This is a genomic window from Nocardia sp. NPDC056564 (assembly GCF_042793755.1).
GTDB lineage: Bacteria > Actinomycetota > Actinomycetes > Mycobacteriales > Mycobacteriaceae > Nocardia.
Genome location: NZ_JBHTUR010000003.1, coordinates 684,739 through 737,626, shown reverse-complemented (window position 1 = coordinate 737,626; position 52,888 = coordinate 684,739). Strand labels below are relative to the sequence as shown.

At 66.3% G+C, this 52,888-nt stretch carries 62 protein-coding genes and 1 riboswitch (2 of these 63 running past the window's edge); of the genes, 24 read left to right on the top strand and 38 right to left on the bottom strand.

Annotated elements, in window-relative coordinates; translation table 11 throughout:
• The 3 genes from ACFQ9K_RS11265 to ACFQ9K_RS11255 all read right to left on the bottom strand — a co-directional run.
• Positions 1–194, bottom strand: partial view of an ATP-binding protein gene (locus ACFQ9K_RS11265; RefSeq protein WP_378724333.1) — the beginning only. 1,441 nt of this gene lie to the left of the window's left edge; 194 of the gene's 1,635 nt are visible here — the first part of the coding sequence; the start codon lies at positions 192–194; its stop codon lies off the left edge, out of view.
• Positions 191–1,483: a PP2C family protein-serine/threonine phosphatase gene (locus ACFQ9K_RS11260; protein ID WP_378724335.1), complete on the bottom strand. Its 1,293-nt coding sequence runs from the start codon at positions 1,481–1,483 to the stop codon at positions 191–193. Before ACFQ9K_RS11260 ends, ACFQ9K_RS11265 begins: the two co-directional genes overlap by 4 nt.
• A gap of 212 nt (positions 1,484–1,695) precedes the next feature.
• The gene (locus ACFQ9K_RS11255) at positions 1,696–2,358 is read right to left on the bottom strand and encodes a hypothetical protein (RefSeq protein ID WP_378724337.1); all 663 of its coding nucleotides are present in this window, start codon (positions 2,356–2,358) and stop codon (positions 1,696–1,698) included.
• 474 nt (positions 2,359–2,832) lie between these two features.
• Here ACFQ9K_RS11255 and ACFQ9K_RS11250 point away from each other — a divergent pair, with 474 nt between their 5' ends.
• Positions 2,833–5,403, top strand: a complete 2,571-nt coding sequence (locus tag ACFQ9K_RS11250) for an MFS transporter (RefSeq protein ID WP_378724339.1) — start codon at positions 2,833–2,835, stop codon at positions 5,401–5,403.
• 1 nt (position 5,404) lies between these two features.
• On the opposite strand, the gene ACFQ9K_RS11245 is transcribed toward ACFQ9K_RS11250, so the two are convergent.
• Positions 5,405–6,100, bottom strand: coding sequence for an SDR family NAD(P)-dependent oxidoreductase (locus ACFQ9K_RS11245; protein ID WP_378724341.1), 696 nt, complete (start codon positions 6,098–6,100; stop codon positions 5,405–5,407).
• 118 nt (positions 6,101–6,218) lie between these two features.
• Here ACFQ9K_RS11245 and ACFQ9K_RS11240 point away from each other — a divergent pair, with 118 nt between their 5' ends.
• Complete coding sequence (locus ACFQ9K_RS11240) at positions 6,219–6,680, top strand: MarR family winged helix-turn-helix transcriptional regulator (protein WP_378724343.1); 462 nt, start codon at positions 6,219–6,221, stop codon at positions 6,678–6,680.
• Here the strand turns inward: ACFQ9K_RS11240 and ACFQ9K_RS11235 are convergent.
• Both ACFQ9K_RS11235 and ACFQ9K_RS11230 read right to left on the bottom strand, forming a co-directional pair.
• Positions 6,672–7,013 (bottom strand): MazG nucleotide pyrophosphohydrolase domain-containing protein, encoded by a 342-nt coding sequence (locus ACFQ9K_RS11235; protein WP_378724345.1) that lies wholly within the window; start codon positions 7,011–7,013, stop codon positions 6,672–6,674. The genes ACFQ9K_RS11240 and ACFQ9K_RS11235 overlap by 9 nt on opposite strands.
• A gap of 126 nt (positions 7,014–7,139) precedes the next feature.
• A complete protein-coding gene (locus ACFQ9K_RS11230; protein WP_378724347.1) occupies positions 7,140–7,778 on the bottom strand; it encodes a pyruvoyl-dependent arginine decarboxylase in 639 nt (212 codons plus the stop codon).
• Positions 7,779–8,271: 493 nt separating this feature from the next.
• Here ACFQ9K_RS11230 and ACFQ9K_RS11225 point away from each other — a divergent pair, with 493 nt between their 5' ends.
• On the top strand, positions 8,272–8,541 hold the full coding sequence (locus tag ACFQ9K_RS11225) for a hypothetical protein (RefSeq protein WP_378724350.1): 270 nt from the start codon (positions 8,272–8,274) through the stop codon (positions 8,539–8,541).
• Positions 8,542–8,663: 122 nt separating this feature from the next.
• Here the strand turns inward: ACFQ9K_RS11225 and ACFQ9K_RS11220 are convergent, their stop codons facing one another.
• Complete coding sequence (locus ACFQ9K_RS11220; protein ID WP_378725409.1) at positions 8,664–10,067, bottom strand: M1 family metallopeptidase; 1,404 nt, start codon at positions 10,065–10,067, stop codon at positions 8,664–8,666.
• A gap of 554 nt (positions 10,068–10,621) precedes the next feature.
• Between ACFQ9K_RS11220 and ACFQ9K_RS11215 the strand changes: the two genes are divergently transcribed.
• Complete coding sequence (locus ACFQ9K_RS11215; RefSeq protein WP_378725411.1) at positions 10,622–11,896, top strand: FAD-binding oxidoreductase; 1,275 nt, start codon at positions 10,622–10,624, stop codon at positions 11,894–11,896.
• Between the two features lie 38 nt (positions 11,897–11,934).
• On the opposite strand, the gene ACFQ9K_RS11210 is transcribed toward ACFQ9K_RS11215, so the two are convergent.
• The 5 genes from ACFQ9K_RS11210 to ACFQ9K_RS11190 form a co-directional block, all read right to left on the bottom strand.
• Positions 11,935–12,267, bottom strand: coding sequence for a hypothetical protein (locus ACFQ9K_RS11210; protein WP_378725413.1), 333 nt, complete (start codon positions 12,265–12,267; stop codon positions 11,935–11,937).
• 199 nt (positions 12,268–12,466) lie between these two features.
• The gene (locus tag ACFQ9K_RS11205) at positions 12,467–13,057 is read right to left on the bottom strand and encodes a DinB family protein (RefSeq protein WP_378725415.1); all 591 of its coding nucleotides are present in this window, start codon (positions 13,055–13,057) and stop codon (positions 12,467–12,469) included.
• A 172-nt stretch (positions 13,058–13,229) separates the two neighbouring features.
• A complete protein-coding gene (locus ACFQ9K_RS11200; RefSeq protein WP_378725417.1) occupies positions 13,230–13,568 on the bottom strand; it encodes a hypothetical protein in 339 nt (112 codons plus the stop codon).
• Positions 13,565–14,020, bottom strand: a complete 456-nt coding sequence (locus ACFQ9K_RS11195) for a VOC family protein (protein WP_378725419.1) — start codon at positions 14,018–14,020, stop codon at positions 13,565–13,567. Before ACFQ9K_RS11195 ends, ACFQ9K_RS11200 begins: the two co-directional genes overlap by 4 nt.
• An 86-nt stretch (positions 14,021–14,106) precedes the next feature.
• Complete coding sequence (locus tag ACFQ9K_RS11190; RefSeq protein WP_378725421.1) at positions 14,107–14,787, bottom strand: TetR/AcrR family transcriptional regulator; 681 nt, start codon at positions 14,785–14,787, stop codon at positions 14,107–14,109.
• 69 nt (positions 14,788–14,856) lie between these two features.
• On the opposite strand from ACFQ9K_RS11190, the gene ACFQ9K_RS11185 reads away from it, so the two are divergent.
• Together ACFQ9K_RS11185 and ACFQ9K_RS11180 are read left to right on the top strand one after the other, a co-directional pair.
• Positions 14,857–15,966 carry an FAD-dependent oxidoreductase gene (locus ACFQ9K_RS11185; protein ID WP_378725423.1) on the top strand — a complete coding sequence of 370 codons (1,110 nt, stop codon included), beginning with the start codon at positions 14,857–14,859 and terminating at the stop codon, positions 15,964–15,966.
• Positions 15,967–16,124: 158 nt separating this feature from the next.
• Entirely contained in the window at positions 16,125–16,469 is a 345-nt protein-coding gene (locus ACFQ9K_RS11180; protein ID WP_378725425.1) for a TetR/AcrR family transcriptional regulator C-terminal domain-containing protein, read from the top strand.
• Between the two features lie 88 nt (positions 16,470–16,557).
• On the opposite strand, the gene ACFQ9K_RS11175 is transcribed toward ACFQ9K_RS11180, so the two are convergent.
• Positions 16,558–17,454, bottom strand: coding sequence for an SAM-dependent methyltransferase (locus ACFQ9K_RS11175; RefSeq protein ID WP_378725427.1), 897 nt, complete (start codon positions 17,452–17,454; stop codon positions 16,558–16,560).
• A 385-nt stretch (positions 17,455–17,839) separates the two neighbouring features.
• On the opposite strand from ACFQ9K_RS11175, the gene ACFQ9K_RS11170 reads away from it, so the two are divergent.
• Positions 17,840–18,883: an alpha/beta hydrolase gene (locus ACFQ9K_RS11170; protein ID WP_378725429.1), complete on the top strand. Its 1,044-nt coding sequence runs from the start codon at positions 17,840–17,842 to the stop codon at positions 18,881–18,883.
• Positions 18,884–18,965: 82 nt separating this feature from the next.
• Here the strand turns inward: ACFQ9K_RS11170 and ACFQ9K_RS11165 are convergent, their stop codons facing one another.
• The 4 genes from ACFQ9K_RS11165 to ACFQ9K_RS11150 all read right to left on the bottom strand — a co-directional run bounded on the left by ACFQ9K_RS11165 (position 18,966) and on the right by ACFQ9K_RS11150 (position 22,581).
• Positions 18,966–20,087, bottom strand: coding sequence for a hypothetical protein (locus tag ACFQ9K_RS11165; protein ID WP_378725430.1), 1,122 nt, complete (start codon positions 20,085–20,087; stop codon positions 18,966–18,968).
• A gap of 225 nt (positions 20,088–20,312) precedes the next feature.
• Positions 20,313–21,446: an FAD-dependent oxidoreductase gene (locus tag ACFQ9K_RS11160; RefSeq protein ID WP_378983112.1), complete on the bottom strand. Its 1,134-nt coding sequence runs from the start codon at positions 21,444–21,446 to the stop codon at positions 20,313–20,315.
• Positions 21,447–21,717: 271 nt separating this feature from the next.
• Complete coding sequence (locus ACFQ9K_RS11155; protein WP_378726989.1) at positions 21,718–22,080, bottom strand: DoxX family protein; 363 nt, start codon at positions 22,078–22,080, stop codon at positions 21,718–21,720.
• A gap of 18 nt (positions 22,081–22,098) precedes the next feature.
• The gene (locus ACFQ9K_RS11150; RefSeq protein ID WP_378726991.1) at positions 22,099–22,581 is read right to left on the bottom strand and encodes a cupin domain-containing protein; all 483 of its coding nucleotides are present in this window, start codon (positions 22,579–22,581) and stop codon (positions 22,099–22,101) included.
• 79 nt (positions 22,582–22,660) lie between these two features.
• On the opposite strand from ACFQ9K_RS11150, the gene ACFQ9K_RS11145 reads away from it, so the two are divergent.
• Positions 22,661–23,554, top strand: coding sequence for a LysR substrate-binding domain-containing protein (locus ACFQ9K_RS11145; RefSeq protein ID WP_378726993.1), 894 nt, complete (start codon positions 22,661–22,663; stop codon positions 23,552–23,554).
• A gap of 341 nt (positions 23,555–23,895) precedes the next feature.
• Positions 23,896–24,339 carry a hypothetical protein gene (locus tag ACFQ9K_RS11140; protein WP_378983109.1) on the top strand — a complete coding sequence of 148 codons (444 nt, stop codon included), beginning with the start codon at positions 23,896–23,898 and terminating at the stop codon, positions 24,337–24,339.
• A 65-nt stretch (positions 24,340–24,404) separates the two neighbouring features.
• Here the strand turns inward: ACFQ9K_RS11140 and ACFQ9K_RS11135 are convergent, their stop codons facing one another.
• The 3 genes from ACFQ9K_RS11135 to ACFQ9K_RS11125 all read right to left on the bottom strand — a co-directional run bounded on the left by ACFQ9K_RS11135 (position 24,405) and on the right by ACFQ9K_RS11125 (position 26,821).
• Complete coding sequence (locus tag ACFQ9K_RS11135) at positions 24,405–24,824, bottom strand: Dabb family protein (protein WP_378983106.1); 420 nt, start codon at positions 24,822–24,824, stop codon at positions 24,405–24,407.
• 25 nt (positions 24,825–24,849) lie between these two features.
• Complete coding sequence (locus ACFQ9K_RS11130) at positions 24,850–26,049, bottom strand: MFS transporter (protein WP_378724588.1); 1,200 nt, start codon at positions 26,047–26,049, stop codon at positions 24,850–24,852.
• Positions 26,050–26,287: 238 nt separating this feature from the next.
• Positions 26,288–26,821, bottom strand: a complete 534-nt coding sequence (locus ACFQ9K_RS11125; protein ID WP_378724586.1) for a GNAT family N-acetyltransferase — start codon at positions 26,819–26,821, stop codon at positions 26,288–26,290.
• 283 nt (positions 26,822–27,104) lie between these two features.
• Here ACFQ9K_RS11125 and ACFQ9K_RS11120 point away from each other — a divergent pair, with 283 nt between their 5' ends.
• Positions 27,105–27,584, top strand: a complete 480-nt coding sequence (locus ACFQ9K_RS11120) for a hemerythrin domain-containing protein (RefSeq protein WP_378724584.1) — start codon at positions 27,105–27,107, stop codon at positions 27,582–27,584.
• Positions 27,585–27,640: 56 nt separating this feature from the next.
• On the opposite strand, the gene ACFQ9K_RS11115 is transcribed toward ACFQ9K_RS11120, so the two are convergent.
• Complete coding sequence (locus ACFQ9K_RS11115; RefSeq protein WP_378724582.1) at positions 27,641–28,474, bottom strand: hypothetical protein; 834 nt, start codon at positions 28,472–28,474, stop codon at positions 27,641–27,643.
• A 104-nt stretch (positions 28,475–28,578) separates the two neighbouring features.
• Here ACFQ9K_RS11115 and ACFQ9K_RS11110 point away from each other — a divergent pair, with 104 nt between their 5' ends.
• Both ACFQ9K_RS11110 and ACFQ9K_RS11105 read left to right on the top strand, forming a co-directional pair.
• Positions 28,579–29,232, top strand: a complete 654-nt coding sequence (locus ACFQ9K_RS11110; protein ID WP_378724580.1) for a GntR family transcriptional regulator — start codon at positions 28,579–28,581, stop codon at positions 29,230–29,232.
• Positions 29,229–29,693, top strand: coding sequence for an OsmC family protein (locus ACFQ9K_RS11105; protein WP_378724577.1), 465 nt, complete (start codon positions 29,229–29,231; stop codon positions 29,691–29,693). The genes ACFQ9K_RS11110 and ACFQ9K_RS11105 overlap by 4 nt, the downstream gene beginning before the upstream one ends.
• Before the next feature lie 25 nt (positions 29,694–29,718).
• Here ACFQ9K_RS11105 and ACFQ9K_RS11100 read toward each other — a convergent pair whose 3' ends face one another.
• A complete protein-coding gene (locus tag ACFQ9K_RS11100; RefSeq protein ID WP_378724575.1) occupies positions 29,719–30,786 on the bottom strand; it encodes an AraC family transcriptional regulator in 1,068 nt (355 codons plus the stop codon).
• Positions 30,787–31,101: 315 nt separating this feature from the next.
• On the opposite strand from ACFQ9K_RS11100, the gene ACFQ9K_RS11095 reads away from it, so the two are divergent.
• Together ACFQ9K_RS11095 and ACFQ9K_RS11090 are read left to right on the top strand one after the other, a co-directional pair.
• Entirely contained in the window at positions 31,102–33,156 is a 2,055-nt protein-coding gene (locus tag ACFQ9K_RS11095; protein ID WP_378724570.1) for a CocE/NonD family hydrolase, read from the top strand.
• 338 nt (positions 33,157–33,494) lie between these two features.
• Positions 33,495–34,634, top strand: coding sequence for a lipase family protein (locus ACFQ9K_RS11090; protein WP_378724568.1), 1,140 nt, complete (start codon positions 33,495–33,497; stop codon positions 34,632–34,634).
• Between the two features lie 11 nt (positions 34,635–34,645).
• Here ACFQ9K_RS11090 and ACFQ9K_RS11085 read toward each other — a convergent pair whose 3' ends face one another.
• Entirely contained in the window at positions 34,646–34,960 is a 315-nt protein-coding gene (locus ACFQ9K_RS11085; RefSeq protein ID WP_378724565.1) for a DMT family transporter, read from the bottom strand.
• Between the two features lie 8 nt (positions 34,961–34,968).
• A riboswitch (guanidine-III (ykkC-III) riboswitch) is annotated at positions 34,969–35,033 on the bottom strand.
• A gap of 132 nt (positions 35,034–35,165) precedes the next feature.
• Between ACFQ9K_RS11085 and ACFQ9K_RS11080 the strand changes: the two genes are divergently transcribed.
• Complete coding sequence (locus ACFQ9K_RS11080) at positions 35,166–35,669, top strand: SRPBCC family protein (protein ID WP_378724563.1); 504 nt, start codon at positions 35,166–35,168, stop codon at positions 35,667–35,669.
• A gap of 494 nt (positions 35,670–36,163) precedes the next feature.
• Here ACFQ9K_RS11080 and ACFQ9K_RS11075 read toward each other — a convergent pair whose 3' ends face one another.
• Positions 36,164–36,637, bottom strand: coding sequence for a GNAT family N-acetyltransferase (locus ACFQ9K_RS11075; protein WP_378724561.1), 474 nt, complete (start codon positions 36,635–36,637; stop codon positions 36,164–36,166).
• A 133-nt stretch (positions 36,638–36,770) separates the two neighbouring features.
• Here ACFQ9K_RS11075 and ACFQ9K_RS11070 point away from each other — a divergent pair, with 133 nt between their 5' ends.
• Positions 36,771–37,598, top strand: a complete 828-nt coding sequence (locus tag ACFQ9K_RS11070; protein WP_378724558.1) for a transglutaminase domain-containing protein — start codon at positions 36,771–36,773, stop codon at positions 37,596–37,598.
• A gap of 97 nt (positions 37,599–37,695) precedes the next feature.
• Here ACFQ9K_RS11070 and ACFQ9K_RS11065 read toward each other — a convergent pair whose 3' ends face one another.
• Together ACFQ9K_RS11065 and ACFQ9K_RS11060 are read right to left on the bottom strand one after the other, a co-directional pair.
• Positions 37,696–37,851, bottom strand: a complete 156-nt coding sequence (locus tag ACFQ9K_RS11065; RefSeq protein ID WP_378724556.1) for a hypothetical protein — start codon at positions 37,849–37,851, stop codon at positions 37,696–37,698.
• Positions 37,852–38,158: 307 nt separating this feature from the next.
• Positions 38,159–38,476, bottom strand: a complete 318-nt coding sequence (locus tag ACFQ9K_RS11060; RefSeq protein ID WP_378724554.1) for a DUF222 domain-containing protein — start codon at positions 38,474–38,476, stop codon at positions 38,159–38,161.
• 203 nt (positions 38,477–38,679) lie between these two features.
• On the opposite strand from ACFQ9K_RS11060, the gene ACFQ9K_RS11055 reads away from it, so the two are divergent.
• The gene (locus ACFQ9K_RS11055) at positions 38,680–39,072 is read left to right on the top strand and encodes a VOC family protein (RefSeq protein ID WP_378724552.1); all 393 of its coding nucleotides are present in this window, start codon (positions 38,680–38,682) and stop codon (positions 39,070–39,072) included.
• Positions 39,069–39,944 (top strand): sigma-70 family RNA polymerase sigma factor, encoded by an 876-nt coding sequence (locus ACFQ9K_RS11050; RefSeq protein ID WP_378983103.1) that lies wholly within the window; start codon positions 39,069–39,071, stop codon positions 39,942–39,944. The genes ACFQ9K_RS11055 and ACFQ9K_RS11050 overlap by 4 nt, the downstream gene beginning before the upstream one ends.
• 39 nt (positions 39,945–39,983) lie before the next feature.
• On the opposite strand, the gene ACFQ9K_RS11045 is transcribed toward ACFQ9K_RS11050, so the two are convergent.
• Genes ACFQ9K_RS11045 through ACFQ9K_RS11035 form a run of 3 tightly spaced genes read right to left on the bottom strand, consistent with a single transcriptional unit; the run spans position 39,984 to position 41,504 of the window.
• Positions 39,984–40,391, bottom strand: coding sequence for an arsenate reductase ArsC (locus tag ACFQ9K_RS11045; RefSeq protein WP_378723127.1), 408 nt, complete (start codon positions 40,389–40,391; stop codon positions 39,984–39,986).
• Positions 40,392–40,407: 16 nt separating this feature from the next.
• A complete protein-coding gene (locus tag ACFQ9K_RS11040) occupies positions 40,408–41,139 on the bottom strand; it encodes an aquaporin (RefSeq protein ID WP_378723128.1) in 732 nt (243 codons plus the stop codon).
• A complete protein-coding gene (locus ACFQ9K_RS11035; RefSeq protein WP_378723129.1) occupies positions 41,136–41,504 on the bottom strand; it encodes an ArsR/SmtB family transcription factor in 369 nt (122 codons plus the stop codon). The genes ACFQ9K_RS11040 and ACFQ9K_RS11035 overlap by 4 nt, the downstream gene beginning before the upstream one ends.
• Before the next feature lie 120 nt (positions 41,505–41,624).
• Here ACFQ9K_RS11035 and arsM point away from each other — a divergent pair, with 120 nt between their 5' ends.
• Positions 41,625–42,452: an arsenite methyltransferase gene (gene arsM, locus ACFQ9K_RS11030; protein ID WP_378723131.1), complete on the top strand. Its 828-nt coding sequence runs from the start codon at positions 41,625–41,627 to the stop codon at positions 42,450–42,452.
• 81 nt (positions 42,453–42,533) lie between these two features.
• Here arsM and ACFQ9K_RS11025 read toward each other — a convergent pair whose 3' ends face one another.
• Both ACFQ9K_RS11025 and ACFQ9K_RS11020 read right to left on the bottom strand, forming a co-directional pair.
• Positions 42,534–42,953, bottom strand: coding sequence for a thiol-disulfide oxidoreductase DCC family protein (locus ACFQ9K_RS11025; RefSeq protein WP_378723133.1), 420 nt, complete (start codon positions 42,951–42,953; stop codon positions 42,534–42,536).
• Positions 42,954–43,230: 277 nt separating this feature from the next.
• Complete coding sequence (locus ACFQ9K_RS11020; protein WP_378723134.1) at positions 43,231–44,427, bottom strand: CynX/NimT family MFS transporter; 1,197 nt, start codon at positions 44,425–44,427, stop codon at positions 43,231–43,233.
• An 80-nt stretch (positions 44,428–44,507) separates the two neighbouring features.
• Here ACFQ9K_RS11020 and ACFQ9K_RS11015 point away from each other — a divergent pair, with 80 nt between their 5' ends.
• A complete protein-coding gene (locus ACFQ9K_RS11015) occupies positions 44,508–44,990 on the top strand; it encodes an RrF2 family transcriptional regulator (RefSeq protein ID WP_378723135.1) in 483 nt (160 codons plus the stop codon).
• Positions 44,991–45,370: 380 nt separating this feature from the next.
• On the opposite strand, the gene ACFQ9K_RS11010 is transcribed toward ACFQ9K_RS11015, so the two are convergent.
• Complete coding sequence (locus tag ACFQ9K_RS11010; protein ID WP_378723136.1) at positions 45,371–45,946, bottom strand: SMI1/KNR4 family protein; 576 nt, start codon at positions 45,944–45,946, stop codon at positions 45,371–45,373.
• Between the two features lie 118 nt (positions 45,947–46,064).
• On the opposite strand from ACFQ9K_RS11010, the gene ACFQ9K_RS11005 reads away from it, so the two are divergent.
• From ACFQ9K_RS11005 to ACFQ9K_RS10995, 3 genes are all read left to right on the top strand, one after another.
• Positions 46,065–46,925, top strand: a complete 861-nt coding sequence (locus ACFQ9K_RS11005) for an EndoU domain-containing protein (RefSeq protein ID WP_378723138.1) — start codon at positions 46,065–46,067, stop codon at positions 46,923–46,925.
• Positions 46,926–46,956: 31 nt separating this feature from the next.
• Entirely contained in the window at positions 46,957–47,382 is a 426-nt protein-coding gene (locus ACFQ9K_RS11000) for a hypothetical protein (RefSeq protein WP_378723139.1), read from the top strand.
• Between the two features lie 634 nt (positions 47,383–48,016).
• Positions 48,017–48,484 carry a nuclear transport factor 2 family protein gene (locus tag ACFQ9K_RS10995; protein WP_378723140.1) on the top strand — a complete coding sequence of 156 codons (468 nt, stop codon included), beginning with the start codon at positions 48,017–48,019 and terminating at the stop codon, positions 48,482–48,484.
• 203 nt (positions 48,485–48,687) lie between these two features.
• Here ACFQ9K_RS10995 and ACFQ9K_RS10990 read toward each other — a convergent pair whose 3' ends face one another.
• The 5 genes from ACFQ9K_RS10990 to ACFQ9K_RS10970 form a co-directional block, all read right to left on the bottom strand.
• Positions 48,688–48,990, bottom strand: coding sequence for a hypothetical protein (locus tag ACFQ9K_RS10990; RefSeq protein WP_378723141.1), 303 nt, complete (start codon positions 48,988–48,990; stop codon positions 48,688–48,690).
• Positions 48,984–49,715, bottom strand: a complete 732-nt coding sequence (locus ACFQ9K_RS10985; protein WP_378723142.1) for a PAS and ANTAR domain-containing protein — start codon at positions 49,713–49,715, stop codon at positions 48,984–48,986. The genes ACFQ9K_RS10990 and ACFQ9K_RS10985 overlap by 7 nt, the downstream gene beginning before the upstream one ends.
• A gap of 142 nt (positions 49,716–49,857) precedes the next feature.
• On the bottom strand, positions 49,858–50,493 hold the full coding sequence (locus ACFQ9K_RS10980) for a hypothetical protein (RefSeq protein ID WP_378723143.1): 636 nt from the start codon (positions 50,491–50,493) through the stop codon (positions 49,858–49,860).
• Positions 50,494–50,717: 224 nt separating this feature from the next.
• Entirely contained in the window at positions 50,718–51,026 is a 309-nt protein-coding gene (locus ACFQ9K_RS10975; RefSeq protein ID WP_378723145.1) for a hypothetical protein, read from the bottom strand.
• A gap of 106 nt (positions 51,027–51,132) precedes the next feature.
• Positions 51,133–51,546 (bottom strand): cupin domain-containing protein, encoded by a 414-nt coding sequence (locus ACFQ9K_RS10970; protein ID WP_378723146.1) that lies wholly within the window; start codon positions 51,544–51,546, stop codon positions 51,133–51,135.
• A gap of 231 nt (positions 51,547–51,777) precedes the next feature.
• On the opposite strand from ACFQ9K_RS10970, the gene ACFQ9K_RS10965 reads away from it, so the two are divergent.
• Entirely contained in the window at positions 51,778–52,611 is an 834-nt protein-coding gene (locus ACFQ9K_RS10965; RefSeq protein WP_378723147.1) for an NAD-dependent epimerase/dehydratase family protein, read from the top strand.
• Between the two features lie 198 nt (positions 52,612–52,809).
• On the opposite strand, the gene ACFQ9K_RS10960 is transcribed toward ACFQ9K_RS10965, so the two are convergent.
• On the bottom strand, positions 52,810–52,888 hold the 3' portion of the coding sequence (locus tag ACFQ9K_RS10960; RefSeq protein ID WP_378723148.1) for a TetR/AcrR family transcriptional regulator. It continues 503 nt past the right edge of the window; only the last 79 of its 582 coding nucleotides appear in the window; the start codon falls outside the window, past its right edge; it ends in the stop codon at positions 52,810–52,812.

Genomic DNA, 52,888 nt, shown 5'->3' with positions numbered 1-52,888 from the left:
CGGTAGGTCTCGGCGGTCGCGGGCTGCAGCTCTTCGACCATCCGATCGGCGACCCGGTTGGTTTTGGTGAGTTGATGCGCGCCGATCACCGTGCCGATGATCACCAAGATCACCATCAGGGCCAGCACGAGCATGAACCAGCCCTGGACGGTCAGCCGACCGGCCATCGACCGGTTGCCGGGGGGAGTCGTCATCGATTGTCCTGCTTCAGGTCTCGGTGATTCCACTGCAAGTACATGACCGCCACGTCGTCTTCGAGTCCGCCGTGCGACTCGGCCAGCGCCTCGGCGCGCCGGACCAGTTCGTCGACGAATTCCACCGGCTCCGCCGCGCTGATCGTGCGGGCCAGCGCGAGCAGGCCTTCCTCGCCGAGGCGGTCCTGGCCCGCGTCGGTGTGGCCCTCGAACAGCCCGTCGGTGAACAGCATCAGGCCACTGCCGAGCGGCAGCGCGATCTCGTAGGCAGCCCACTCGGCGCGGCCGGGCAGGAAGCCGAGCGCGGGACCGCCGGGCACCTCGACCCAATCCACCTGCGTGCCGGTGCGCATCAGCATGCCGGGATGCCCCGCCCTGGTGACGATCACCCGGTGATCCTGGGGACGCAGGATCAGGCTGGTCAGGGTGGCGAAGGTCTGCTTGCCGGTGCGTTCGGCGAGCAGGACCTCCTCCAGCAGCTGCAACTGACGCAGGCCGGAGATCTCGCTGAGCACCAGGGTGCGCCAGGCCAGGCGCAGCGCGACACCGGTCGCGGCCTCGTCCGGGCCGTGGCCGGCGACATCGCCGATCAGCGCGTGCACGGTGCCGTCGGCCTGCTGCACCACGTCGTAGAAGTCGCCGCCGAGCAGCGCGTTGGCCCGGCCAGGACGGTAGCGCGCGACGATGTCGACCGAGCGTTCGCCGCGCAGCAGCGGTGTCGGCAGCAGGCCGCGTTCGAGGCGGGCGTTCTCCTGCGCGCGCATCTGACTGGTCCGCAGGGCCGCGGCGGCCCGTTCGGCCTGTTTACGCTGAATGGCGTAACGCAGTGCGCGCCCGAACAATTCGGGCTCGATCCGGCCCTTGACCAGGTAGTCCTGGGCGCCTGCGGCAACCGCAGCCAGCCCGGTCTGCTCCTGGTCGAGTCCGGTGAGCACGATCACCGCGACCCGGTCGGTGTACTCACGCACCACGCCCAAGGTCTCCAGACCGTGCGCGTCGGGAAGGTGCAGGTCGAGCAGCACACAATCGGGTATCTGTTCAGCGAGTAGCGCCCGCGCCTCGGCCGCGGATCGCACCCAGCGCACCGGCAGGCCCGGCGCGCCATCGGCGATCAGCTCCTCGACCAGCAACGCGTCGGCTTGATCGTCCTCGACCAGCAGCACCGACAGATCCGGCCAACTCCACACGGTGGCGCGGTCTGGTCGGCGCTCGGGAATCGGTGCTTCTGCGCGGGCCTTGCCGTCACCGTCGCCGAGGAGGCCTACCTGCCTACTCTGCCCGGAAAGCATCGACTCCGGTCTCCTTCCATCCGCGTTGACCTATTCGGTGGTCGCCGAATACAACTAACGCGGAGTACCCACATTCGCGCAGCGCACCCTCCGGGTCTTGTACCACGCGACGTGCCACATTACCGTCCCCGTCGGATCGAACGAGACTTACTGGGTGCAGTGGGTGTCGCGGATGTCTACGGGTACGCTCCCGGGCTCACGCGGCGACGGGTTTACCGAGGACGCCAGGTGGTGAAGTCGAATTCGAGGTATTGCTCCGCGGCCGAAGGAATGTGGGTGAGCGTGAGTTCGGCGAGATTGCCCTGATCGGTTTGCACGCACAGGCGGCCGCCGGTGGGCAGGTGGTAGACGTTGTCCAGGGTCTGGCTCCAGGCGCCCGGCACGATCGCGGTGCAGCGGTCCAGGCCGGAGCCGGCGTCGGTGCGCGGGATGGCGAAGCGGGCGTGGCCGTTGGTCATGGCGTTGAGGGAGTCGGCGTTCTTGGACGGGCTCATGTCCACACCGGGTTGGTTCTGGTCGCGGACCTGTCCGGTGTCCAGGTCGATGCCCTCCACGTTGGCGATCTTCCGGTGGCCGTGGGTGAGGGACGGTGGTTCGGGGGTGGTCGGTCGCGGGGACAGGCCGGGGACAGCGGAGTCGGTCGGGGCGGCCGAGGGTGCGTCGGAGCCGCGGTCGTGGGCGACGGTGTAGACGAACGCGACCACGGTCGCGACACTGCCCACCGCCGTCCAGAGGAGAGTCGACCGCCACAGGGATGCCGGCCGCCAGAATGAGGTGGAGCCCGCCGGCCTGGTGTCGTTCGGTGCGGGTGGCGGATCGGTGGGTGGGCTCGGCGCCGGTGGCGCCGCGTCGGGTGCCGGGTCGTTGTCGGACATCTGTTGTTTCCCCCTGTCGCCGGATGCTGGTCGGATCCTGCGACAAAGGCGAACCGCAGCCCGCGCCGCAGAAGCATGTCCCGCGCGCGGCGAGACACGAAAGACCTTACATAGCAGGCGGCTATCCGGGCGCGGGTTTCTCCGGAACCCACCACCCGCGGTGATAATGGATTGACGGGCTTATGTATTGTTCGCGACAGCAACTAGTTGCGCGGTTTTGGTAGGTCTGCTGGTGAAAATGGGGAGGGGCCACGCCCGTTGGCGGCCCGCAGCACACCGGTAAGCTCGCCGAACTGCCGCACCGCTGAGAGTTCTACCAGCAGTAGTTAGTGCAGATCGCTTGTGTCACAAGGCTTGGTGAGTGCCGAGCCGATCCGATCGATGGCCGCGCAGCGCATTCGAGGCGGCCGACGAGCGGAAGCGCGTGTTCGAGAAAGACCGCTGACAACGCAGCCGACCAGAATTAGGGCGCACATGACGAATTCCACCACCCAGGCAATGTCGCCGGGCCTGGAAGCGGACGCGGGTCCCGCACTGTCACACCGGCAGATCCTGACCATCCTGTCCGGCCTGCTGCTCGGCATGTTCCTGGCCGCGCTCGACCAGAACATCGTCAGCGTGGCGATCGTGAAGATCTCCAACAGCCTGCACGGCTTCGACGAACAGGCGTGGGCGACAACGGCTTACCTGATCACCGCGACGATCACCACGCCGCTCTACGGCAAGCTGGCCGATATCTACGGGCGTAAGCCGTTCTACCTCACGGCAATCGGACTGTTCATCGTCGGCTCGGTGGCCTGTACCTTCGCCACCTCGATGTATGAGCTCGCCGGGTTCCGCGCGTTCCAGGGGCTCGGCGCGGGCGGCCTGATGTCGTTGGCGTTCACCATCGTCGGCGATATCGTGCCCGCCCGCGAACGGGTGCGCTACCAGGGCTATTTCATGATGGTCTTCGGCTTCGCCACGGTGCTCGGCCCGGTGCTCGGCGGGTTCTTCTCCGATCTGGACACGCTCGGCGGCATCGCCGGCTGGCGCTGGGTGTTCCTGGTGAACGTGCCGGTGGGCGTGCTCGCCTGGCTGGTGGTCGCCAGGGTGCTGAATGTGCCGCACCAGCGGCAGAATCACCGCATCGACTGGTTCGGCGCGGTGACGCTGACGATCTGCACCGTGCCGCTGCTGGTGGTCGCCGAGCAGGGGCGGAACTGGGGCTGGCAATCGGATCGGGCGTTGCTCTGCTACGGGGTCGGCGGGGTCGGGCTGCTGCTGTTCCTGCTCGTCGAGTTCCTGATGAAGGACGCGGCGCTGATTCCGTTGCGGCTGTTCAAGAGTTCGACGTTCAGCGTCACCATCGCCGGCGGCTTCATCGTCGGCATCGCCATGTTCGGCGCGATCACCATGGTGCCGCAGTATTTCCAGGTGGTGCGCGGCTTCACCCCGACCAATGCCGGGCTGCTGATGCTGCCGCTGGTCATGGGTATCACGGTCGGCTCGCAGCTCGGCGGGCGGATCACCAAGAAGACCGGGCGCTACAAGATCCTGCCCGTGGCGGGCACTTTCATCACCGCGGTCGGCTCGGCGCTGTACGCGCAGGTGCACTACGACAGCGTGCTGTGGCAGCCGCTGGCCTACTGCGCGGTGATCGGGCTCGGACTCGGCTTCTGCATGCAGACGTTGGTGATCGCGGCGCAGAACGCGGGCCGGCGTTCCGATATGGGCGTGTCCACCGCGGCGGCGACCTTCTTCCGGCAGATGGGCGGCACCCTCGGCGTCGCGGTGTTCCTGACCATCCTGTTCAACCTGTTGCCGCACAAGATCATCGACGCGTTCGGTGGAACATTGCCGCCCGGGTTCGATGCCGAGCAGCTCAGCACCATGCAGAGCAACACCAGCGGCATCGAGGCGCTGCCCGAAGAGCTGAAGGTGCCGATCCTGATCGGCTTCACCAACTCCATGCACTGGGTGTTCTACGTCGCCGCGGCGGTGGCGTTGCTGGCCTGCCTGGTGTTGATGTTCATGAAAGAGATCCCGTTGCAGGATAGTCCGGTGCCTGCCGCCGCGCGTAAGGCGGCGCCGGTCGCGGAGTCGAGCTGGGACGAGGACGAGATCTGGGCGGGCGCCGCGCAGGCGCTCGCGGAGCCGGAGCCGGTGCTCGCCGGGGCCGGCGGCAGGCAGGTGGTCGCCGAATCCCGGGGCCACGGCTCGCACGAGTTCGCCATGGCGGCAACCGGTTCCACGGTGACCGTGCTCGACTCGGTGGAGGGATTCGAAGGATACGGCGATGGGGCGATCGGCGGCCGGATCCGGCGGGAGAACGGGCATCCGGTGCCCGACGCGGCGCTGACCCTGATCGATCAACGCGGGCATCAGGTTTCGCGGGCGACCGGCGACGCGGACGGCGGTTACGTCATCGGCGTGCCCGAGAGCGGTAGCTATGTGCTGATCATCTCCGCCACCGGCCATCAGCCTGCGGCGGTGACGGTTTCGGTGGGCCAGCGGGCCCAGCACCTCGACCTCACCCTGCTCGGCTCCGGTGAGTTGTCCGGCATCGTCCGGTCCGCCGCCAGCGGCACCCCGCTCTACGGCGCCACCATCACCCTGACCGACCTGCGCGGTGAGGTGGTCGGCGCGGCAATGACCACCGCCGACGGACGCTACGTGTGTCACGGGATCGTCTCCGGCACATACACCTTGGTGGCGGTGGCCGAACACATGCGCCCGAGCGCGACCACCCTCACCGTTCCCGACGCCGGACTCCTTCGACACGACATCGACATGTCGCCCATGGCGGTACTCGTCGGGTCCGCGCTGGCCGAAGATGGTCGCCCGGTCCCGGACGCACAGATCAGCGTCCTCGACACCACCGGCGATCTCACCGCCACCGCCCGCACCGACGACAACGGCCGCTACCTCGTCACCGACCTACCGCAGGGCCAATACACCGTCGTAGCTCGCGGTTACCCACCGGCGACCAGCCAAATAACCGTGTCCGGCGGCGAGGTCAACCACGACGTGAAACTCGGCTATCAGCTGGAGGATTCGCAGTAGGTCAGCGAATATAGGTGACGTCCGCTTCGTCCCCCGCGTGCTGCATGTCCCACAGCAGTTCGGCGAGGTGGGCGGGGGAGACGGCCGGCACGTCCCAGAACGGTTCGCCGGCCGCCTTGGCGCGTTCGAGTTCGGTGTGCCAGGCGCTGTTCTCGATCGCCGCGCCGATATAGAGCCCGCCGACGTAGACGCCGTTCGCGGCCACCTCGGCATGCAACGCCTGGAGATAGTTGCGCTGGGCCGCGAGAACCAGCCCGCCCGCGACGCGTGGATTCCCGTGCACGGCGCTTGCGCCCTGCGCGCTCAGGATCGCGCCGTCGCCGCGAGACATCATCGCGGGCAGGAACTCTCGCACCAGCTCGAGCAGGGTGTAGACGCCGAGCCGCAGGAGGTCTTGCACGCGCTGCGGGGTCAGGTCGAGCACCGGGACGAATCCGTCGGCCGCCGCGCCGTAGTAGCACACGTCGAGATCGCCGACGGTGGACCGAATCTGCTCGGCCAGCCCGGGGATCGCGCCGGTGTCGGCCAGGTCCGCGGTGATGACATGCGTTGTCCCGGGCAGCTTCTCGGCGATCGACTCGAGCGATTCGCGACGCCTGGCAACCAGCACCACGTCATACCCCGCGCCCGCGTAACGCTGTGCGACGGCCTGGCCGAGGCCCGGACCGGCGCCGAGTACTGCGATCGACTTCGTCATGAATACCCCTCGAGAGCAACGAGATTCGGAAAGATCGCACAGGCGACCCTGGACCCATATTAATCATGCTTGCTGATCGTCAGCAATACTGACGATCAGATGAGTATATGGTTTCCACGTGCCGATTCCTGCCCACCCGCCGCGACCATCCGACGAAGCCGCGCACCCTCGGCTCGGATACCTGCTCAAACACGCAGCCCTGCAATACGCGGAGCTGACCTCGACCGAACTCGCCCCGCTGGGCATCACCCCCCAAGAGTGGGCAGCCCTGAACTGCCTCGACGATCAGCCCGAACGCTCGCAGAAAGAAGTCGCAGACCTACTCGGCATCGATCGCACAACCATGGTCGCCCTAATCGACCGCCTGCAAACCCAGACCTGGGTCGAACGTCATCCCCACCCGACCGACCGCCGAAAGAACGCGGTCACCCTCACCCCGCCCGGCCGTGCCGTCCTGCAATCCGGCGCGACCATCATCGATGCCTGTGAGCGCCAATTCCTGGCCGCCCTGAGCGGCTCAGGTGCCGACCAGTTCAAACTTGCTTTGCAAAGGGTGATCCTGGCCAGCCGGTCACGCTGAACCGGATTTCTCCGCGAGCCGCGCCGAGATGACTTCCTCCAGCTCACCCATTGTCCTGGTGAACACGCTGTCAAGGTCCACCTCGTAGTGCTGCGCCAAGATCAGCACCGACCAAAGGCAGTCGGCCAGTTCATGTTCCAACGCTTCTTTCCCGCCGGGCATCGCCCGAGTCCCCTCGGCGCCCATGACCAACTTCGCGAGATCTCCCACGTCCCCGACGAACCCGAGCATGAAGTCCGCCCGGGTCCAAGTCCGTCCTCGCTCAGCGAGATTCAGCGCGTCATAGAGATCATGAATCGTCATCGCTCGGGCCTGAAGCTCTCGAATATCCACTCCCCGTGTCTACCTTGCGCAACTTCAGCCAGTGGGTGCCGGGCTTCGACTCAACTCCCGGCTCCCGTGCGTTCCTGGACGCGCTGGTGATCAGCGGGAACCGGCGTCCGCGGGCTCGGCTCTCGGTCAGTGGCCGGTCCCGCTGGGCTCCCAGGGGGTGGTGGAATAGGCGGCCAGTACCAGGGCGCAGGCGGGAGTGCCCTCGGAGCGGACTTCGCTGGTGCAGAGCTGGACGGGGCCGAATGTTTCCGGTCGGTCTCGCACCATGTCGGCCAGGCTGGACCGGATCAGCTGCTCGACCTCCTTGGCGGTCTCGGCCACATGTTCCACGAAAAGTCCTGCGCCGGAACCATCGTCGCGCAGGATCCACCCCAATCCCGCGGCTGCTCGCTTGCCCGCGTCGGATGCGTAGTGAACGGCGTAGACGCAGTAGAGCCGATCACCCCAGGGAATCTGTTTACGGACGCGTTCGACGCGTTGCACGGTGGCGCGCGGCGGGATCACCGACGACAGGTGGATCAAGTTGGCGTCATTTACTCCCAGCGCAGTCAGTGCCGCGTTGAAGGCGGCTTTGGCGGTCGAACCCGTCCCGCTCGCCGGCCCGAGTTCGATAGTCAGCGCTGCCTCCTGGACTTGCTCATCCGCGCGTCCGTAAGGCGCGCTCGACCACAAAACTCCGGACGCCAGTGCAGCGCCGAGTCCGCCGGCGACGATGAATGATCTGCGATTGATCCCAGCTGTGCCGGGAGTGTATTCGATGTTCACCGGAAGATGATGGCAAAACAGTCGCGTCGAGACGTCGCCGACACGCGCTTCGGGCGTCGATTCAAGGCATGGAGTCCGAATTATCACGATATCTGTCGGGATTCGTATTCGGAAGCGTGGGTGTTTCTGGGGTGGAACTGATTTCGGCCGGCGAGCGACGGCGTGCGAAACGGCGCCAGGCGGCTTCGGCGTGGAAATTATTTGCGCGACACCGATCCGGACCTCCTGCGGCTTCGAATATGTCGTGCAATGGAATTACTCACTCGACCGTCGAAAGAGGTTGTATAGATGTTTCACAAAAGCCCCGTCGCTGCGGTATTGGGCCTGTTCGCCGTCGCCGCAACGCTCACTATGACGACGGGCGTGGCCGCAGCGTCTCCGGGGGAGGTTCGAGGTAGCGCGGTAACGGGATATGCCTCTGCTGAGCAACAGCCTACGTTCGTAGCCTTCCGGGCCGGCGACGAACGGCGAGAGGGGCGTAACGAGGAGGGTCGTGGCGGGCGTAACGAGGAGCGTCGAGGGGGGCGTAACGAAGAACGCCGTGGCGGGCGTAATGAAGAACGCCGAGGGGGGCGTAATGAAGAACGCCGAGGGGGGCGTAATGAAGAACGCCGTGGCGGGCGTAACGAAGAACGCCGTGGCGGGCGTAACGAAGAGAGCCGTGGCGGGCGTAATGAAGAGCGTCGAGGGGGGCGTAACGAGGAGGGTCGTGGCGGGCGCAACGAGGAGCGCCAGGATCCCCCGAATATGCAGTAACGAGTAGGCCCTGGAGGGCCTCGGGCTGTCCCCTCCTGTTGACCGGCACCGCCAATGTTGCCGCCGCCTAGTCGGGCGGCAACATTGGCGGGATGTTATCTCATGTCCCCCGGAATGGACTTCCGCATTTCAGCCGTGCAACGCTCCCGGGTAAAGATACTCGTCCGCAGGCGGGGCCGTAGTGTTGAGCCAGGCGTGGAAGAATCCGTCGAGATCGGCACGTGACTTTGCCTGAATAAACGAACGGAAGTCGCCCATCGAGGTGGCGCTGTGCGGGTACGAGGTGGCGAACTCGCGAACGGCGGCGAAGAAGACATCGTCGCCGATCTGTTTGCGCAGTGCGTGCACGAAAAGAGGGCCACGATCGTAGACGGAATCGAAGATGTTCGCTGCGCCTGGATCTTCCAGTGGAATGCGCCAGTATGCCGGGTCGTCGTGGTGCGCTCGAATCGTCTCGCGATACTTCTGGTCGACGTCCACGCCATCTTTGCGTTCGGGCCACAGGTAGGCGGCAGTGTATTCCGCGAAACATTCATTGAGGCAGATGTCCGACCAGTGACGTATCGTAATCGAATCGCCCCACCACTGATGTGAAATTTCGTGGACGATGGTGCTCAGCTTCGCCCAGCTCGCGTAGACGGGCCTGGTTTGCGTCTCCAATGAGGCATCGATATCGACGTCCAGAAATACGCCTCCCGCAGTTTCGAAAGGATACGGCCCGTAAAGCTTCTCCTCGAAATCGAGTACTTCGGGCAGCCGCTGCTCGAAGTCCCGTTTGTCCAGCGCGCCGGGGGCGAAGGCGCTCAACAGCGGGGTTCCGTCGGCTCGGCGTTGCTCGAGGTACTGGAAGTGATCGATCGCGACCATGGTGAGGTAGCCCAGCACCGGATGCCGTGCCTCCCACCGGACGGTGCGCTTGTTATCGCTGACCGCTTCGTGGATTCGGGTGCCGATGGAGACTGCCTCCCAGTCGGCGGGCACGGTGACCTGCAGAGTGAAGGTGGCTTTGTCGAGCAGGGTGTCGTTGAGCGGATACCACGCCCTGGCCGAGTGTGGTTGTCCGGCAACCACCGCCGCACCGCTGGGCAGGATCGTCCAGCCCTTGTCGGACTCGCTCTGCGAGATCTGGCCCGCGTACTCCACGGCGACGGTGAACGGCACGCCGGGCAGCAGCGCCTGAGCCGGCGTGATGGTCAGTTCATGCGCTCCGTTACGGTCGAATCCGGCACCGGTGCCGTTGACCGCCACCTTTGCTATCTGTGGGCCCGCGAAGTCCAGGTTGAAGGATTTCAAGGCCTGGGTGGCGGTCGCATCGATGACAGCTTTGCCGATGAGATCGCGAGTGGGCGGGTCGTAGTCGATGCTCACTTCGTAATGACTCACGTCGTATCCGCCGTTGCCATCCATCGGGAAGTACGGATCCCCCAAGCCTGGTGCGCCGGAGAGCGGATCGATGGGCGGTTCGGCTACCGCGATCGCCGATGATGTCAGCACTAAACACACTGTGGCACAGCAGAATCCGAACAGCTTCATGAACAACTACTCCACTTCCGCGCGGTCGCACCGATACGCTTGATCAGCCGCGTCCGCACCGGACACGTCCTGTAGTCTTCGTCGCCGCCGTGACTGTGGATGGCTCCGATACGGCGAAACATCGCGCAGCCATTGCCGGTCGGCGACTGATCGGGGTCATGGCCCATCCGCGGGTCAGGCTGCACCGAATCATCTCTGTTCGAACAACTGGAGGCATCGGGTCGCCGGCCGGGCGCGATCTCCACGCGTCACTGGAATAACAGCCAACAAGGAGGACAACTCATGCCCGCTGTGTCGATAGGTGCTCCGCCTTCGCACGTGTCGATGGTCGGTGAGCGGCACCCCGTGACACAGAGGCAGACAGCGTGATCGCACCGGGAGATCGGCCGGAGGGGGCGGCTCGTACCGGATCCGGATTCTCGCGTCGCACACTGATCCGCGGGGCGAGCGCGGTCGTGGCGGTGGCGGCTGTGGGAACGTCGTCCGCGCGGGCCGGAGCGACCGTAAATCCCACCGAATGGACCAGACTGCGAAGTCAATTGCGGGGTGCGCTGGTGCTGCCGCAGGACCGCGAGTATCGAACGACGAAGGCGCTTGTCGACCCCCGGTTCGACGACAACGCACCCCTCGGCGTGGTCGAGGTGGCGGAACCGCAGGACGTACAGGTGGCCGTGGCCTTCGCCCGCGATCACGGCCTGCCCATCGCCGCCAGGGCCGGTGGTCACTCCTTCGTCGGCGCGTCCGCGGCCACCGATGCACTGGTCATCGACGTGCGCGGGCTCGACCACATCTCCGTCGAAGCCGACCAGGTCACCGCCGGCGCGGGGGTGAACAGTCTCGCGGCCTTGACCGAACTGGACAAGTCAGGCTTGGCGTTGCCGGTGGGCGTCTGCTCTGGCGTCGGTTTGGCCGGTCTCACCCTCGGCGGCGGTCTCGGGTTCGATGGGCGTCGTTACGGGATGACCTGTGATCGGCTGGTTGCGGCCGAGCTGGTGTTGCCGAACGGCGACACCAAGAAAGTCGACGCAGCCAGCGCGCCGGACCTGTTCTGGGCGTTGCGCGGTGCGGGCGGGGCCACCGGCATTGTCACCGCGCTGACCTATCGCCACATCCCAGCGGTCTCGAAAGACGTGGTGCGACTGTCCTTTCCGGGTGACCGGGCGGCCCAGGTCCTCACCGGTTGGGCGCAGTGGATGGCATCGGCCGATCGGGCGGTCTGGGCGCGGGTCAACGTCGAGGCGGCGGCGGACGGCCCACGCTGCGACGTCCTGATCGTTTGCCCGGCCGGTGCCGGGACCGGGGCCGCGGGCGACCTGATCGCCGCGGCCTCGACTCCACCCACCGCGACCGACCACCGCACGCTGGAGCACTTGGACGCGGTACATGACGTCAATTTCGACAAGCCGCGTCCGGGATCGACCCGGGTTGCCGGCTCCGATGTGCTCAGGCAGCTGTCTCCGGCCGCCGCCGACGCTATCGTCGAGGTCATCGCCGCCCGTTCGCGCAGCGGTGCACCGGGTCTGGTGATGGTCGAACCGATCGACGGGGCCATCAAAGACACCGCGCTCGACGCCTCAGCCTTCCCGTGGCGTGCGCACGCGGTGGCTGTGGAGTGGGCGGTCACGGCCCCCAGCACGGTCGATGAGGCTTACCGGTGGATCGCCGGTGCAAACCAGGCAGTGGCCACTGAGTCCGCAGGCGGCTATGTCAACCACGTGGAACCGACGGACACGGTGGAACGCTGCTTCGCGCACAACTTCCCCCGGTTGCAGGTCCTGCGTCAAGCCGTCGATCCGGACCGCCGGCTGCGGTGGGGGATCAACAGGTAATACGGTCTCGTCGCGTGGTGGGTCGATCGAGTGGGTGTTCAGTCTTCTACCGGCAGGTGGGGGGAGTGGTAGAGGAGGGCTTCGGCTACGTCCCAGGGGTCGGTGACGGTGGGTAGGTTGTCGAAATCCGTGGGGGCGATGTCGAGGGTGAAGCTGAATGTTCCTTGTCCGTCCAGGGTGACTCCGGCGTAGCATCGCCAGGCTTGGAGCCGGCCCGCGACGTTGTTTTTGGCGCAGATCGGGATCAGGACGACCGAGACTATCTCGGTCAGCGATGCTTTCGTCCACAGCGGTCTGCCGTAGGCGGAGAAACCGTGGGAGCGGGCTGCCGTGCCGAGTTCGAGCAGGCCGAGACCGTTCACGCGTTTCACGACCGAAGGTACCTCCTGCCCAAGCAGTCCCGGTCGCATGGACCGCGCCTTCCCGAATCGCATCGCGCACCTTCCGAACAGGCGGCCGGGGCGTGCCGCACCGGTGCCGCAACGGTCACCCGACCGATGATTCCGGCCGAGCCGCCCGCCCGCCACCCCTGGACCACACGGGCGGCGGTTGAGTTCGAAGACTCCTCGATCAGTCGAGTCCGGCAACCTGTTTCGCGGTCTGCTCCAGCTTGGACCGATACCCCTGCCACCAGTCCGAGTCGCCGGTGGGCAGGTTGTCGTTGTGCGGGAGCAGGCCGGCGGCGCCGTCGATGAGTTCGCGAATGATGTCGGCATGCCCGACATGCCGGTTGGTCTCGGTGGTGACGTGCACCAGGATCCGATGCAACGTGACGACGCGGTCCTTCGTCCACCATGGCACCGAGCCCTCGGTGGCCAGGTCGAGGCTGTCGATCGTGTCGTCGGCGTGGGCCCAGGCCCGCTGGTAGAACGCGATGATGTCCGCCCGCGACTCATCGGCGGTGGCCCACATGTCGGCCGTGGGATCGGCCTCGAAATCGAGCTTGGTGATGGGTTCGTCGACCGGCCTGCCGAACGTGTCGCCGAAATAGCCGAACTCGATCGCACCGAGGTGTTTCACGAGCCCCAGCAGATTGGTGCCGGTAGGCGTCATCGGCCGGCGAACGTCATACTCGGACAAACCATCGAGCTTCCACAACATCGCTTCGCGGGCATAGCGCAGATACCGGTGCAGATCCGTCTTGGGGTCGGAGGCAGTCATGTCGAGCACTCTGCCAGGAGATCCGCCCACTCCGCGCCTATTTTCCGTCCCTGCCAACAACATTCACCAGGCGGACGCCGGTCGGCTCGCAATGCGTAGAGAACCGGACTGCTCTCGCGGCCAACACCTGTCGAGCGCAGGTGCCTGCCGCGAGAACCATATCCGCGACGGCTCAGGCAGGAAGGGCGTCTCCGGGGAAGCCGTGGCACGGGTGGACCTCGCAGCGGATCATGTCGGCTTGCACGCAGGGGTCCGCGGCCATGATCTGTGCGGCCTCCTCGGCAGGCACGGTCATGATCGCGACGCCGGCCACGGTGTCGGAGGCAACCGGGCAGAGCACGGCGATCACTCCGTCGGCGCGCAGCGACACCATGCGGCGCTGGTGTTCGAGCTCGATGGCGTCGGCGCCGTCCCTGTTCCGTTCCGGACCCCACTGGAGGAGGGCCAGGCTGAAGGGTTTCGCGGTCGCGGCCAGGGCCTGGATCTGCTCGTCGGTGATTGTCGTGGTCATTCTGTTCCTTGCTTCTCGATCTGCTCGGCCAGCGAGACAATGATTCCTTCGGGTCCGCGGATGTAGGCCATCCGCCACACCCCTTCGTATTCGCCGATGCCGCCCACCAGGCCGTAGCCGTCGGCGGCGGCGTGCTCGACCGCGGCCTTCAGGTCGGTGACCACGAAGGCGACGTTGCGCAGGCCCAGTTCGTTGGCCGGGGCGGCGGGCGAGCCGGGGAGGTGATCGGGCCGGACGAAGCTCGACAGTTCCAGCGTCGTTCCGCCGCCGGGTAACCGCAGCATGACGATCTCGGTGGCCGCGCCGGTCATGCCGATCACGGTGTCCAGGAACTCGCCCTCGACGGTCATCTTCTGGTCTGCTTCCAGCCCGAGTCCGACGAAAAACGCTGTCGCGGTGTCGATGTCGGCAACCGTGAGGCCGATGTGGTCGAAGCGCTGCGCGAAGCCCATCCGATACCTTCCTACGTTTTCGGAGACGCTGAGGACCGTAGCACCTTGAAGTTCCTTAAGGGAACCCTATTGCCGAGATCGGTGGCTCAGCTCGGCAGGCCGGCCCGGATGCCGTCGAGGAGGAAGCCGAGGCCGATCTGGAAGGTCTGGTCGGCGTCCAGGTGTGCGGCATCGTGCACCACCGCGGACAACGCGGGGAACTGCCCGGTCGCGAAGGCGCGCATGAGGTATGGCCCGCGCGCGGCCTGCCAACCCCGCTCGTCCATGCCGGTGGCTCGCTCGGCCTGCCGCTCGGCGATCTCCCGGCGCACCGCGCCGATCACGTACGCGTTGACCGCGGCGACCACCGGCATGACCGCGTCCACGTCGAGGTCGCGCATGGCGGCCGCCACCGTCTCCCCGTTGGCCAGCGCGTGCGGTCCGAGTTGCGGTCGGCCGCCGAGTAATTCGGCGAGCCATTCGTGCCGGTGTGCGGCGTCGCGCGTGGCTTCGGCCAGCGATCGCAGCATCGGCCGCCACCCGTCGCCGGTCGGTTGGATCTCGGCTTGCACGGCATCGACCATCAAGTCCAGCAACTCCGCCTTGTCGGCGACGTAGCCGTACAGCCGCATCGGGCCGACGTTCAACACGGCGGCGATCTTGCGAAAGGACACCGCGTCCAGGCCGTCCGCGTCGGCCAGCTGGATCGCCGCGCGCACGATCTGTTTCCGGCTCAGCGGAGCCGGCGCGGGTCGATTCGGTGGCTCCGGCCTTTCCCATACCAGCATGACCTGACAATACATCGCATCTGTCGATACAGTGTATCGAGCCATGCGGTGTATCGAAGGAGCGTAATCATGACCATCGCCATTGTCGGAGCCGGCCTCGGCGGCCTGGCGTTCGCGCGGGTACTGCACGTCAACGGGATCGACTCGGTTGTCTACGAACGCGAACCGGCACGCGACGCGCGCGGGCAGGGCGGCATGCTCGACATCCACTCCGGTCAGCGGGCGCTGCGCGCGGCCGGTCTGATCGACGAGTTCCACGCGATCGCCCGCAGGGAAGGCCAGGACATGCGTCTGCTCGAGCCGGACGGCACCCTGCTGCTGCAAGAGGACACACCCGACGACGCCCCGCTCGATCGACCCGAGGTCGATCGGCGCGATCTGCGCAACCTGCTGCTGGATTCCCTGCCGGAGAAGGCGGTCCGCTGGGGACACGCGTGTACCTCCGCCGGGGCCGGCCTGCTGCGCTTCGCCGACGGCAGCAGCGCGACCTGTGACCTGCTGGTCGGCGCGGACGGCGCGCAGTCCCGGGTCCGCCCGCTGCTCACCGACGCCCGGCCCGCGCATATCGGCCAGAACGTCGTCGAGCTCGGCATCCCCGACATCGACCGCACGCATCCCGACCTCGCGGCGATGGTCGGGCGCGGCAACTACTGGGTCATCGGCAACGGAATATCCCTGGGGGCGCAGCGAAATGGCGACGGCCGCGTGCGCATCGGCCTCAGCTTCTATAACACCGCCGAGGACTGGTTCGCCGCCGCCGGGATCCCGTTCGACGATCCGGCCGCCGCTCGCGCGCGGCTGATCGACCTGCTCCCCGGCTGGCACCCCCGGATCACCGCGCTGATCGCGGCCTGCGACGACGCGATCGTGCCGCGCTCGCTCACCACCCTCCCGGTCGGCCTGACCTGGCCGTCGACGCCCGGCGTCACGCTGCTCGGCGACGCCGCGCACCTGATGCCGCCGGTGGGGGAGGGCGCCAACATGGCACTGCTCGACGGTGCGGTCCTCGGACTCGCGCTGGCCGCATATCCGCACGACTTCCCCACCGCGGTAAAGGAATACGAGCGCGAGATGTTCGAACGCACCAGCGCGGCCGCCCGGATGTCCGCCGACATGCAGGAATTGCTGATGTCGCCGAACGCCGCCCAGCGACTGCTCGCCTTCTTCCAACCTGGTTGATCACGCGTCGAACCCGGGGTGTGCGCAGCGGGTTTCGCTGACGGTCGCCTGTGACTCGGACCATGTCGCGGCAGGTGAGTTCGGTCGTGGCGATGTCGTCGAAGGTGACGGCGCGGGCGCAGCGAACCTGAGGGGCGGTTCGGTGCGGATGCGTCGCGTTGCGGCTGATCATCACTGAAGTGGTTCTGGGACCGGCGGCCGCCACCCAGTTCGGCATGGTGCTCGAGGTGCTCGAGTCCGCCGGATTCCGGGATGACCGGCTGGAAGCGTCGGCGATCGCGTTCTACTACTACGTGCTCGGCGCGGCGCTCGCCGAATCCGCCTGGGACCGAGGCGCTTCGACCACGAGTTCGCTCACCGCCGAGCGACCGAACCGGCGATCCCCGGCCACCGCCCACGCCCGCCGCGCCGCCGCCTTCCTGTCCCGCCACGCGGATACCGATGCGCGCGAACGCTTTCGACGCGGCCTGACCGCAGTGCTCGACGGCCTGCAACCGAGGTGACGCTGCGCTGTCTTGCGCTCCGTGGTCGGCGAGAGTACGCCGTCCTCCCGATGAATCAGCCGACTCCGCAGCTGAACGGCACCGGCGTCTAGCAACGAACCGCAGTCGTCAGCGTCATGAGCGACGGACTCCAACCCACCTCGTTGAAGCGCACCTCCATCGTCCGGCCCAACGATTCGAGGTAGTCCGGAAAGGCGAAGCCCGTGGCGTTCCAACCCCGCGTGCCGAACCATTCCACTGCATCGCTGCGCTGCTCGTTGTACAGCAGACTCGCCCAATCGGGTCGGCTGCTCATGGGGTTCGGACGATCCGCCGGTGCGGTAGTGGGCAGGTCGGGCAGCGTAGCCGGCTCCTCGATGGCGACTCGGCTCCCGGCGGCGCTGTTCAGCGCTATCGCGTCGAACAGCTGGTCCACCGCGGCGGCCGATAAGTAGAACAGCAGTCCCTCGGCCAGCCATGCGGTCGGTTCATGCGGATCGAAACCCTGTGCGCGCAAGACTTCCGGCCAATCCTCGCGCAGGTCGACCGGGACCTCGCGCCGGTCGGCGCGCGCCGCGCCACCGTGTTCGGACAGGACCCGCCGCTTGAATTCCAGGACCGGGGCGCGATCGACTTCATAGATGGTCGTCGCATCGGGCCAGGCCAAGCGATACGCGCGCGCGTCCAGACCGGCACCCAGAATGACGACCTGGCGTACCCCGGCACCCATGGCCGCGTCGAAGTAGTCGTCGAAGAATTTGGTTCGCGCCGCCTGATAGATCTGGGATGACACACCGAGCGCGGGGTCGAGCAGTGGATGCTCGGTTATCTTGCCGTCGAGCAAATCCGACCATTCCGGTCCTGCTGCGCGGACGAAGAACTCCGCATACGGGTCGAGAGCAAGTGGATCTGGTCCGCGGCCGGCGAGGGCGCGGGCAGCGGCGACGAACAATGCCGTGGATCCGACGCCGCTGGCTATGTCCCAGGTATCGCCCTCTGTTCGCATGAGTGGGCACTGTACTGGTCGGCTCGTCGCAGGTGCGCCAACCGGAACGGCATGTTGCTGTCTCCGTGCCCGGTCCCGTGCGATCGCAGCGCAACTGGTCGGTTACCTTTCCCGCGCGCTGATCCGGAAATCGATACGCGCCGAGCCTCGGGAGGGCCGGTACGCCTGCGTCGGCATCGACCCCTTAGGGTGTGCTTCCGGTCCCGGATTGCCGGCGGTCGTGCCGATCGGAGCGCTGCAGCGCCATTGGTTCGTAGCCGCTGCCACCGGCATCGAACACCGCGTTGATAGGCGAATTCGCTTGCCCGCCTTGGAATTTATCTACCTGGATTCACTGAACCCCGATCTGCCCGGACACATCTACGGACAATAGGAGAAAACCAGGATGCCATCAGCGCGGCTGACGACGGCGGTGACGATCATGGTGGCCGGACTCCTTGGTGTGACTCCCGCCGCGGGAGTTCCACCCGTTCCGCACTCCGCTGTTTCGTGCCGGGAGCTCACTTTCCCCGTCGCGCTGGGGCCTGCCGGGCCGCTCTATCCGATGAGCGGGCGATTGTGTATTCCGGCGGGCGCCAATGTTTTACAGGTTCTGGTTCCGGGTTTTACCTATAGCGGCGACTATTGGGATTTTCCCTACGAGCCGGATCGGCACAGCTATGTCCGAGCGGCAAACGCGGCGGGCTTCGCGACGCTGAGCGTCGACCGTCCGGGCGCCGGCCGGTCTCCCGCGCCGCCGTCTCAGCTGCCACCCGCGACAGCGCTCACGGTGGACAGTGAAGCCGACGCTCTCCATCAGGTGCTGACGGCGCTGCCGGCGGTAGCGGGCGGTCAGGGGTTCGCGCGAACTGTGTTGGTGGGGCATAGTTTAGGCGCCACCGTGTCGGCGATTGTGGCGGCCAGGTTCCCCGGTGACGCGGATGGGGTCATACTCACCGGTGAACTGCACGGGATCGCTCCGGCAGATGCCGATGGCCTCGACCATCCGGCGGCCGAGGAGTCGAAGTTTGCCGGTTACCCCGACGGTTATGTGACCACCAGAAAGGGCGTACGGGGGCCGCTGTTCTACGACACCGACCACGCCGACCCGCAGGTTGTCGCCGAGGATGAGCGGCGCAAGAGCGCCGGGACGCCGAGTGAGCTGGCCACCGACAACCAAGCTCTCGGTTCGGCAGCGGTATCCGGACGCATCCAGGTGCCGATCCTGCTCGTGGTCGGTCAGAACGACAAGTTCTATTGTGCTCGGCCTCAGTTGTGCGCGGACGACGATGCGGTGCTGACCCACGAACGTGAGTATTACACCGCCGCAACGGAACTGGCCGCCTTAGTCCTGCCCGGTGCCGGTCACTCCATCAATTTGCACCGCAATGCGCACGAATGGTTCGACGCCGCTACGCAGTGGACGGCCGAGCATGTCGTCGAGCGCTGACAGCGGCAGTCGTTCGGCCGGATCAGCGTGGTAGAAATCGCGAATGGCATTGCTGGAGTGGCCGATCCGTCGATCCGTCGATCTATCGGCTTCGGGTCGGTGGGTGTCGCATTGCCGCCAACGTTGCGGCGATGTAGTGGTCCCCGACCCGTAAGTGAGGTGCGTACCGGGCGGCCAGCCGATGGCGCATCAGTCGCAGTTCGCCGACCGCGTTGCGCGAGGTATCGCCCGTCTGGGCAATTGATCGACGTAGGTCAACCATGCTGTAGGCCAAGGTGATATGACGTTCGGCGTCGACCAGGTCGGCTTCCAGGAAGTCATTGTAGGCGTTGGCCAACTCGGCGGAATGGGTGGCAAGCTCGGGGTAAGGCTGGGGAAGCGCCGCGAGTAGGGCGTTCACCGCCTTCCGATAGACCCGGTAGGAATGCTGCATCCGTCCGCTGAGTGGTGCGGCCTGCGCGGGAGGGAGCATGGCAGGCCGAACGGCCTGCTGGTAGTAGTCGACCGGCATCGCGGCGGCATGGGCCATTGCCGCGGGGAGCCCTCGCACCAGCACTGCTGCTGACCGAAGCCGATGCGCCGCATAGGATTTGGTACCACGGTCGAGGTTGCGGGCTGCGTCCTGCACCGCGGTGGCCGCGCATCGAGTGAGTTGCGCATGGATCTGATGACCGATTATCCACCGGGTGCTCCAGATGGCCTCTGCCGACGTATCGTCAGCCGGGGCCCGTGCCGGTGGGTTCGCGGCACTGTGGTGCATCGATGTGGGGGCCGCCGCCAGATCGCTGCCGGAGATTCCCGTCAGATCGGACAGCGCCTGTCCCATGGCGGCAGTCTCCGACACCAGATCGGCACCGGCCATCGGTGCGACGGCAAGATCGGCTAGCCCAGCCGGGGCGAAGGCCAGTGCCGCGTGCAGCGCCGCCTGGTGCGGCGACAGGTCGGTTTCCCGGATTCGGAAGAAATGCTCACTCGCCGACCGGACCGGCAGGTCCTCTCCGCGAACGGGAGCTTCACGCTCCAACAGGGCCACTCCGAAGGCGGTCAGCAACTTCTCGGCCCGGCGCAAACTCGCCTCTCGCACCGAGGGGGTGTCGTGCGCCGTGATCTTGCCCAGCGCTGATACCGCCTGTATAGCGAGGATCTTCGAACTCGACGTGAGAACCGGGGGCGAGGTGAACTCGCCCGCATGGAGAACTGTCACGGTAGGTGGAGATGTCGACCCTGCCCAAACAGGTGCCATCGGAAAACTTTAGCACTCGAGATAGCTATGGAGATGCTGATTGGCTCTACGGCCGCACGCGCCGCGACAATAGTCGGGATTCACCTGGCGAATGATGTAATCCCGAGACGGGCACCGGGTTTCGGCCCGGTGACCGCCCGTTTGCCCGGTCGGCCTGGCGTGCCCCGCCAGCCGACCGGGCCGACCTCAGACCGGCAACGGGTCCTGCCCGAGGTACTGGTGGCCGTTGGCCGCGGACTCCCGCACGGCGGCGAATCCATGGGCGAGCATGGCCGCCTCGTAGGCGGCGATCGCGCCGTCGGCGATCGCGTTGCGCGGCCCTGCGCGCAACGCCGCCGCGAGCGCGGCGCCGTCCCGTAAGGCGGCGTTCGCCCCCGCTCCGGCCGCCGGGCTCATGGCGTGGACCGCGTCGCCGAGCAGCGTCACCCGGCTCGAAGCCCACGGCGCGAACGGCACGCTCGTCCGGATCACCAGCGGGAAAACGGTTTCCAACGCCCAGTTCGACACCATCGCCCGGACCCGCGGGTGCCACCCGTCCACCTGCTGCAGCGCGAGCTCCCGCAACTGCTCGCCGGAGAGCTCGGCCACTTCCTCGTCGGTCAGGCCGATCGACTCCCGGCGCAAGCCGACCAAGCAGGTCATGAACGGTTCCGGATGCGCCACCGGCGCCACACCGACCATCGTGTGACCGGGGCCGAGGATCATGCTGAACACCGCGTGCATCTCGTCGTCGAACAGGGGCCGGGTCCGCCCGTCCAGCGGGATCTTGCCGTACAGCTGGCGCAACCCGGTGTCCTCGATCCGCGCGTGCGGCAGGTACTGGCGCCGGACCGGCGAGTTGACCCCGTCCGCGCCGACGAGCACGCCGCCCCGCGCGGTCGTGCCGTCGGCGAAGTACGCCGTGACCCCGCCGGCGTCGGTCGCGTAGTGGGTGAGCCGTTTTCCGAAGCGGACGCCGTCGAGCCCGCCGAGCAGGATGCGCCGCAACGTCATCCGATTGACGTTCACTCCCGGCTCCGGGAACTCCGTCACCGATTGCAACGCGAGCTGATCGTCATAGCGTGGCACGGTCGGCCGCGGCCGCAACGACGTCGCCTCGAACCGCGCGTACAGCTCGTCCGGCAGCACCTCCCGCAACGCACGGATGCCCAGCACATCGATGTGCAGCCGATACCCCTGGAGTCGCGACTCCGGCGAATCATCGCGTTCGTAGACGGCGCAGGGGATTCCGGCGCGCGTCAGCCCCTGGGCGAGGCACAGTCCGCCGATCCCCGCCCCGATGACGAGAACCCGGTCTTCCGACCTAACTTGTTTTGACACAGCGCAGCCCCTTCACAGAAGTACCGATTCGAAAGGGACGCACAGGTTCTCGCGCCGCCGACGACGGCCACGAGATGTGGGGGCGAATCTTCCGGACTAACCCGTACCGGAATAAGTCTTCGCGCGTCCTAGTCCTTGAGATTACCGGATCCGATCACCTTCTCGCCAGGCCGCGTGAATCAGCGCGAGCCCGGCGCCTCGCCGAATGTTCCTGCGGCACAGATGCATCCGTTCGCGCCCCGGGCGCGCGCCGCAGCGGCGGACGAGGGCATCACACCCAAATGGTCGACAGACGGACAGTTACGGCGGCCGTGAGAAGGAGGACGATATTGAGGGCGATCTTGCGGTCCCCACCGGTCAGATGGACCGGGATCGCACCGACTTGCAGCAGGACGAACCCGACGGCCGCGGCGACGGCCAGTCCAGGGGTCAGACCGGTCAGGGGTGGCAGGATCAACCCGAGCGCGCCGAGTAGCTCGAGCGCCCCGACGGCCCGGATCACCGAGAGCGGAACGCGGTCCACCCAGGCCATCATGGGCCGGAGTCGATCCGGGCTTCGGGTGATCTTCAGCCCGCCTGCGTACAGGTAGAAGAGGGCGAGCGGGCCGGCGACGATCCAGAATGCGACGTTCACGATTCCATCCAGGGCGGGTCAGGCGAAGTCGGTCGCGGGTTCGGTGGCGTAGTGGCTCATGACCTCGATGTTCAGCTGCGGTGTCAGTTCCCGGCTGGCGGCGATCATGTCCCGGAGGTCGCGGAAGTACTGCACGTACAGATCGGGGCTGAAGGTGCTGAGCATGACCGCCGGTTGATCGGTGATATTGGCGAACGTGTGCGGGGCGCCGGGCGGGACCATCACCAGCGTGCCCGCGGTCACGTCGTGGTAGGTGTCGCCGGCGGTGAAGCGCAGCGTGCCGGAGATGATGTAGAACCCCTCGTCGTGCTGGGCGTGCCGGTGCTGAGGAGGTCCGGGAGTGCGCGGGGGAATGATGGATTCGGCGAGGCCGAGGCGGTGCCCGGTGTTGCTGCCGTCCTCGAGGACGCGCATGCGCGTGCCGCCTAGAACGATCAGCTCTCCCTCGCCGGGACGCACCACTGAAACGGTTGTGCCGGAATTGTTTTCGTTGTCGGACATGTCTCGATTGCACCGCCGGGCGACTCCGGTGTCCAAGACCTGTTCCGCGCTGCCGATACCGGACGGGTATCGTGCCAGCGTGGAGCTGCGTATGCTGCGCTATTTCGTGGCGGTTGCCGAGGAACGCCATTTCGGTCGCGCGGCTGTCCGGCTGCATATGAGCCAGCCGCCGCTGAGCCGTGCCATCCGGCAACTGGAGGCGGAAGTCGGGGCGGCCCTGTTCGACCGCTCACCGACCGGTGTCGGCCTCACCGGGGTCGGGCTGGTGCTGCTCGACGAGGCGCGCGCCCTGCTCGATCAGGCCGAGCGCGCCACCGTGCGGGTCGCCGCGGCGGCCGGAACCGCGGCTCTCACCGTCGGCATCCTGGGTGACGGCACCGATCCCGGCGTCACCAGGCTGGCAGCGGCCTACCGGCACACGCATCCCGAGATCGAGATTCGGATCCGCGATACCGATCTCACCGATCCCACGTGTGGACTGCGGGCGGGTCTGGTCGACGTCGCCGTGACCCGCGCCCCGTTCGACGACACCGCCCTGACCGTGCACGAACTGCGCGCCGACCCGGTCGGGGCGGTCCTGCGCGCCGATGATCCACTGGCCGGCCGCGATCACCTGACCCTGGCCGACCTGGCCGACCGCCGCTGGTTCCAGTTCCCGGACGGCACCGACCCCATCTGGCAGACCTATTGGAACGGGGGCCGGACCCGCGAAGGGCCGGTGGTGCGGGTCGTTCAGGAATGCGTGCAAGCCGTGCTCTGGAACGGCACCGTCGGCATCACCCCGCTCGGGCACACCGCGCCCGAGGGGCTGCGCGCGGTCCCGCTGATCGACATGACACCGAGCCGAGTCGTTGTCGCCTGGAACGAGGGCGACACCAACCCTCTGATCCGATCGTTCGCGCAGATCGCCGCGACGGCATACCGCGACCCCCAACCTGGTGGCGCTGGTTCCACCCGGCCGGGATCCGGGTGAGGTAAGCCGGGACGGATCGACGGTGCCCGCCTTGATCGCGATCGAGTTGAATTCTCTTCGGCGAGAAGAGGAACCGAGAATAAGTTTCGTTGTGTCTGCGATACCGACTGTCCAGATCGTGTTCACGGTTCGAGACCAGAGTGCGTTGACAAACAGCCTAATTGGTTAGTTACCCGAATGAATGCGTTGCCGGACAACCCCTCATCGTGATGAATCGGCCGAAGTCGAGTAGCGCACTACTCATTTCGGACAGCGGTGGTAGAGGGATGCTGATGCCGGGCGTTCGGTCACCGGAGGCGGGACGAACGTTCACGCAAGCCATCGCAGAAAGGTACAGCAAGATGGCATTCAAAAGGGTTGTCGTGACGCTGCACAGCATCAAAAATACTGGTACAGGACCCGATCCGGGTGATGAGCTGGAGATCTTCGGGAGGATATCGGTGGGGAAGCTGGTTTTCGTCCCGGAAATAGGTCAAACCGTCGCGGGGAATGTGAAGAACGTGTTCGACCACGCGAGCGATCAGACTTTGGAGATCCCACAGGGTTTCGCGTTCAACTTTCCACCCGCGCACCGCCACGAGCTCGACATCAGCGACGGGCAACAGCTACAGATCACCGGGCGGATCGGGGAGCAGGACGACATCGGCGAGAACGATTTCTTTCCCAACATCGATATCAAGAAGTCCTTCGCCGGCATCACCACCGAAACCCTGATAATCCCGCTCAACGAAAGCGGCCAGAAAATCGAGATCAACATGTCGACTGTCGTTGCGGCCGAGGGATAGTGCTACACGCGAAACCCCCCGCCGGATAGCCTGTCCGGCAGGGGGTTTCGGGTTCGATCGGGTGTTTACTGCTCGCCGTGCCGGCCGGGGGCGGCGCTACCGCTGTATTCGCCGAGATCGGAGACCAGCTTGGTCAGTTCCGGGTCGCTGTCGTAGCGGCGCTGGTGCAGTTCGGCGATCTTCTCGGCCATCTCCGGGTCCGGGTCGTCGGTGACATCGAAGGAGGCGAACTTGTCGACCAGGGGGAGGCCGACCCGGTCGGTGTGGCGGTGGGTCGGGTGGATCAGGTACTCCCAGTAGCCGGCCAGGTCTTCGATGACGAACACTGCGCCCCACTGGTATTCGCCGCCGAAGTCGGGGCCGACCACGAAGGACTTCACCGAGGGAATGCTTCGTCCCTGGTTGCGCAGGCTGTCGAGGGCCTCCTCGACGGCTTCGGGGGAGGCGTCGGCGCGGAGGGTCAGGCGGTTGCAGTGGTAGATCATTTCTTTCATCCTTCATTCGTTGGTGTTACTTGGCATTGCGGAGCAGGGGCAGCGCCGTCGCCGCGCCTGCGGTCATGGCCAGCCCGGTCCAGAGGAACGCGCCGCCGATGCTGGTCAGGTGGATGAGCGGCGCCACGATCAGCGGAGATGCGAACTGGCCGAGGAAGATTCCGGTGACCAGGCCGCTGAGGATCCGGCCGCGGGTGGCGGCCGGTGCGAGGTCGCTCAAGCGCAGGTTCAGGTTCGGGACGGCGAGGCCGACGCCGAACCCGCCCACGAGCAGCCCGGCCACCACCTGCGCCACGGAGCTCGCGGTACCGACCAGAACCCACCCGATGCCGAGCACGCCGACGCTGGCGGCGGTGAGGACATTCGGTGACCAGCGGGCCCGCAGGGACGGAAAGGCAAGTGCGCCTGCGACACTGCTGATCGTCGTCGCGGCGATCACCGCGCCGACCAGGGCCGGGCCGATGTGCAGTTGCGCCAGCAGGAAGGGCAGTTGGGTGGGGGCCATGTAGAAGGCGAGCGTCACTACGAAGGCAAGCAGGTAGAGCGCGGCGATCGGCCGGAAGATACCGGTCCGCGCACCAGCAGACTCGACACTGATCGGCCCGGATCCCTTGTCCCGCCGCTGTTCTCGCAGTGCGAAGAAGGCGAACGGCAGGATCAAGGCGGCGGCGCCGTAGATCCAGAACGGCAACTTCCAGTTCGACGCGGCCAGCAGACCCGCGAGCGGCAGGAAAACGACGCCACCGACGCCGGCGGAAGCCTGTTGCAGCCCGAGGAAAGTCGCTCGCTTCGGCCCCTCGAACCAATCGGTGATGATCGCGCTGACCGCGGTCATGATGCCGCCGACCGCGACGCCCACCAGGGCTCTGGTCACCAGCAGGACGCCGATACTGTCGACGAAGAACCCGGCCGCTCCCGCCACGGCGTACAGCGCGAGACTGCCCACCAGGAGCGGCTTTCGTCCGATCCGGTCGGCTGCCATGCCCGCCAGCGGAGCGCTGAGGCCGATCGCCAGCGACGTGACGGTCAGCACCAGCCGCACCAGCACGTCCGCGCCGGCCATCGCCGAGAACGTCTCGCGCATGGCGGGCAGGCTGGGTGCGATGACCGCCGGGCCCATCACCGTCAGCGTCGCGGCGGCCAGCACGGTGGCGCGGGCGATGCGCGCCGGCGTGGCCGGCAATCGCTCCACCGCCTCGTCAAGTGCCGCGCTCATGGTGTTCCTCCTCGTGTCCGGCAAGTCGTGTTCGCTTGCTGACCTCGAGATTTCCATCCGAGCACCGGCGCCCGCGTCGGTGATTTCTACCTAGATACGTAGTCGAGTCGCGGTTACGTAATGACCTACCTGCCTCGGGGGATCCTGGTCTCGACCGGTGGCGGTTGCCCGCTACACGGGCAGTTCCTGCGGACTCGTTCGGGATCGCGCAGTAGCGCGTCGAATGACGCGACGGGACCTATGGCCGGGGTTTCACCATGTGCACAGCACCGCTGATGTGGTTGGGCGGAAGCGGATTCGGTGTGGGGAGGAGCCGATAGCCCGCGTTCTGGTACATGCGGATGTTGCGTTCGCTGCGCGCGCCGGTGAACAGGACGAACTGTTCGATGTGCGGAGGAGCGAGACTTTCGATCAGGCGCAGCAGGCGGGAACCGACGCCGCGTCCGGCCAGGTCGGGGGCGACCATGAGCCGGCCGACGTGCCAGTCGTCGCCTTCGACCTGGCCGCGCACCGCGCCGACCAGACGTCCGCGTTGCCGCACCACCAGGGTCGTCGAGATGCTCGCCCAGCCCAGTACCTCGTCGTGGGTCTCGAGCAGCGGCGGGAGGTCGAGCATGTCATTGAGCACCGCCTCCGGGACCCAGCAGCATCGTTGCAGCACAACGAGTTCGGCGAGATCATCCGCGGCGAAGCGGGACAGTGCCGAGTCGGGGAGCACGTTCGACAGGGCGTCGTGCGGTAGGTCTATCTGGTTCGTCGACTGTGCGGTCATGGACGGTTCCGGTCGATTCCGGCGATGCGGAGGAGGTCGCAATACACAGTCCGAAGCTAGGGCGTGGTGGCTGTCCGGAGCAAGGAATATATCCAGCAGTCCAGCCGAGTGGCCGAGGTGATCCAGCCGATCGGCGGGTCGAAAGATGCTCGAACGGCGCCGCAGCGCATCGGCACCGTCGTACGAAGCGGCCGCGGCTCGGTCGCCTAAGCTGTCGTGGTGTCGCGTGTACGCGCCCGGTGGACGGCGTCGGCATGGAGGCACCACATTTCGAGAGGCGGCCATGGATCCCCATCGCGCCCACGCCCTGAGTCATGAACTGATCGACACCCACCAATGGCTGCGTAGCGAACTACGCCGAGTAGCCCGCGCACTGGACGAGTATCGCGACGACGTGCCGATCGGCCCGCTCCGAGACCTGCGTACGCACTGCCTGACCTTCTGCCAGGCCCTCACCGATCACCACACCACCGAGGACAAGACAGCGTTTCCCGTTCTGGCCCAACGTTTCCCGGATTTAGCCCCGGTCCTCGCCGAACTCTCCGCCGACCACCACCTGATCACGGACATCCTGACCCGAATGACCACCGCCCTAGCCGACCTCACCCCCGAAAATCTAGCGACGGTACGCGGCGAGATCACCGGCCTGTCAGCCATCATGGAATCCCACTTCCAGTGGGAAGAACGCCGAATCACCGCCGCTCTGGACAAACTGCCCACCGCCACCTACACCGCAGCACAGCTGTTCAGCGGTAGACCATGACGCCATGCCGCACCGGGGATTCGACGGTGGCATCTCTGCTCGGGATCGCCCAATTGTCATTCGGTGGAAGGCATTTGGACGATGATGCCGCCGAGGCGGGCTTCCTGCATGGTGGCGGGGTGTCCGTCGATGAAGCAGATGCCGGTTCGGGTGACCTCGGCGCATTCTTCGTCGGGGTTGTCGGTGTGCTCGATTGTGTCGGTGTAGTAGGCGATCATGCCGCCGCTGAGGCTGGTGTTGTAGCCGGTGATTCGGAGGCCGGCGCGATCGGTGGTTCGGTTCACGCAGTCGTCGCAGACTGCTCGGGGGTAGCGGTCGGTGTGGGCGGCGGGTTGCGCGCAGTGCGGGCATGGGTGGGTGTATCGGCGGCCGGGGGTTGGGGCCGCCAAGAGGAAATCGTTGCGGGCGAGGATGTTTCGCCCGCCGCCGGCCTGGTTGCGGCTGCGCCGGAGGTTCAGGAGAACGAACTCGGCGTAGTCGGCTGTTTCGGCGTCGAGTGCTTCGTGCCCGGGCAGGTCGCCGATGCGCGGGTGGCCGGCGTCGTAGGCCGCGAGCGCCGCTCGGTGCGCCGCCGAGAGTTCGCGGTCTGGGATGTGCCGGTTGGCATGCTCGGCCCGGGCCAGGTGTTCGGCGATTATCGCGTCGATGGTCTGTCCGTCCGCCAGCAGTATTCCGCTGCCGTAGCCGGTCGTGCTCACCAAGACGTAGCCGTCCATCGGTCCACGGTCGCCGTTGATCTTCTGTAAGAAGGCGAAACCACTTCCGTAACGGGCATTTTCGAGCCCGGGATGGGGGTAGTGGACGACGGTACCGGGATCCTGCGCTACGTCGCGCGCGTACCGTAGCGCTTCGTCATAGGTCGGCGGCGAACTCAGGTCTGGCCGTTTCATGACTGCCAGCCTATCGAGCCGAGTGCGCACGGCCGGTTGTCCGACCGCCCCAAAACGGACTATCGCCAGATCGGCGGGCCTATCGTATCCTTTGTATACAACGGATGCGAAGGGCGGCTGTGGTTTACGAGAACATACGTGAGCTGATCGTGCTCGGGGTGTTCCCGGCGGGGCGGGCGCTCGGTGAGCAGGAGTTGTGCGATCGGCTCGGGGTCAGTCGCACGCCGGTACGGGAAGCGTTGCGGCGCTTGGAAAGTGACGGTTTGGTGGCGGCTGCGCGCCGCGGTGTCACGGTGGTCGAACTGGACGCCAAGGCGCTGCGGGACGCGTACCTGATGCGTGCCTCGCTGGAGGCGCTCACCGCGGAACTGGCCGCCCGGCGCCAGCGCGCGGGCGAGCTGTCCCCGGCGTCGCTGCGCAGGCTCGTCGAGCACGCCGACCTGGCCGACGCGGCGACTCGCCGGGGCGATCTCGCCGCCGGTGTCGAGCACAATCGCGCCTTCCATCGGTACATCGCCGAACTCGCCGATATCCCGATGGCGCTGGAGGTGCTGGAGCGAATCTGGGATCGGATCATCGTGTCCACCCGGACATCGCTGAACGCACCACCGAGACCGGCACGCGTGGACGATCAGCACCGCAACCTGATTGCCGCGATCAGCGCGGGCGAACCGGACGCGGCCGCCGCGCAGGCCCGTGCCCATGTCCTGGCCACGATGTCCGTCGTGGCCGAGCTCGAGCAAGGAGCGACCAGTTGAGCAAAGCGCACGGCTACCAGGTGACGGTGCGGTGGACCGGCAACACGGGGGCCGGCACCTCCGGCTACCGCGACTACGGCCGCGACCACGACATCCTGGCCGACGGCAAGGAACCGGTGAAAGCTACTGCGGACCAAGCGTTCCTGGGCACCGCGGACCGATGGAATCCGGAGGAGCTGCTGGTCGCCACCCTGTCGCAATGCCACATGCTCACCTACCTCGCCCTGTGCGCCCGCGCGGGCGTGGTGGTCACCGACTACACCGACTCGGTCGGCGGTGTAATGGAAGAGGATCTCGGTGGCGGCGGTCGTTTCACCGAGGTCGTGTTGCGGCCGGAGGTGGTGCTCGCCGACCCGGACCTGCGCCACCAGGCGATGGAGTTGCACGAGAAGGCGCACAAGCTGTGCTTCATCGCCAATTCGGTCAACTTCCCGGTCCGGCACGAACCGGTGGTGCGCTGACCCGCTATCCAATCGCCCTCGCGGGCTACGTCCGGCCGATGTCGTTGATCGGCTGAATACGCAGGCCGGGCCGCGAACCATGCTGAGCCCGAGCGGAATTGCGAATCTGCTGCGGGGTCACCCCGAACCAGCGCCGAACCAGACGCGTCAGCGCCGATTGCTCCCGCAGCCCGACGAGCACCGATATCCGGCTCATCGGCAGATCGGTGTCGCACAGCATCCGGTACACCGTGTCCCGGCGGGCCCCGTCGAGTATTTCGCTGAAGGTGGTTCCCTCGTCGGCCAGCGCGCGTTGCAACGCCCGTTCGTGCATGCTCAGCGTGCGCGCGACGGATTCGATATCGGGCTTGGTGCTGGTGATCGTCTGCAGGATCGCTACGCGCACCCGCGCGCTCAATGTCCAATCCAGCTCGGAGTAGTTGCGCGTCAGATAGTCGACCGACATCGTGCGCAGGATCGGGCTGCCGCCCACGATCGGCCGGTCGGGTAGGTCGTCCGGTATCCGGAAGGCGGTCCGTCCGGTCTCGAATACCACTGGGGCGCCGAAGTATTCGCGGTAGCGGGCGACGGGGGCCAATGGCTTGTGCGGCAGGTGGAGCGAACGCAGACCGTAGTCCTCGCCCAGTATCGTGCACAGGCATTTGTGGATGGTGCCCGCGGAGAGATCGGTGCCCTGGACGAAGCCGGTCGAGTCGGCGGAGTCCCGGTATTCGAGCGCGATCGTGCCCGCCTCCTTTTCCGGGTCGCCGATCAGCCGGATGGCGATGCCGCTGTTGTGCGTGAACAGGAAGCGCGACGCGTAGGTCAGCGCATCGCCGGCGGTCGCGGCGTTGGTCAGCACGATCGAGAGCGCGCCGAGTATGTCGGTGTCCTGCCGGGAGGCCAGGCGCAGCCCGAAGTCCGGACAGTCCAGTTCGGTGGCGGCCGCCTCGAGCGCCCAGCCGATCACCTCCGCGGGCACGATCGCCTCGTCGTTGTCGAGTGCGTCGGGACTGATCTCGAAGCGCTCGAGCAAGGCACGGCCGTCGCCGCCCAGTTCCTCGACCAGCGCGGGGTAGCCCCGCAGACTGGCCGCTCGTGCCGTGGTCACCATTGGCGCTCACCCCTCCCGGTGGGTCGACAAACAAGTTACCGCCGTCGGTTCTTTCCGTGAATTGCGGGTCCGTTTGTCCTGCGAGTTTACGGTGCAAAAGAATGTCGCCAGAGGATAAAACGCACGAAATATGCACTCTGACCTGGCATTACATTCGAACTGTCGGCAATTGGCCGGTTGCCTGGGAATGTGTCGGCTATTACAGTCCCTACTCGCCGGTAACCGGCAATCAGCATGCGCCCTGATATGCAGAAACGTGGCCGTCTCGAATGGCCCGGAAGAATGTGGAGCGTTATGAAATCAAGGGAACGGACGATGATGTTCGCCCGGAAAACGGTCGCGTCGATCGTCGGTGTCGCCGCGGCGGCCCTGTTCGCCGGCCCGGTCGCCGACGCGACTCCCGAGTTCACCGGGATCGACGGTGGCCAGTACGCCGCCGGGTGGAAGGCGGCAGTCGATGGGCCGCAACCGTTTTCGCAGATCTTCCCGGACCTGGCGGTGCCGGTCACCATGAGCGACGGAACGGTGATCAAGCTCGATGTCACCCGGCCGGGGAATGCCGGGCGACCGGTGGACGCGAAGCTGCCGACGATCGTGGAGTTCGAGACCTATAGCAAGCTCGCGATCAACCTGGCCTCGGTGCTGTTGCAGATTCCGGGAATCGAGAACGTGCTGCTGCCGTGGATCGGATCCATCGGCGCGCCGCCCGGATCCGGCCTCGAGGGGATCACCGACCTGACCGAGCAGCTGCGCTCCGGACCCATCCAGACCTTTCTGCATAACTACGACCTGGTCAAGGGCGGCTACAACATGGTGCACGTGGACATCCGCGGCACCGGGACGTCCGAGGGCAAGTGGCAGATGTTCGGGGACAAGGAGCGCCAGGACGCGGCGGAGGTGATCGACTGGATCACCAAGCAGCCGTGGAGTGATGGCGGGGTCGCGGTGAAGGGCACCTCGGCCACCGGCATCGCGGCGTTGCGCGCCGCCGACCGCGGCAACCCGGCGGTGAAGGCGGTATTCACCTATATCGGCAGCGGCGATCTGGTCGATGACATCGTGGCTCCCGGCGGCAGTGTCGGATTCGGGTTCGCGGCGTTCTGGCCGATGGTGGTGAACCTGGCCAAATTCGCGCCCGACGTGGAGGCGATCATCGCGGGCAAGTTCGACCCCGCCCAGCAGCTGAAGTGGTTGCAGGACCGGCTCGCCGACCCGTTGACCATGGTCGATGTCGTCGCGAACGCCTTCACGGCGATGAACACCGGTCAGCTGACCCCCAAGACCCACGACCTCATGGACCCGGACTCGGACCTGCGCAAGGGTCTCTTGGCCGACACCGGGCAGGTCACGGCGCCGAGCTTCATGGTCAGCGGCTGGTGGGACCTGTTCGGCAGCACCCCCACCGAGACCTACAATGCGATGCCGCAGACGCCGGACCGCAAGAAGCTCGTCGTGGGAGAGGGATTCCACGCGGGCGCCGGGGTCAAGGGGTTCGGTGATCCGGGCATGCCGCCACGTCTGGATGTGCTGCAACGCGCGTGGTTCGACAAGTGGCTCAAGGGAATCGACAACGGGATCGACAACTACAGCTCGCTCACGTTGAAACGGCAAGGCGGCGGGTGGATCTCGTCGGACACCTTCCCCCAGCGCGAAACCGGTTACCGGCGTATGTACTTGAACGATCAGCGCTCCGGCACCGCGAATTCGCTATACGACGGCGGGCTTTCGGGCGCGCCGAAGCAGGACGGCGTCAACGATCTGACCGTCGCGCCGGGCGCGCTGAGTGTCTGCTCGCGCGACACCTCGCGAATCCTGGCCGGCGTCCCGTCGATCATCATGGCGTGCGGGGAGGACTCGCGGATCTGGGAGAACAACGGCCTCAGCTTCACCAGTAGTCCGGTGACCGAGCCGACGACGATCTCCGGCGCCATCAACGCCCACCTGAACACCGTGCTCGACCAACCCGACGGCTACTGGGTCGTCACGGTGAACGATGTCTTCCCGGACGGGCGGTCACGCGAGATCAGCTCGGGCCAGCTGGTGGCCTCGCTGCGGCAGATCGATGAATCAAAGAGCACGAAGTCCGCCAACGGTGACTACACGCGCCCCTCGTACTACATCGATATAGACAAGCGGCAGACCGTGCCGCCCGGCCGACCCCTTGTCCTCGATATAGCCGTCGACCCGACCGACGCGGTCCTGCAACCCGGACATCGATTGCGCGTCGACGTATACGCCAGCAACTTTCCGAAAGGCTTGCCGCCCATGCCGATTCTGGTCGACAGCAAGCTGGCTCCGCAGCACCTACGCCTGGATCCGGGCGAGCCCAGCTGGGTGAACATCCCGCTGAGCACCGACATCCCGGAATAGGGCATCGAACTCCCCGGCACCGTGCATCTCCAGGGGGAATGCACGGCGCCGGGGGCTGCCCGCGCCCGCATCCGAACAAGGGAACAACGACCATGGACACCAGTCGCACGCCTGCTTCTCGACCCGCACGACTGCCGGCTCTGGCCGGCGCACTCCTGCTCGCCGGAGCCTGCGGACTGGCCGGGTTGCCGGCCGCATCGGCCGAGCCTGCCGTTGAACCTGTTGCAGCACAACCAGGTTCAGTTGATACGTTCTACGACCCACCCGCCGGTTATGAATCCGTCCCACCGGGAACCATTCTCGCCAGCCGGGCGGTACGCGCAAATGTGTTGCCGCAGTTGCCGTTAGCCGTGCGCGCCTGGCAACTGCTGTACCGCACCACCGATGCCGACGGGAACCCGTACGCCGCGGTCACCACCGTGATGATCCCGGAAGGACAGGTCCGTTCGCGTCCGCTGTTGTCGGTGCAGGCGGCCTACGACTCCATCCAGCGCTCCTGTATGCCGTCCTACCAGCTGACCGCCGACGACCCGGCCGCACCACCGCCGGCCGAGGCGTTGCAGGCCGTGACCGCGCTGGATCGTGGTTGGGCGGTGGCGATTCCGGATCCCGGCGGCATCGACAACCGGTTCCTCACGCCGCGGGTCATGGGATACACCGTGCTGGACGGCATTCGGGCCGCGGCGAGCTTCGGCCCGCTCGGCCTGGACGGAGCCGCCACCCGCACCGCGCTGACCGGTTACTCCGGGGGTGGTATCGGGACCAGCTGGGCCGCCGAGCTGCAGCCGTCGTACGCCCCGGAACTGAACATCGTGGGCGCGGCACTCGGCGCTCCCGTTCCGGATCTGGCCGCGGCGATGCACGCGGTCAGCGGCCGCGTCTCCGGTGGGCTGATTCCGGTCGGCATCGCCGCCCTGATGCACGATTCCCCGGAATTCGCCGCCGCTCTCGACCCGTACCTGAAGCCGGGAGCACGCGCGATCCTCGCGTCCGCCGGACGCGACTGCGTCTCGGCCACCGCGGCGCACAACCTGTTTCTCGCCGACTCCGATCTGCTGACGGCGCCGCTGGATCGGGTGCTCGCGGATCCGGTGATCCACGCCGTCATCGCCGAGCGCAAGCGGGGAACCGCCGCACCGACGACACCGCTGTACATCGTGAACGCGGTACACGACGAGGTCAGTCCGATCCAGAGCGTTGATGATCTCGTCGCGACCTACTGCGCGAGCGGCGCATCGGTCACCTACGTGCGCGACGCCATGCCGGACCTGATCAGCAACCACAACATCGAAGCCGTCACCGGTGTCAGCGACATGTTCGCCTGGCTCGACCAGGTCATGGCCGACCGCGCGCCGAGTCGCGGCTGTCACACGACCACCGTCGCGTCCACCTTGGACACCGGCTCCTGGGTCGGTCAGCTGCCGCGGTTCGCCCAGGGGCTGGCGCGGGCGCTGTTCGGTCAGGCGCTCGGGAACTGAGACGGCACGGTTCAGTGCACGAGCTTCAGCCCGACCACACTGCCGACAATGCCTAGCAGGAAAAGCACTTTCAACACCGATACCGGTTCCGAGCCGGTCGCCATCGCGTACACGACAGTGAGCACGGCCCCGATGCCGACCCACACCGCGTATGCCGTGCCGACCGGCAGGCCGCGCATGGCGAACGCCAGTCCGGCCATACTCGCCGCGAGCGCGACCAGGAAGATCACAGTCGGCAGGAGTCGGCTGAACCCAGCCGATTTGCCCAGGGCGGTAGCCCAGACGGCTTCGCAAACTCCGGACAGCATGAGAATCAACCACGACATGACGAGCCTCCGAGGCCGTCTTGTCGCGCACCGGGTACGGCTCCCTCGTCCGGGGTCCTTTTCAGGGCCTACTACCCACCATGGCAACTTCGGGTGCCCCCGGCAACCTGCCCTGCGGTGACCTTTCTCTCCGCGCGTCGCGGGAGATACCGCATTCGTGCGCTAATATAGAGTGATCACTCTAAATACTGTGCGAGGAGGAGTCATGGCCGTCTACAACGTGCACGAACGACTGCTAGCCGCTAAATCCAGCGAGGTGGGTGCGCTCGTCGACACCCTCGCGAGCAGCGACGACAAACTGTGGCCACCCGGATGGCCGCCGATGGAGTTCGACCGCCCGCTCGGCGTCGGCGCGGTCGGCGGGCACGGACCGGTCCGCTACACCGTCGCCGCCTACGTGCCGTCCACCTGGGTACGGTTCACCTTCACCGGCCCGCGCGGCTTCGACGGCTTCCACGAATACGCCGTCCTCGCCGTCGACCCGGACCACACCCTGCTCCGGCACACCGTCGCCATGAAAACCCACGGCGCGGCGCGTCTCACCTGGCCCCTGGCCATCGGCCCGCTCCACGACGCCTGCCTGGAAGACAGCCTCGACCGCGCCGAACGCGCCTGCACGGGAACCGTTGCCCGGCCGGCACATTGGGGTCCGTACGTCCGACTCCTACGCCGACTCCTCGGATCCCCCGAACTCCCGAGCAGCAACTAGGCGACCACCACCCCCCGGTCGGCCTGCCAACGAACCCCCACTGCGGACCTGCTCCCCACCGCGCGCCCGCGCGCAAATTCCGCAGCGCCGCACCACTTCTGATTTCCCGCACCTGAATTTGCATGCGATTTTCGATGCGGGAAATCAGAAGTGGTGCGGGAAATCAGAAGGTATGCGCGGGAGCGCGGCCGAGCCGGCGGGCTTACCGTCGAGACCGCGCATCTGTGGCCACTCGTGCCAGCATCGACACTCCGACACGTGGCAGTGCATCCAGCCGTCGCAAACCTTGTCGGGCTCCCATAGCGTGTGCTCGGAGATCGGATGCGGGCATAGGTCACAGACTTCGGGTGGAGTCCACGCTGGGTTGGGCTCGCTCATGAGCAGTAATCATTGATGATCAGCGTGGATGTGGTTCGGCGGGGGCGAGCGGTGGAGTTTGTGGCGGACTGCTCAGGAGTCTTCAGCGACGCATCGGTGGGTCGAACGTCGCGGTATCAGGGTGTGTTCACGCGGCGGGCGCTGGCGTCGGGACGGTAGGTGTAGTGGATGAGTCCTTGTTGAAACTTGCCTACTTTGTCGTAGAGGGCGCGCGCTGGGGCGTCTGCCAAGGTGTTCCAGTAGAGGCCGGGGGAGTCGTGTGCTGTGGCGTCCTGCGCCACCCACTCGATCATCGCTGTCGCCACGCCTCTGCGTCGCGCCTTCTCATCGACGTACAGGTCCGCCAAATAGCACTTTCCCGAGTACCAGATGCTGGCGTGGAACAGGTAGTGCGCGATTGCGACCATCTTGCCGTCCAGCCGGGCGGCGGCCCCGCGTATCCGGTCGTCGTCGAGCAACCGTCGCCATGCGCGTTCGTAGTCGTCGTCGCGTCGTTCCACCGCGAAGTAGGCGTCCTTGCCACGAGCAAGCAATTCCCAACCGGCACGGTCGGATTCCGTCAGCAGCCTGATCTCTACCACGGTGAGCATCCTGCCTTACCGGTTGAGCCGGGAGCGGGCGTCGGTGGCACGTGCTCCACAGTAGGTGAATTCGGTTGCTGCTCGCGGGAATCGGGTTCGCGAACGGCGCAAGGGAGTGGGGGAGGTGGATACGATTCCGGGTATGGGTGAGGTGCTCGACTATGCCACTGCGGGGCCGCTGACGGGTTTGGGTGGGACCGACTCTGCTGTGTTGCGGTCGGTCCCCGACGAGGTGGTCGAGATTTGCCGGCTGGCTTCGTCGCTGGTGATCCAGCCGCATGATGCTCGGGCGCTGGGTTTGCCGGCAGAACGATACGGCGAGAACCAGATTCGATCGGCCGACCGATTGATCGACGCGCTGCTGGCGCTGGAGCCTGCTCCGTTGACGGTCGCCCGTGAGCCGTCTCGTCGCGTCATCGGCACGTGTCGCCACTTTGCCGTGATCAGCTGTGCGCTGCTGCGCCACCGCGGTGTCGCGTCGAGGGTGCGGTGTGGTTTCGCCACCTACTTTCAGCCGGGGCAGGGGCTCGATCACTGGATCACCGAGTACTGGAACGATTTTCGAGGCCGATGGGTGCGCGTCGACTCCGAGATTCTCGGCTTGGACACCCTGGAACATCCCGAAGATCTCCGGCCCGGCGAATTCCTCAGCGGCGGTGAAGCCTGGGTCGCATACCGGAACGGCCAGATCGACGCCGCCACCTTCGGGGTCTACGGAACCGAGAACTGGGGACCCGCCGAGATCCGCGGCAACGCCGTCAAAGATCTCGCCGCGCTGAACAAAGTCGAAATGCTGCCCTGGGACGAGTGGGGTCGCATGACCGCGGCCTACAACGGCGAGACCGGTCCGGACTACGACGACCTGCTCGATACCCTGGCCGCGACCTGCGCCCGAGACGACCCCGCCGAGGTCGTGGCCCTGTACGCGCGCGACGAATTACGCGTTCCCGCAGACCTTCTCCGACAGTAGCCGATGGTGAACGCGCCCCAGCGCGGGCCCGTCCCCCGTGATGCTCCGGTCGCGCATGTCCGGCGGTGGCGAGCAAGGGCGGACAACCCGTGACCGCTCATGTTCGCGTGGATCCCTTGGCCGCCCGGTTCATCAGTTCGGCTTCGCTGCGGTCCAGCCAGCGCCGATACCATTGCGCAAAGCCGAGCCTGGCGCCTGCCCCGTCGGCCAATGGCTCGAAACCGTTCCGGTCGGCGGTGTTGTCGGCCCACATCTGCCCGCTCGACTCCCCGCTGACGACGAGCGCCTCGCGCTGTGCGCAACCGAGGTGGCACGGGTAGAGCAGTCCGACCGAATGCCCTGGGCGGTAAACGATCTCATCGTGCGCCTCCCAGTACGCGTCCCATCGGACCGGTCGTGCGTCATGAGCTGCACCGTATCGCGAGCCGGAATCCGCGGATTGCCCCAAGTCGGGTGACGCGGAATTGGTGAGTGGCGCGATCGGGTAGACGTTCGTCCGGTCCAAATGTGCTCGGCTGCGTTGCGCATTCAGTCGTGCCGCGCCGTCCTCCGCGCAGAGATCAACTGGCTGCCGCCAGCACCCGCCACACCTTTCTGGAACGCGGGCGGGCCTGCGGGGCCGCGTACTCGATTCGACGACGCGCTTCGGGGGCGCTGATCCGTAGCAGATCGGTCAGTAGCTCCACGGTGTCCCGATAGCCGGTATCTGCGGCGAGACCACGACGCTCGGCTTCGGCAACGGCCGCCCGCATGGCGGCGTCCAGCCGTCTCCGGCGGCGTTCGGTTTCGACGAGGGTGCGCAGCAAGTCGACATCGGTCAGCTCCGGCCATCCTGGTGCTGGAGCATCCGGCGCAAGCGCGGTCGAATGTATGTTCACCCGAGGCAGCCTACCTCACGATAGAACATATGTTCGACAATTCGCGTCCCCGTTTCGTTGAGGCAGAGGCATCCTCGGCCGCCCTCCTGAGTGGATAACCAACCACCCCCGCGGACCGACCTGTTACCTTCCCCGGCGGGCGCTCGTCATAGGTGTGATGGCCGAACACGAGGTCGTCGCACCCACGAGTAACGGAGCACGGAATGCTGACCAACATCATGTACACGACGATCTACGTCACCGATCAGGACCGCGCGCTGGAGTTCTACACCGAGGGTCTCGGCCTGGAAAAGCGGATCGACTTCGCCGGGCCCGACGGGCGTTTCCTCACCGTCGGCGTCCCCGGCAGCTCGGTGGAGATCATCCTGTGGCTGCATGCGCCGGCCGCGGGGCAGCCGGCCGAGATCGGCCTGCGCGTCGCGCCCGGCCCGCTCATCCTCGAATCCGATGATCTGCGAAAGGATTTCGAGATCTTCCGCCAGCGCGGCGTCACCTTCCAGGGCGCCGAACCCGAAGAATATCCGTTCGGCATCCGCATCGAGGCGACGGACCCGGACGGCAACCGGATCTCGCTGCGTCAGCAGCGCGGGGCGTGACAACCCACCCATTCGACGTCCGCACCGAGGCGTTCGAAGCCCAGCGCGATCGGTTGCGCGCCGTCGCGTACCGCGTGCTGGGCTCGCACGTCGACGCCGAGGACGTGGTGCAAGAAGCCTGGATGCGCCTCGTCCGTCAGGACGCCGCGACCATCGACAACTTGGCGGGCTGGTTGACGACCGTGGTCGTCCGGCTCAGCCTTGACCTGCTGCGCGCGCGGGGAGCCCACCCCGAAACCCCCTACGGGCAAGAGTTTTCGGACCTCGTGGTGACGCCCGACGACGACCCCGCACCGGACGAACAGGTAGCGCTGGCCGACTCGGTCGGCCTCGCCCTGCTGATCGTGCTCGACTCGCTCACCCCCAGCGAGCGAGTCGCGTTCGTCTTGCACGACATGTTCGCCGTCCCGTTCCACGAGATCGGCCACATCCTCGGCAAATCCACCGATGCCGCCAAGATGATCGGCAGCCGCGCCCGTCGCAAGGTCCGAGCGACCGACCGGCAGGGGTATGCCGGTCGTCAGCACCGCGAGGTTGTCCGGGCCTTTCATCATGCTGCCCGGGGTGGCGACTTCGAAGCACTCTTACGCGTGCTGGATCCGAACGTGAAGTTGACCGTCGATACCCCCGACGGGATCGTTGTCACGCTCGGCGCCACCGAGGTCGCCGCCGGTGCCCGCATGTTCTCGGGTGAGGTGGGCCGTCATCGGCCCGTCCTGGTCAACGGCATCCCGGGGCACATGTCCTGGCACCCCGACGGAAAGCCCTTGTCGGTCATCGCTTTTACCGTCACCGCTAAACGGATCACCGCCATTCACATCGTCGTCGACCCGGTCAAACTCGCCGCGATCCACCTGCCCGACCCGGTCTGAGGTAGCGGCCGGATCGGTGACGGATCCGGCCGCTACCGGTCAGCGATGGATGTCGAGTTCGGCGAGCAGGTCTCGGACGTGGTGTTCGATTCGGTCGCGAATGGGGCGGATTGCCTCGAGACCCTTGCCCGCGGGATCGTCGAGTTTCCAATCGCGGTAGATGACGCCGGGAAAGTAGGGGCAACTGTCGCCGCAGCCCATAGTGATGACAAGGGTGGAGGTTTCGACCGTGTCGGGAGTGAGGATCTTCGGGGATTGGCCGGCGATGTCGATGCCGACCTCGGCCATGGCCTCGACGACGGCGGGGTTTACCGAGTCGGCGGGTGCGGTTCCGGCGGAGCGGATCTCGACCTGGTCGCCGGCGAGATGCGCCAGGAAGCCCTGGGCCATCTGGGAGCGTCCGGCGTTGTGGACGCAGACGAACAATACGCTCGGTCTGGATGTCATTGGGGGATAGTGCCTTTCACGCAGCAGTACTGGGGTGCGGGACGACCTCAGCGGCCGCGGGTGACGCGGGATAGCAGACGCTGATCGCGGCGAGGCCGAGCAGTGCGCCGAGCACCTGGGCGGTGATGAAGCCGGGTGCGGAGGCCGGCGCGATTCCAGCGAAGGTGTCGGTGAAGATTCGCCCGATCGTGACCGCGGGGTTGGCGAAGCTGGTGCTGCTGGTGAACCAGTAGGCCGCGCCGATCCAGGCCGCGACCGCGACCGGCGCCACGACGGCGCGACCGGTGCGGGCCAGGGCGACGATCACCGCGATCAACCCTGCGGTGGCGACGATTTCGCCGAGCAGGTGCCCGCCGGTGAGTCGGTGCTGCGTGGAAATCTGGACGGCGGTCTGGTCGAACATGGCGTTGGCCAGGACGGCTCCGGTGATCGCTCCGAGGATCTGCGCCGCGCAGTAGGCGACGAGATGCGGCGCGGTCAGGCCGGTGCGGGTGCGGCGTGCGAGGAGCCAATCCGCAAGCGAGACAACAGGGTTGAAGTGGGCGCCGGAGACCGGCCCGAAGATCAGGATCAGCACGGCCAAGCCGAAGACGGTGGCGGTCGAGTTCTCCAGCAGCTGCAATCCGGTGTCGTCGGGCGAAAGCTGCTGGGCGGCGATGCCGGAACCGACGACGACGGCGACCAGCAGGGCGCTGCCGAGGGTTTCGGCGGCCAGCCGTCGCGTCAGGGGCGGCGGGGTGGTGTTCATGCCGGGGTGGCGGCCAGCCCGCTCGGCGCCAAGGTGTCGGAAAGTCGTTGCAGTGCAGCGGGAACAACCCGGTAGTAGACCCAGGTGCCGCGCCGCTGCGAGGTCAGCAGGCCGGCCTCGCGCAGCACCTTCAAATGGTGAGAGATGGTCGGCTGCGAGAGCTCGAACGCCGGTGTCAGCTCGCAGACGCAGACTTCCTCCCCGCCCGCGGCCGCGATCAACGACAGCAGCCGCAACCGGACCGGGTCGCCCAGTGCCTTGAACGTGGTCGCAAGGTCGGCGGCGGTGGCCGGGTCCAATCGTTCGGAGACGGTGGTGCAGCACCCGGTCGTGGCGGCGAGCAGCGGAAGTTCTTGTTTCGACACTCATCAATATTGACAGATATCTATTCAACGCGCCAGACTTGCATCGACAGTCATCAATACAACCCGGTCAGTGAAGGACCGCACCTTCGATGCCGGGTGTTTTCGAGAGGGAGTGCTCTCATGTCCGAGCCGATCAACGAACTGCGCGAGACCGTGCGCGAACGCTATGCCGCCGCCGCGGTGGCCGTCGCGAGCGGCGGAACCGCGGAGGACTGCTGCGGCGGCAGCGATTGCGGCGCGACCGGGGCCATCGAGGTCGACGAGAACTTCGGTGCGAGCCTGTATGCGGCGGGCGACCGGGACGCGCTGCCGATTCAGGCCGTCGCCGCGTCGCTGGGCTGCGGGAACCCGACCGCGGTCGCGGATCTGCGCGAAGGGGAGACCGTGCTCGACCTCGGCTCCGGCGGCGGCATCGATGTGCTGCTGTCCGCGCGTCGGGTCGGGGCGAGCGGCAAAGCGTTCGGGGTCGACATGACCGATGAGATGCTCGAGCTCGCGCGGGCGAACGCGGCCAAGGCCGGGGTCGCCAACGTCGAGTTCGTCAAGGGGACGATCGAAGCGATCCCGTTGCCCGACAACACGATCGACGTGGTGATCTCCAACTGCGTGATCAACCTCTCGACCGACAAACCCGCCGTGTTCGCCGAGATGGCCCGGGTCCTCGCGCCGGGCGGGCGGATCGGAATCTCCGATGTCGTCGCCGAAGACACCCTCACCCCCGTGCAGCGCGCCGAACGCGGCGACTATGTCGGCTGCATCGCCGGAGCGCTGTCGTTCGCCGAGTACCGCGCCGGACTGGAAACGGCCGGGTTCACCGACATCGAGATCACCCCAACCCATTCCGTCGCCGACGGCATGCACTCCGCGATCGTGAAAGCCGTCAAACCCGCCGCCCTGTCGGCCGAGCGGGCGGACTCGGCCTGCTGCGGTCCGAGCTGCTGCTCCTAGAACCGTTGCGGCGCCGGGTATTCCGCGACCCGGCGCCGCGCAGTCCGCGCCGCCTCAGCGCCGTCAGTGGGCGGGGAGGATCTATGTGGTGTGCTGCTGATCGTGCTCAGGTGGGGGCAGGGCGCACGCGGGTGTACCCCCGGGCAGGCGATGCCGGTTCTCGGCGACCAGGCGGTAGAGCCCGGCCGCAAGCCAGCTGACCGGCGGGACCAGCATCAGCGCGCCCACCGCCCGCCACGGCCGAGTGGCACGCCGCAGGAGCAGCGCAAAGGCGCGCGCCCCTGCGGCCCGGCTCCCGGCGCCATCGATCCACTGGACCGCTTGCTCGGCCTGGTCTTCGGTCAGTCCCAGGGCGGCCAGGTCGAGTCGTTGCCGCGGCGCGAAATCGACGTCCGGTCTTATCCGGGTACGGATGAAATCGACGCTGGAGGTGCAGAACGCACAGTCGCCATCGAATATCACCAAGGGCCGCGTGGTCACCGCCCACGTTTCCGATGCCATCTTCGAGCTCCCTCCGTGGGGATCTTCACCTTCGAGCCTAGATTCTGGAGGCGCCCTGCGCACGGCACTGAGCGTGAACTCACGCGCCGTATTTCTTGATGTTCTTGCGCCGCAGCAGAGTTCGTCTCGGAGATGTGTTAAGAAGGTCAGCTCTTCACCGCCTGGCTGCGACTTCATGACACCGGGCCATTCGGTGGCGGTCCCGCGCGGACCAGGTTCGGGGCCACGAGGACGTGTCGGTACACGTTCTCGAAATACGCGCCGCAACGGCTTCGCGTCAGTCGCGACGGACCATTCCGGCGACCGGGATGAGCAGCAGGATGGTCGCCGCGGCGAGTAGCGAGAAGGCCAGGCGGAAGTCGCCGGTGCCGTCGCGCAGCACGCCGACGAGGATCGGCGCCGCCGCCGCTGCGGCGTATCCGAGAAAGAACGCCATCGCGCTGTACTGGCCGGCTTCGGTGACGGTGCGGCTCATCGACACCGGGACCGTCAGCACCAAGGTGAACAGCCCGCCGTGGCCGATGCCGAGGGCGATGATCCACAGCCAGGTGGCCGTGCCGGGGCCGAGCGCCAGTCCGGCGAATCCGAGGGCGGTCAGCGTGACGGTGAGGGCGAGGCCCAGCCGCTGGTCGCGGCGTTCGCCGAGCAGGGCAGGCACCGCGAGCATGGCGAGGACCTGGATCGAGATCAGCGCGGTGAGCAGCAGGCCCGCGGTGGAGTCCGGGTAGCCGCTGTCGTGCAGAAGCGGTGCGACCCAAGCCAATTCGCAATAGTAGAGCGCGGAGTTTCCGGCAGCCAGCAGTGTGATCAGCCATGCGGTCCCGCTGCGCCATGGCAGGCCGTTGGTCGCGGGACCCTGTGGTCCGGACACGGTATCCAGGGCCAGCGCCGAGCGCGCGGCCGTCCACAGGATGGCTCCGGCGAAGGCGAGTACGCTCCATGACGCCAGCGCGCCGGGCCAGGAATTCAGCGCGTCCGCGAGCGGCGCGCTGACACCCGCGGCGACCGCGCCGCCCAATCCCAGACCGGCGGTGTAGATTCCGGTGACCAGACCCGCGCGGTCGGCGAAGCGGGACTTCACCACGGCCGGAAGTAGGGTCTGCGCGATCGCGATGCCCGCTCCGACCACGGCCGCGCAGCTGAGTTGGAGCCCGGCCGTCTCGCCGAAACCCCTTGCGGCGGTGGCGATGCCGACCACCCCCAGGCCGATCAGCACGCCGTGTTGCAAGCCCCAGCGCCGTCCGGCCGCGGCGGCCAGCGGTGCGCACAGCCCCATCGCGAGCGTGGGGACCGTGGTGAGTAGGGCGATCCCGGTCGCGGACAGGTCGAGATCGGTACGGATCCGGTCGGCGAGCGGGGAGACCGCGGCGATGGCGGGACGCAGATTGGCCGCCGCGACGAACAGCGCCAGCGCCGCGAGTGTCAGTGCCGCACGGTCTTTCGCGGGGTGGGCGGGATCCCGAAGAGTAGTCATGACGAACCTTAATCTCGGACAATTAATGTCCAAGTTATAGCACAATCCCGGACATCAGATATCCGAGATATGCTGTCGGCATGAAGATGTCCACTGGGGTCGAATGGGCCATGCACTGCTGCGTTTCGCTCGGACAGGCCACCGAGCCGGTCCCGGCCGCGCGGCTGGCGGAATTGCACGGCGTGCCGACGGCCTACCTGGCCAAACACCTTCAGGCGCTCTCCCGCGCGAGCATCGTGCGCTCGGTGCCGGGCCCCGCCGGGGGCTATGTGCTCACTCGACCGGCGGCGAGCATCACCATGGCGCAGGTGGTGGAGGCGGTGGACGGTGCCGAATCGGCCTTCCGCTGCACCGAGATTCGGCGGAACGGCCCGCTAGGTCTGCCGGCAAAGAGCTGCCGCACGCGCTGCGCGGTGCACCGGGCCATGGACGCCGCCGACGCCGCGTGGCGAACGGCGCTCGCGGGCGTCACTATCGCGGATCTTGCCGCGAGCATCGACGCCGACAGTTCCGGGACCGCCCTGAGCGAGGTCCGCGAGTGGTTGACCGGCGGCACTCGCTAGCCGCTTAGCGCTCGACCTCCGCGCGGTTCGTTGCTCGCGGACGGGATTGGTGTTCGATCGAAGCACGAGGCGAAGCACAGGCGCAGGTCCGAAGTGCGGTGGATGCGGAGGATCCGGAGAACCGGGCGAGGTAGCCGGCTGGGGTCAGCCGCAGCACGAGGTCGTCACCTGCGAAGGCGACGTCGGCTGAAGTAACCGTCGCGCGCACCTGATTGCCCGACAGGCACGGCGAGAAGGCGCTGTCATCGTCTGAACGGGCACACAAACAGCCTGAGATGATCTCGGGCCGTTGGTCTTCGAAATGGGGCGGGTGGCCGCACAGATCAGCGCACAACGCGGCAGGGGCGTACGTTTCGAGGGAGATCTTCGACGGGCCGGTTTCAGGGCTGGTGTCGGGAACTTTGCCGAATGACTTCCTGCCATTGGTTGATCTGGTGCTCCATGTAGTGAGCGAAGGTTTGCCAACGCTCGATTCCGCCTGAACTGAAGGCGAAGACCGGCCCGGGTGCGGCATCGGCGCGGGGGGAGCCGACGATAGCGGCCGTGTAGAAGACATCCTGGGTTGCCTCGATGGGAATGAGATGCTCAGTCGGGGGATGTGGTTGATCCCATGCCTTTTCGCCGCCGTCCGCCAAAAAGATATGTAGCCCTTCGAAGATCGTCGACCACGTGGCCTGTGATCCGTCGAAGATGACTTTGTCGGTGACCATTTCCTGGGTGCCGAGCAGAGACTGGTAGCCATCCCAGCGAGGCCAGCCGTCGGCACGGCTGAGGAACTGCCGATATTGAGGATCGAGATGGAGCCCTAGTCGCTGCTCGGCTGCGGCCAGCGCGCTCTCGTCGGCACCTGGGTAGGGAACAGTCGCTTGCACGTATTCGGACTCTTGTCGCGCGAATCGACTGACCTCGGCCATCTGGGCCAGGGCATGCGTCCAGTCGAGATCGAGTGAGGACATAGCTTCTCCCTGCTCTGGAGAGTCTGATTGGCGATGATCACGGAGCACGCGTCGCGAGCGTATCGCCGCGTGGGCTGTGGGCATCGGGCACGACACGCGAAATTCGGCACGAGCGGCTATGACGGCGGTCCCGAGATGTCCCGGGGCCGTTGATCTTCGGCCAGGTCTCGCAGCCGCCGCCGACCGAATCGGGCGCTCCGGGCTGCCGGTCCAGCAGGTTGCCAGCGATCCTAAGGCCATCTACCCGGACCAGCAGATCACATCCAACATTGTGGTCGCTCCGCCGATCCAGCCCTCACAAGGCCGGGTCGTGTGGGAGCCCGATACTCCGGGCTCCCAGACCGGAACATTGAGGGGCACACTGCACACTGGCGTCGACGCCGGCACCTCTCTCGGCCCCGGGCAGCTTCTGATATCCAAGAACGGCGAATACCTGGATATCCCGGTCACCAAGAACGGCAACGACTACGTCTGGGAAGTCCCCAACGTCAAATCAGGCGACGAGATACAAATTTGGCAGGAAGTCTACTTCCGCTCACTCAAGAGTCCGCGCGACCAGCTGACTGTCACGTTCAAAGGTGCGTTCCATCCCCAGCAGTACCCGCCGCCTGACGCGATCAAAATTACACCGGAAAACAAGAATAAAATATATAACGGCGACCCGAATCCGAATGTTGAACATGGTGGTCATGGATGGAACGCAACGAATCCGAAGCGGAACAAGGATCTCTTCCCGGAGAGCTGGACAGAGGACGATATCGCTAGAGCTGCGATCGGGGTCGCGAAGAACCCGAAGCCGTACCCGCGGCAACCGCAGAGGGACAGCGGAAACTACATCGTCAACGGGTACGCCCCAGGGCCCGGTGGCGGGCTCAACATTAACGTTGTGGTTGCCCCGAACGGGGAGATCGTGACAGCGTATCCAGACGGAGGCCAGCCCGGGGTTGGCCGCACGGGTCCTGACGGACGGCGGCGGTGAACTGCTTGTCGACAGAATCGGAAGGTGAAATGTGGACGAAGCCTACTATGCCCAGCAATTGAAAAATCACCATTGGTGGAGCGAGAGAATCGATAAACTGCTGGATGGCCTGCGGGCTAGATTGGAGGCACGCTCGGCGGCGCTCGGAGACTATGAAAGTCCATACGTCTTCTACGATGCGATGCGGGAACAGGCCGAAACCCCAATTCTCGTCGACTCTATCGCGGCGACGCTGTACCGTGGGCAGATACCGATTACCCCCGCTGAACGTGACCTTTTCCGGGAGCTAATGTACAAGATCGAAGATCCTGATCCGATGTTTCGGTATCTACATGATCGCGACCGTGTCATGACAGAACTCAACGTCGTCGACGAGCTCCCCCCGCTACCCGATTCTGCGGAAGGGCACCCGGCGCTCGAAGTCAGTATCGATCTGCATCGCCAGCCCGAACAGTGAGCCCGCATGTCAGTTCGAAACTATCTCAAGGCATGTAGATCGGCGGGGCGCGCGCGTTGGAAAGCTTTGTCAGCCAATAGCTTTAGCCTGCGGACCAACGCGCGATACGCGGCATGAGCGCGTACTCGAGTGTGCTATTCCAACTCCATCGGGCGGTGGGGTTCAGGTTGAGGCGATGCTCGTCAAACGCGTCTGAGCAGCGGGACGAGGGGATGGTGAAGTATGGGTGAACACCCTGAAGGCGTGGGAACTCGTGCGCGCCATCGGACGGTGTCAGGGTATAGGGTCCGCAGCTCGTCTCTGCTGGAACCTGAAAGGGCCCAGTGCTGCGGAAAATGACGTGGTTTGGGGGATTCGATCAAGAGCTTGCTTGTCTCGACGGCCTCGGCCAAGACTGGACGGCACTGTGTTCCCTGCATCCGCGGAGCAGCGAGCTGGCTCCTGCATCGGTGAAAACCGACGTCGCGAACCGCGCAATAGGCGGCAAAACAGAATACTTTCGTTGACCGCAGTCAGTTCTTCGGGCGGGGTGGGTTGTGAACACACCGGGACGACCGGCCGCGGGCACCCGATCCCGCTGGACATACGACAATAACGGCATCTGACGTCAAACTTCCCGACCTCAGGAGGCTCGATGAGTGTGCACACAACCCTGTCGCCTGAGGAAGCCGCCGACCGGTTGGCGATTCGCGAACTGTTCGATGCCTACGCCCACTGCGCCGACCGGCGGGACGCGAGGGGGCAAGTAGCACTGTTCACCGACGATGCTCGGTTTCTTGTCTACATGGATGCCCGGTCCGAGCAACCCACCCAGGACTTGCGCGGGCACGATCAGATCCGGCCGGTCTTCGACAACCTGCGTACCTACCAGACCACTACCCACTTCAACGGGCAATGCACCATCGACCTGGACGGCAACCGGGCCAGCGGCGAGTCCTATTGCCTGGCACACCATTTGTACGACGTTGACGGGCAACGCACCCTCATGGTGGCTTCACTACGTTATCTCGACCAGTACGCCAAACAAGCCGACGGAACCTGGCTGTTCGCCGAACGGCGCTTGCTGGTCGACTGGACCGAAACCAGACCCTCCAACCCGTAAACCGTCCCGAGCCACCGCGCAAACGCAACATAGTCGGCAGAGGAGTGCGTCGGAAAGCCTTGCCAGCCAACCAAAGCCGAGCGGCTGACCAACGCTCGCGCACGGCAGGACGGGGTGTTCGAGTTCGGCTTACCGATCCGGCCATGCCGTTATCGGAAGTCGGTGACGTGCTCGGTGATGAAGGTGCGTGGCGGCGTAGGTGATCAGGTCGGTCCGGTGAGCAGGTAGGTGCGGCCCGCGTGCTGCTCGGGCGCTGCGGCGATCACCGCGGCGGTGGCGCCGACGTCGCGGGCCTCGACCATTGCCGCCGCCCGCCACCCGTGACGGGTCTCGGGCCAGCGCCCGGGTGGGGTGGTGGGGGCGGCGAGCAGCCGGGCGGATTCGGATTCAAGGAGGGGGAGTTGATACCGCAGCGACGGTTCCGCAACCGCGGTGCCCGGCAGTCCGCGCCAGCGGGCCCGACAGGCGAGCCGAACCGGCGGTCCCTTCGGGCCGAGGTTCAGCACGGTTCGGGCTGGGGGTCCTGGTGCAGGGTCAGTACCAGGTGATCCAGCCGCGAGCGCGTCGACGCTTCGGCGGCCGGAAGCGCGACCAATCCCTCGACCAGCCGCTGGGCGACCACGCGCAGTTTGAGGTTGGTGTCTTGGGAACGCCAGCGCAGCACCCGGAAGGCTTGCTCGGCGTTGATCCCGTAGACCACCATCAACGCGCCTTTGGCCTGCTCGATCACCGCCCGCGCGGCCAACAGTTCAGGCAGCACATCCTCGAGCGCGACCTCGGGACGCCCATCGGGGTCGGTCCCGTCGGTGGCGATGCCGGTGAGATTCTCGACTGGGTGGTCGGTGAGATCGACGTAGAAGCCGGTGGTCCCGATGACCGTGCCGGCCTCGTCATGCAGAGGGTCCGAGACCACGATCACCTGATGCACCGCTCCGGCGGTGTCGATGATGCGGTGACTGCTGGAAAACGGTGTGTCCTCATGTACCGAGGTCACCAGGGCGGATTCGACCCGGTCGCGATCCTCGGGGTGCTTGTGCGCCAGCAGCAGCGCGGTACTCGGTTCGACCTCACCGGGGCGGTGGCCGTGCATCCGCGCGACCTCATCGGACCATTCCCAGCGCTGATCGGCGAACCAGAACCGGAACCTGCCCACACTCAACGGAGTACCCGCACCCACCACCCGCTCCACCCCGCCCAAACCCGATTCGGACCCACCATCCCCAACACTCATACGCCCAGTCAACGCCCCCACCTGCCACCACACCAGATGCCACAAGTCACCAGCAGCAACCTCGAGCGGTAAGCGATGCCCTCCTCGAGGGGCGAACCTGAAATACTCATGTTCGACGATGCCGGGTAAAACGATCCCTGCCCTACCGCGTCTTCGACTTCTCCGTCAACTCGGCGATCGTCGGGATCGTTACTTCCTGCCCCCCGAACGCCGTTGCCGCCGCCCAGCTGGCCTTCATCTCCGCTTCCGCGGCCTCGTCGGCCCGCCCCTCGTCGGTAGGCGCTGCCTCCGCCTGATAAGCGACGCGGGCCGCGGTGTTCGCGGCCTTGGCAGCGTCACGGGCGGCGCGGCGGATGGCCGAGGCGGCGCCAGCGGCGGCGTCGGCTGCGTCACGGGCTGCGTCAGCGGCGCTGGTGGCATCGCGGGCGGCGTCAGCAGCGGCGGCAGCGGCTGCGGCGGCAGCGCCGGTGCTGTCGGCGGGCTCGGCGGGAGCGTCGTCGTCGGGGGCATTGTCGTCGGGGGTGGCGGCCATAGCGGCCTCGAGTGCGGCCTTGGCGGCGCTGGCAGCGTCGGCGGCGCGTGCGGCGGCGCTATAGGCGCGCAGGCAGGCTTGGATCACAAACGGTTTCTCGGCGGCCTTGTCGACCTTGCTTGCCGTACATTCCTGTTCCCCGGGGGCCAGTTGCACGGACGCGACCGCCGAGGCGCCAGTCCCCGCACACACCACCGCGCCAGCCGCCGCCAGCACCGTGAACACCCCACGCACGCGATTCCCCATACCCGAACCTCCCATGACTGTCGACCGAATCCGGAACGATCACACTCGCACCACGACAACGTATTCGTCGCCACCCCCACGCCCGGATCGATGCCGTCCCCGCATTTCTCTGGATGCGCTCTTCTCGGCCTGTGCGCGCGTTGGGATGCGCTGTCGGCGAGTGAGATTGGACGACCTACACGAAATCTCTTACGTCGAAGAGCGGATGGTAAAGCGGCTTGCGGTCACGACCCCTCGGCCTCAGCGACGATGACATCGCCAGGCTCGAAATCTGATTTCCTGAGCTCGCGGAAGACCAGCCCGATCGGCACAGGCCGATCCGGTTGCCGGTCGGCTTTGCTCACGGACTCTATGGCCCAGCAGGTATCCGACGGCCCTGGTCGGCCGTCGGCTCGCACTAGCCGCAGCCGATCACCCACGGATGTGACGCCGGACTCGACATATCCAACGACTGCGGTTCCGCGACCTGTCACGGGGAAAACCGCCTCGATGAGAAACCGAAACTGCTCGGCGTGCGGGATTTCGATGACCATGGCAGGAATCATGCATGCCCGCTGAAGGAGTGTCGATCACGCCGCCCGATACGCGATACCGAGGCCAAGATTGATTTCCGCACTCCATTTAACCAGTGGTAGACGGCTATTCCAGCCACTCGGTGATGAAGTGAGGGCTCACATGGATATGAATGGCCTCGTATCCGCCTGGGCCGGTGCGGAATTTGTGTGGAGTGCCCGCCGGGGCGACCAGCACTTGGCCGGCGCGGGCGATCAGGTGTTCGTCGCCCAGCGTGAAGGTCGCGCTGCCGCGGCGGATGATGAATGTCTCCGCGTACGGGTGCCGGTGGAGCCGGGGGCCGACGCCTTCTTCGGAGGTCGATTCGATGATGATCGATATTCCGGGGTCGCCGGGTAGATGCTGATAGTCCTGGGTCCAGGCGTTGCCGTCGTCGCGTCCGTCCGCTCGGTCGATTATCAGGCGGCTGGGGTCTGTCGCAGTCATGGATTTGCCTCCCGGGGTGGTCCACCCGGCGATTACGACGGTGGCCTCGGCCAATCATGGTAGTGGTGTCGATTGCGCTGCGGCCATCTTCGCGGCCAAGCCACAACCCGGACCCGCCCAACAGGCTAACCCCACACCCGCTTCACCGGCCTGACGTAAACGATGAAAGTGCGTGTGCGAGATCAGCCGAACGCCACGCAGCGGCATGGGCTGTTCGATCCGCGATACAAACAGGACTGGGGGTCGAGTCGGTGCGCGGTAGTGTCGGCGTACATGGTGTTGGGAGTGGTGTTGGTGACCGGCTCCTCCGGTGTTGTCGGTGCTGCTGCCGCCCGTGAAATGCACACTGCGGGTTGGCGAGTGCGGGGGTGGGACCGGCAGCCGGGGCGGTGGACAACCTATTGCGGTGATCTGCGTGATGAGGGACTACGAACACGTGCCGTCGCCGGTGTGGATGTCGTGATGCACGTAGCGGCCTGGCATGCACCGCATGTCGGTTCGGTTCCCGATCGTGAATTCCGTGCGGTCAATATCGATGCCACCGCGCAGTTGCTCCAGTCGGCGGCTGAATGTGGGGTCAGGAGGGTCGTTTACACCAGTTCCACCTCTGTGTACGGGCATGCGCTGGTGCCCGATGATCGTGCGGTCTGGGTCGACGAGTCGCTGCCGGCCGAGCCCCGCGATATCTACGACGAAACCAAATTCGCGGCGGAGACTCTCGTCCAGGCCGACCACCCGTTCTCGGCGATCGTGTTGCGTATTGCCCGCTGCTTCCCGGAGTCGCCGGCGGTGGCGGCCGCGCATCGGCTCTACCGCGGGGTCGACGTCCGCGATGTTGCCCGTGCCCACCGACTGGCCGCCGAACACCCTGACGTGACAGGCGTGTTCAACATTGCTGGTCCAATGGTGTTCCGCCCCAACGACACACCGCAGTTGCTGATCGACGCCACGGCACTGTTGACCGCCCGGGCGCCGGAGATAGTGGCGCTGTTCCGGAGGCACGATTGGCCGCTTCCGACACGGATCGACCGGGTATACGACTCCGGCAAGGCTGAGCGTGGGCTCGGCTATCGCCCCCTTCACGATGTCGTGGCGCTGGCAGCGACACCGACGATGTAATCAGTCGCGCGCTTCGGTTGGCAATGTGCGCGGACATAATCGTCTGCGGCTCAGTGCGCTACGCCGGCACTGCCGCTCGGCTCAACGCGGCATCCGGTCATGGCACCGCGGCCGGACGGGATGTCGAGCGCCGGGCGGCGGTAGTTGTTGTCGCCCAGGGGGTTTCACCGACGCGCTGAAACTGCTTGGCGCAGAACGCTAGCGCAGTACGCGGGCGACGAGTTGATCGGTGAACTCCCTCGGGAGGGGCCCACCGGTCACCAGCGCGCGGTAGTAG

Excerpts from the sequence above, each read along its gene's own strand:
- ACFQ9K_RS11070 (WP_378724558.1), top strand. The coding sequence starts at position 36,771 with ATGGGTGAGGTGCTCGACTATGCCACTGCGGGGCCGCTGACGGGTTTG.
- ACFQ9K_RS11185 (WP_378725423.1), top strand. The coding sequence starts at position 14,857 with ATGACCATCGCCATTGTCGGAGCCGGCCTCGGCGGCCTGGCGTTCGCG.
- ACFQ9K_RS11115 (WP_378724582.1), bottom strand. The coding sequence starts at position 28,474 with ATGAAACGGCCAGACCTGAGTTCGCCGCCGACCTATGACGAAGCGCTA.
- ACFQ9K_RS11065 (WP_378724556.1), bottom strand. The coding sequence starts at position 37,851 with ATGTGGGCCGACAACACCGCCGACCGGAACGGTTTCGAGCCATTGGCC.
- ACFQ9K_RS10980 (WP_378723143.1), bottom strand. The coding sequence starts at position 50,493 with ATGGGGAATCGCGTGCGTGGGGTGTTCACGGTGCTGGCGGCGGCTGGC.
- ACFQ9K_RS11040 (WP_378723128.1), bottom strand. The coding sequence starts at position 41,139 with ATGAACACCACCCCGCCGCCCCTGACGCGACGGCTGGCCGCCGAAACC.
- ACFQ9K_RS11255 (WP_378724337.1), bottom strand. The coding sequence starts at position 2,358 with ATGTCCGACAACGACCCGGCACCCGACGCGGCGCCACCGGCGCCGAGC.
- ACFQ9K_RS11015 (WP_378723135.1), top strand. The coding sequence starts at position 44,508 with ATGAAGATGTCCACTGGGGTCGAATGGGCCATGCACTGCTGCGTTTCG.
- arsM (WP_378723131.1), top strand. The coding sequence starts at position 41,625 with ATGTCCGAGCCGATCAACGAACTGCGCGAGACCGTGCGCGAACGCTAT.
- ACFQ9K_RS10975 (WP_378723145.1), bottom strand. The coding sequence starts at position 51,026 with ATGGTCATCGAAATCCCGCACGCCGAGCAGTTTCGGTTTCTCATCGAG.
- ACFQ9K_RS11020 (WP_378723134.1), bottom strand. The coding sequence starts at position 44,427 with ATGACTACTCTTCGGGATCCCGCCCACCCCGCGAAAGACCGTGCGGCA.
- ACFQ9K_RS11140 (WP_378983109.1), top strand. The coding sequence starts at position 23,896 with ATGGCATTCAAAAGGGTTGTCGTGACGCTGCACAGCATCAAAAATACT.
- ACFQ9K_RS11095 (WP_378724570.1), top strand. The coding sequence starts at position 31,102 with ATGATGTTCGCCCGGAAAACGGTCGCGTCGATCGTCGGTGTCGCCGCG.
- ACFQ9K_RS11135 (WP_378983106.1), bottom strand. The coding sequence starts at position 24,824 with ATGATCTACCACTGCAACCGCCTGACCCTCCGCGCCGACGCCTCCCCC.
- ACFQ9K_RS11190 (WP_378725421.1), bottom strand. The coding sequence starts at position 14,787 with ATGCTGGTATGGGAAAGGCCGGAGCCACCGAATCGACCCGCGCCGGCT.
- ACFQ9K_RS11055 (WP_378724552.1), top strand. The coding sequence starts at position 38,680 with ATGCTGACCAACATCATGTACACGACGATCTACGTCACCGATCAGGAC.
- ACFQ9K_RS11205 (WP_378725415.1), bottom strand. The coding sequence starts at position 13,057 with ATGACTGCCTCCGACCCCAAGACGGATCTGCACCGGTATCTGCGCTAT.
- ACFQ9K_RS11080 (WP_378724563.1), top strand. The coding sequence starts at position 35,166 with ATGGCCGTCTACAACGTGCACGAACGACTGCTAGCCGCTAAATCCAGC.
- ACFQ9K_RS11150 (WP_378726991.1), bottom strand. The coding sequence starts at position 22,581 with ATGTCCGACAACGAAAACAATTCCGGCACAACCGTTTCAGTGGTGCGT.
- ACFQ9K_RS10985 (WP_378723142.1), bottom strand. The coding sequence starts at position 49,715 with ATGAGTGTTGGGGATGGTGGGTCCGAATCGGGTTTGGGCGGGGTGGAG.
- ACFQ9K_RS11245 (WP_378724341.1), bottom strand. The coding sequence starts at position 6,100 with ATGACGAAGTCGATCGCAGTACTCGGCGCCGGTCCGGGCCTCGGCCAG.
- ACFQ9K_RS11010 (WP_378723136.1), bottom strand. The coding sequence starts at position 45,946 with ATGTCCTCACTCGATCTCGACTGGACGCATGCCCTGGCCCAGATGGCC.
- ACFQ9K_RS11200 (WP_378725417.1), bottom strand. The coding sequence starts at position 13,568 with ATGACCACGACAATCACCGACGAGCAGATCCAGGCCCTGGCCGCGACC.
- ACFQ9K_RS11075 (WP_378724561.1), bottom strand. The coding sequence starts at position 36,637 with ATGCTCACCGTGGTAGAGATCAGGCTGCTGACGGAATCCGACCGTGCC.
- ACFQ9K_RS11045 (WP_378723127.1), bottom strand. The coding sequence starts at position 40,391 with ATGACATCCAGACCGAGCGTATTGTTCGTCTGCGTCCACAACGCCGGA.
- ACFQ9K_RS11130 (WP_378724588.1), bottom strand. The coding sequence starts at position 26,049 with ATGAGCGCGGCACTTGACGAGGCGGTGGAGCGATTGCCGGCCACGCCG.
- ACFQ9K_RS11025 (WP_378723133.1), bottom strand. The coding sequence starts at position 42,953 with ATGGCATCGGAAACGTGGGCGGTGACCACGCGGCCCTTGGTGATATTC.
- ACFQ9K_RS11110 (WP_378724580.1), top strand. The coding sequence starts at position 28,579 with ATGCGAAGGGCGGCTGTGGTTTACGAGAACATACGTGAGCTGATCGTG.
- ACFQ9K_RS11175 (WP_378725427.1), bottom strand. The coding sequence starts at position 17,454 with ATGCGAACAGAGGGCGATACCTGGGACATAGCCAGCGGCGTCGGATCC.
- ACFQ9K_RS11085 (WP_378724565.1), bottom strand. The coding sequence starts at position 34,960 with ATGTCGTGGTTGATTCTCATGCTGTCCGGAGTTTGCGAAGCCGTCTGG.
- ACFQ9K_RS11125 (WP_378724586.1), bottom strand. The coding sequence starts at position 26,821 with ATGACCGCACAGTCGACGAACCAGATAGACCTACCGCACGACGCCCTG.
- ACFQ9K_RS11195 (WP_378725419.1), bottom strand. The coding sequence starts at position 14,020 with ATGGGCTTCGCGCAGCGCTTCGACCACATCGGCCTCACGGTTGCCGAC.
- ACFQ9K_RS11220 (WP_378725409.1), bottom strand. The coding sequence starts at position 10,067 with ATGAAGCTGTTCGGATTCTGCTGTGCCACAGTGTGTTTAGTGCTGACA.
- ACFQ9K_RS11120 (WP_378724584.1), top strand. The coding sequence starts at position 27,105 with ATGGATCCCCATCGCGCCCACGCCCTGAGTCATGAACTGATCGACACC.
- ACFQ9K_RS11250 (WP_378724339.1), top strand. The coding sequence starts at position 2,833 with ATGACGAATTCCACCACCCAGGCAATGTCGCCGGGCCTGGAAGCGGAC.
- ACFQ9K_RS10995 (WP_378723140.1), top strand. The coding sequence starts at position 48,017 with ATGAGTGTGCACACAACCCTGTCGCCTGAGGAAGCCGCCGACCGGTTG.
- ACFQ9K_RS11100 (WP_378724575.1), bottom strand. The coding sequence starts at position 30,786 with ATGGTGACCACGGCACGAGCGGCCAGTCTGCGGGGCTACCCCGCGCTG.
- ACFQ9K_RS11170 (WP_378725429.1), top strand. The coding sequence starts at position 17,840 with ATGCCATCAGCGCGGCTGACGACGGCGGTGACGATCATGGTGGCCGGA.
- ACFQ9K_RS11260 (WP_378724335.1), bottom strand. The coding sequence starts at position 1,483 with ATGCTTTCCGGGCAGAGTAGGCAGGTAGGCCTCCTCGGCGACGGTGAC.
- ACFQ9K_RS11005 (WP_378723138.1), top strand. The coding sequence starts at position 46,065 with ATGACGGCGGTCCCGAGATGTCCCGGGGCCGTTGATCTTCGGCCAGGT.